The 54962-nt window shown below is 65.0% G+C and carries 58 protein-coding genes, 2 tRNA genes and 1 pseudogene (2 of these 61 cut by a window edge); 29 read left to right on the forward strand and 32 right to left on the reverse strand.

Going from position 1 to position 54962, the window contains the following annotated elements:
• The 4 genes from NTH_RS09340 to ppa all read left to right on the forward strand — a co-directional run.
• Window positions 1-390, forward strand: partial view of a YgcG family protein gene (locus tag NTH_RS09340; protein ID WP_338529763.1) — the end only. The gene continues 417 nt to the left of window position 1, outside the view; 390 of the gene's 807 nt are visible here — the last part of the coding sequence; its start codon lies beyond the left edge, outside the window; it ends in the stop codon at window positions 388-390.
• A 2-nt stretch (window positions 391-392) separates the two neighbouring features.
• Window positions 393-1025 carry a TPM domain-containing protein gene (locus tag NTH_RS09345; RefSeq protein WP_338529764.1) on the forward strand — a complete coding sequence of 211 codons (633 nt, stop codon included), beginning with the start codon at window positions 393-395 and terminating at the stop codon, window positions 1023-1025.
• Between the two features lie 221 nt (window positions 1026-1246).
• Window positions 1247-1753 carry a GNAT family N-acetyltransferase gene (locus NTH_RS09350; RefSeq protein WP_338529765.1) on the forward strand — a complete coding sequence of 169 codons (507 nt, stop codon included), beginning with the start codon at window positions 1247-1249 and terminating at the stop codon, window positions 1751-1753.
• Window positions 1754-1875: 122 nt separating this feature from the next.
• Window positions 1876-2415, forward strand: coding sequence for an inorganic diphosphatase (gene ppa / locus NTH_RS09355; RefSeq protein WP_338529766.1), 540 nt, complete (start codon window positions 1876-1878; stop codon window positions 2413-2415).
• Between the two features lie 52 nt (window positions 2416-2467).
• Here the strand turns inward: ppa and NTH_RS09360 are convergent, their stop codons facing one another.
• On the reverse strand, window positions 2468-3070 hold the full coding sequence (locus tag NTH_RS09360) for a hypothetical protein (RefSeq protein ID WP_338529767.1): 603 nt from the start codon (window positions 3068-3070) through the stop codon (window positions 2468-2470).
• A gap of 232 nt (window positions 3071-3302) precedes the next feature.
• Entirely contained in the window at window positions 3303-3593 is a 291-nt protein-coding gene (locus NTH_RS09365) for a YggT family protein (protein WP_338529768.1), read from the reverse strand.
• Between the two features lie 133 nt (window positions 3594-3726).
• Here NTH_RS09365 and NTH_RS09370 point away from each other — a divergent pair.
• Window positions 3727-3802: transfer RNA gene (locus NTH_RS09370), tRNA-Ala, on the forward strand.
• Window positions 3803-3833: 31 nt separating this feature from the next.
• Here NTH_RS09370 and NTH_RS09375 read toward each other — a convergent pair.
• Both NTH_RS09375 and NTH_RS09380 read right to left on the reverse strand, forming a co-directional pair.
• Window positions 3834-4097, reverse strand: coding sequence for a DUF2312 domain-containing protein (locus tag NTH_RS09375; protein ID WP_265517871.1), 264 nt, complete (start codon window positions 4095-4097; stop codon window positions 3834-3836).
• 191 nt (window positions 4098-4288) lie between these two features.
• Window positions 4289-4597, reverse strand: coding sequence for a DUF1244 domain-containing protein (locus NTH_RS09380; protein ID WP_338529769.1), 309 nt, complete (start codon window positions 4595-4597; stop codon window positions 4289-4291).
• 188 nt (window positions 4598-4785) lie between these two features.
• Between NTH_RS09380 and NTH_RS09385 the strand changes: the two genes are divergently transcribed.
• Window positions 4786-5283 carry a DUF1036 domain-containing protein gene (locus NTH_RS09385; protein ID WP_422392432.1) on the forward strand — a complete coding sequence of 166 codons (498 nt, stop codon included), beginning with the start codon at window positions 4786-4788 and terminating at the stop codon, window positions 5281-5283.
• Entirely contained in the window at window positions 5280-6716 is a 1437-nt protein-coding gene (gene pyk / locus NTH_RS09390; RefSeq protein WP_338529771.1) for a pyruvate kinase, read from the forward strand. Before NTH_RS09385 ends, pyk begins: the two co-directional genes overlap by 4 nt.
• Window positions 6717-6938: 222 nt before the next feature.
• On the opposite strand, the gene NTH_RS09395 is transcribed toward pyk, so the two are convergent.
• Window positions 6939-7946, reverse strand: coding sequence for an NAD(P)H-quinone oxidoreductase (locus tag NTH_RS09395; protein ID WP_422392370.1), 1008 nt, complete (start codon window positions 7944-7946; stop codon window positions 6939-6941).
• A 111-nt stretch (window positions 7947-8057) separates the two neighbouring features.
• Between NTH_RS09395 and NTH_RS09400 the strand changes: the two genes are divergently transcribed.
• Both NTH_RS09400 and NTH_RS09405 read left to right on the forward strand, forming a co-directional pair.
• Complete coding sequence (locus tag NTH_RS09400; RefSeq protein ID WP_338529772.1) at window positions 8058-8252, forward strand: DUF1192 domain-containing protein; 195 nt, start codon at window positions 8058-8060, stop codon at window positions 8250-8252.
• Between the two features lie 158 nt (window positions 8253-8410).
• Window positions 8411-9673, forward strand: a complete 1263-nt coding sequence (locus NTH_RS09405; protein ID WP_338529773.1) for an MFS transporter — start codon at window positions 8411-8413, stop codon at window positions 9671-9673.
• 221 nt (window positions 9674-9894) lie between these two features.
• Here NTH_RS09405 and NTH_RS09410 read toward each other — a convergent pair whose 3' ends face one another.
• Window positions 9895-10074: a YdcH family protein gene (locus NTH_RS09410; RefSeq protein WP_338529774.1), complete on the reverse strand. Its 180-nt coding sequence runs from the start codon at window positions 10072-10074 to the stop codon at window positions 9895-9897.
• Window positions 10075-10323: 249 nt separating this feature from the next.
• On the opposite strand from NTH_RS09410, the gene NTH_RS09415 reads away from it, so the two are divergent.
• The 5 genes from NTH_RS09415 to NTH_RS09435 all read left to right on the forward strand — a co-directional run bounded on the left by NTH_RS09415 (window position 10324) and on the right by NTH_RS09435 (window position 13203).
• Window positions 10324-10533: a YdcH family protein gene (locus tag NTH_RS09415; RefSeq protein WP_338529775.1), complete on the forward strand. Its 210-nt coding sequence runs from the start codon at window positions 10324-10326 to the stop codon at window positions 10531-10533.
• 78 nt (window positions 10534-10611) lie between these two features.
• On the forward strand, window positions 10612-11109 hold the full coding sequence (gene purE, locus NTH_RS09420) for a 5-(carboxyamino)imidazole ribonucleotide mutase (protein ID WP_338529776.1): 498 nt from the start codon (window positions 10612-10614) through the stop codon (window positions 11107-11109).
• Window positions 11106-12185, forward strand: coding sequence for a 5-(carboxyamino)imidazole ribonucleotide synthase (locus NTH_RS09425; protein WP_338529777.1), 1080 nt, complete (start codon window positions 11106-11108; stop codon window positions 12183-12185). Before purE ends, NTH_RS09425 begins: the two co-directional genes overlap by 4 nt.
• A 225-nt stretch (window positions 12186-12410) precedes the next feature.
• The gene (gene ykgO / locus NTH_RS09430; RefSeq protein ID WP_338529778.1) at window positions 12411-12536 is read left to right on the forward strand and encodes a type B 50S ribosomal protein L36; all 126 of its coding nucleotides are present in this window, start codon (window positions 12411-12413) and stop codon (window positions 12534-12536) included.
• An 82-nt stretch (window positions 12537-12618) separates the two neighbouring features.
• A complete protein-coding gene (locus NTH_RS09435; RefSeq protein ID WP_338529779.1) occupies window positions 12619-13203 on the forward strand; it encodes a tetratricopeptide repeat protein in 585 nt (194 codons plus the stop codon).
• A gap of 29 nt (window positions 13204-13232) precedes the next feature.
• Here the strand turns inward: NTH_RS09435 and NTH_RS09440 are convergent, their stop codons facing one another.
• The gene (locus NTH_RS09440) at window positions 13233-15434 is read right to left on the reverse strand and encodes an esterase-like activity of phytase family protein (RefSeq protein ID WP_338529780.1); all 2202 of its coding nucleotides are present in this window, start codon (window positions 15432-15434) and stop codon (window positions 13233-13235) included.
• 254 nt (window positions 15435-15688) lie between these two features.
• Between NTH_RS09440 and NTH_RS09445 the strand changes: the two genes are divergently transcribed.
• The gene (locus NTH_RS09445) at window positions 15689-16399 is read left to right on the forward strand and encodes a DUF1013 domain-containing protein (RefSeq protein ID WP_338529781.1); all 711 of its coding nucleotides are present in this window, start codon (window positions 15689-15691) and stop codon (window positions 16397-16399) included.
• Window positions 16400-16489: 90 nt separating this feature from the next.
• On the opposite strand, the gene purH is transcribed toward NTH_RS09445, so the two are convergent.
• The 4 genes from purH to htpX form a co-directional block, all read right to left on the reverse strand.
• Window positions 16490-18103, reverse strand: coding sequence for a bifunctional phosphoribosylaminoimidazolecarboxamide formyltransferase/IMP cyclohydrolase (gene purH / locus NTH_RS09450; protein ID WP_338529782.1), 1614 nt, complete (start codon window positions 18101-18103; stop codon window positions 16490-16492).
• A 199-nt stretch (window positions 18104-18302) separates the two neighbouring features.
• Window positions 18303-20006 carry a heparinase II/III family protein gene (locus NTH_RS09455; RefSeq protein ID WP_422392433.1) on the reverse strand — a complete coding sequence of 568 codons (1704 nt, stop codon included), beginning with the start codon at window positions 20004-20006 and terminating at the stop codon, window positions 18303-18305.
• A 96-nt stretch (window positions 20007-20102) separates the two neighbouring features.
• Window positions 20103-21470, reverse strand: coding sequence for an RsmB/NOP family class I SAM-dependent RNA methyltransferase (locus NTH_RS09460; protein WP_338529784.1), 1368 nt, complete (start codon window positions 21468-21470; stop codon window positions 20103-20105).
• Entirely contained in the window at window positions 21467-22441 is a 975-nt protein-coding gene (htpX, locus tag NTH_RS09465; RefSeq protein WP_338529785.1) for a zinc metalloprotease HtpX, read from the reverse strand. Before htpX ends, NTH_RS09460 begins: the two co-directional genes overlap by 4 nt.
• A 109-nt stretch (window positions 22442-22550) precedes the next feature.
• On the opposite strand from htpX, the gene NTH_RS09470 reads away from it, so the two are divergent.
• On the forward strand, window positions 22551-22763 hold the full coding sequence (locus tag NTH_RS09470) for a DUF1674 domain-containing protein (protein ID WP_338529786.1): 213 nt from the start codon (window positions 22551-22553) through the stop codon (window positions 22761-22763).
• Between the two features lie 102 nt (window positions 22764-22865).
• Complete coding sequence (locus tag NTH_RS09475) at window positions 22866-23336, forward strand: thermonuclease family protein (RefSeq protein ID WP_338529787.1); 471 nt, start codon at window positions 22866-22868, stop codon at window positions 23334-23336.
• Between the two features lie 98 nt (window positions 23337-23434).
• Here NTH_RS09475 and NTH_RS23120 read toward each other — a convergent pair whose 3' ends face one another.
• Window positions 23435-23893 carry a WYL domain-containing protein gene (locus NTH_RS23120; RefSeq protein WP_422392371.1) on the reverse strand — a complete coding sequence of 153 codons (459 nt, stop codon included), beginning with the start codon at window positions 23891-23893 and terminating at the stop codon, window positions 23435-23437.
• Here NTH_RS23120 and NTH_RS09480 point away from each other — a divergent pair.
• The gene (locus NTH_RS09480; protein WP_338529788.1) at window positions 23869-24315 is read left to right on the forward strand and encodes a hypothetical protein; all 447 of its coding nucleotides are present in this window, start codon (window positions 23869-23871) and stop codon (window positions 24313-24315) included. The genes NTH_RS23120 and NTH_RS09480 overlap by 25 nt on opposite strands.
• 194 nt (window positions 24316-24509) lie before the next feature.
• On the opposite strand, the gene NTH_RS09485 is transcribed toward NTH_RS09480, so the two are convergent.
• The 5 genes and pseudogenes from NTH_RS09485 to NTH_RS09505 all read right to left on the reverse strand — a co-directional run bounded on the left by NTH_RS09485 (window position 24510) and on the right by NTH_RS09505 (window position 32277).
• Window positions 24510-24586: transfer RNA gene (locus NTH_RS09485), tRNA-Ser, on the reverse strand.
• A 49-nt stretch (window positions 24587-24635) separates the two neighbouring features.
• The gene (locus tag NTH_RS09490) at window positions 24636-25031 is read right to left on the reverse strand and encodes a hypothetical protein (protein ID WP_338529789.1); all 396 of its coding nucleotides are present in this window, start codon (window positions 25029-25031) and stop codon (window positions 24636-24638) included.
• Between the two features lie 180 nt (window positions 25032-25211).
• Window positions 25212-25902: pseudogene (locus NTH_RS09495) on the reverse strand (IS1595 family transposase); the annotation flags it as partial.
• A gap of 138 nt (window positions 25903-26040) precedes the next feature.
• Window positions 26041-27432 (reverse strand): MFS transporter, encoded by a 1392-nt coding sequence (locus tag NTH_RS09500; RefSeq protein WP_338529790.1) that lies wholly within the window; start codon window positions 27430-27432, stop codon window positions 26041-26043.
• Window positions 27433-27492: 60 nt separating this feature from the next.
• The gene (locus tag NTH_RS09505) at window positions 27493-32277 is read right to left on the reverse strand and encodes an NAD-glutamate dehydrogenase (protein ID WP_338529791.1); all 4785 of its coding nucleotides are present in this window, start codon (window positions 32275-32277) and stop codon (window positions 27493-27495) included.
• 121 nt (window positions 32278-32398) lie between these two features.
• Here NTH_RS09505 and NTH_RS09510 point away from each other — a divergent pair, with 121 nt between their 5' ends.
• Window positions 32399-32962: a peroxidase-related enzyme gene (locus tag NTH_RS09510; protein ID WP_338529792.1), complete on the forward strand. Its 564-nt coding sequence runs from the start codon at window positions 32399-32401 to the stop codon at window positions 32960-32962.
• Between the two features lie 14 nt (window positions 32963-32976).
• Here the strand turns inward: NTH_RS09510 and NTH_RS09515 are convergent, their stop codons facing one another.
• Window positions 32977-33477, reverse strand: a complete 501-nt coding sequence (locus NTH_RS09515; protein WP_338529793.1) for a L,D-transpeptidase family protein — start codon at window positions 33475-33477, stop codon at window positions 32977-32979.
• Window positions 33478-33675: 198 nt separating this feature from the next.
• Between NTH_RS09515 and NTH_RS09520 the strand changes: the two genes are divergently transcribed.
• Window positions 33676-34359, forward strand: coding sequence for a response regulator transcription factor (locus NTH_RS09520; RefSeq protein WP_338529794.1), 684 nt, complete (start codon window positions 33676-33678; stop codon window positions 34357-34359).
• Between the two features lie 53 nt (window positions 34360-34412).
• Complete coding sequence (locus tag NTH_RS09525; RefSeq protein ID WP_338529795.1) at window positions 34413-34868, forward strand: Crp/Fnr family transcriptional regulator; 456 nt, start codon at window positions 34413-34415, stop codon at window positions 34866-34868.
• Between the two features lie 22 nt (window positions 34869-34890).
• Here NTH_RS09525 and NTH_RS09530 read toward each other — a convergent pair whose 3' ends face one another.
• From NTH_RS09530 to tesB, 6 genes are all read right to left on the reverse strand, one after another.
• Window positions 34891-35697, reverse strand: coding sequence for an exodeoxyribonuclease III (locus NTH_RS09530; protein ID WP_338529796.1), 807 nt, complete (start codon window positions 35695-35697; stop codon window positions 34891-34893).
• 117 nt (window positions 35698-35814) lie between these two features.
• Window positions 35815-36447, reverse strand: coding sequence for an outer membrane lipoprotein carrier protein LolA (locus tag NTH_RS09535; RefSeq protein ID WP_338529797.1), 633 nt, complete (start codon window positions 36445-36447; stop codon window positions 35815-35817).
• 100 nt (window positions 36448-36547) lie between these two features.
• The gene (locus NTH_RS09540) at window positions 36548-39076 is read right to left on the reverse strand and encodes a DNA translocase FtsK (protein ID WP_338529798.1); all 2529 of its coding nucleotides are present in this window, start codon (window positions 39074-39076) and stop codon (window positions 36548-36550) included.
• 243 nt (window positions 39077-39319) lie between these two features.
• Window positions 39320-40666: an ammonium transporter gene (gene amt, locus NTH_RS09545; RefSeq protein ID WP_338529799.1), complete on the reverse strand. Its 1347-nt coding sequence runs from the start codon at window positions 40664-40666 to the stop codon at window positions 39320-39322.
• A 29-nt stretch (window positions 40667-40695) separates the two neighbouring features.
• On the reverse strand, window positions 40696-41034 hold the full coding sequence (locus NTH_RS09550) for a P-II family nitrogen regulator (RefSeq protein ID WP_265516321.1): 339 nt from the start codon (window positions 41032-41034) through the stop codon (window positions 40696-40698).
• Between the two features lie 223 nt (window positions 41035-41257).
• Complete coding sequence (tesB, locus tag NTH_RS09555) at window positions 41258-42121, reverse strand: acyl-CoA thioesterase II (protein WP_338529800.1); 864 nt, start codon at window positions 42119-42121, stop codon at window positions 41258-41260.
• Window positions 42122-42221: 100 nt separating this feature from the next.
• Between tesB and NTH_RS09560 the strand changes: the two genes are divergently transcribed.
• The 3 genes from NTH_RS09560 (at window position 42222) to NTH_RS09570 (ending at window position 45359) form a co-directional block, all read left to right on the forward strand.
• The gene (locus NTH_RS09560; RefSeq protein WP_338529801.1) at window positions 42222-43505 is read left to right on the forward strand and encodes a ubiquinone biosynthesis hydroxylase; all 1284 of its coding nucleotides are present in this window, start codon (window positions 42222-42224) and stop codon (window positions 43503-43505) included.
• Window positions 43506-43619: 114 nt separating this feature from the next.
• Window positions 43620-44057: an OsmC family protein gene (locus NTH_RS09565; RefSeq protein WP_338529802.1), complete on the forward strand. Its 438-nt coding sequence runs from the start codon at window positions 43620-43622 to the stop codon at window positions 44055-44057.
• A 177-nt stretch (window positions 44058-44234) separates the two neighbouring features.
• Window positions 44235-45359, forward strand: a complete 1125-nt coding sequence (locus NTH_RS09570) for a Leu/Phe/Val dehydrogenase (RefSeq protein ID WP_338529803.1) — start codon at window positions 44235-44237, stop codon at window positions 45357-45359.
• 121 nt (window positions 45360-45480) lie between these two features.
• Here the strand turns inward: NTH_RS09570 and msrA are convergent, their stop codons facing one another.
• The 6 genes from msrA to NTH_RS09600 form a co-directional block, all read right to left on the reverse strand.
• Window positions 45481-46125: a peptide-methionine (S)-S-oxide reductase MsrA gene (gene msrA, locus NTH_RS09575; RefSeq protein ID WP_338529804.1), complete on the reverse strand. Its 645-nt coding sequence runs from the start codon at window positions 46123-46125 to the stop codon at window positions 45481-45483.
• Between the two features lie 117 nt (window positions 46126-46242).
• Complete coding sequence (locus NTH_RS09580; RefSeq protein WP_338529805.1) at window positions 46243-47022, reverse strand: succinate dehydrogenase iron-sulfur subunit; 780 nt, start codon at window positions 47020-47022, stop codon at window positions 46243-46245.
• Between the two features lie 12 nt (window positions 47023-47034).
• The gene (gene sdhA / locus NTH_RS09585) at window positions 47035-48867 is read right to left on the reverse strand and encodes a succinate dehydrogenase flavoprotein subunit (RefSeq protein WP_338529806.1); all 1833 of its coding nucleotides are present in this window, start codon (window positions 48865-48867) and stop codon (window positions 47035-47037) included.
• An 8-nt stretch (window positions 48868-48875) separates the two neighbouring features.
• On the reverse strand, window positions 48876-49259 hold the full coding sequence (gene sdhD / locus NTH_RS09590; RefSeq protein ID WP_338529807.1) for a succinate dehydrogenase, hydrophobic membrane anchor protein: 384 nt from the start codon (window positions 49257-49259) through the stop codon (window positions 48876-48878).
• A gap of 1 nt (window position 49260) precedes the next feature.
• Window positions 49261-49668 carry a succinate dehydrogenase, cytochrome b556 subunit gene (gene sdhC, locus NTH_RS09595; RefSeq protein ID WP_338529808.1) on the reverse strand — a complete coding sequence of 136 codons (408 nt, stop codon included), beginning with the start codon at window positions 49666-49668 and terminating at the stop codon, window positions 49261-49263.
• Between the two features lie 260 nt (window positions 49669-49928).
• Window positions 49929-50390 carry a GNAT family N-acetyltransferase gene (locus tag NTH_RS09600; RefSeq protein WP_338529809.1) on the reverse strand — a complete coding sequence of 154 codons (462 nt, stop codon included), beginning with the start codon at window positions 50388-50390 and terminating at the stop codon, window positions 49929-49931.
• A gap of 222 nt (window positions 50391-50612) precedes the next feature.
• Here NTH_RS09600 and NTH_RS09605 point away from each other — a divergent pair, with 222 nt between their 5' ends.
• The 4 genes from NTH_RS09605 to NTH_RS09620 all read left to right on the forward strand — a co-directional run bounded on the left by NTH_RS09605 (window position 50613) and on the right by NTH_RS09620 (window position 53544).
• Window positions 50613-51011: a hypothetical protein gene (locus NTH_RS09605; protein ID WP_338529810.1), complete on the forward strand. Its 399-nt coding sequence runs from the start codon at window positions 50613-50615 to the stop codon at window positions 51009-51011.
• A 61-nt stretch (window positions 51012-51072) separates the two neighbouring features.
• On the forward strand, window positions 51073-52368 hold the full coding sequence (locus NTH_RS09610; RefSeq protein WP_338529811.1) for a hypothetical protein: 1296 nt from the start codon (window positions 51073-51075) through the stop codon (window positions 52366-52368).
• Window positions 52365-53186 carry a hypothetical protein gene (locus tag NTH_RS09615; RefSeq protein ID WP_338529812.1) on the forward strand — a complete coding sequence of 274 codons (822 nt, stop codon included), beginning with the start codon at window positions 52365-52367 and terminating at the stop codon, window positions 53184-53186. The genes NTH_RS09610 and NTH_RS09615 overlap by 4 nt, the downstream gene beginning before the upstream one ends.
• Window positions 53187-53241: 55 nt before the next feature.
• Complete coding sequence (locus tag NTH_RS09620; protein WP_338529813.1) at window positions 53242-53544, forward strand: hypothetical protein; 303 nt, start codon at window positions 53242-53244, stop codon at window positions 53542-53544.
• Window positions 53545-53557: 13 nt separating this feature from the next.
• Here NTH_RS09620 and NTH_RS09625 read toward each other — a convergent pair whose 3' ends face one another.
• A complete protein-coding gene (locus tag NTH_RS09625; RefSeq protein WP_338529814.1) occupies window positions 53558-53764 on the reverse strand; it encodes a helix-turn-helix domain-containing protein in 207 nt (68 codons plus the stop codon).
• 3 nt (window positions 53765-53767) lie between these two features.
• Window positions 53768-54313 carry a DUF2975 domain-containing protein gene (locus NTH_RS09630; RefSeq protein ID WP_338529815.1) on the reverse strand — a complete coding sequence of 182 codons (546 nt, stop codon included), beginning with the start codon at window positions 54311-54313 and terminating at the stop codon, window positions 53768-53770.
• Window positions 54314-54395: 82 nt separating this feature from the next.
• Here NTH_RS09630 and NTH_RS09635 point away from each other — a divergent pair, with 82 nt between their 5' ends.
• On the forward strand, window positions 54396-54962 hold the 5' portion of the coding sequence (locus NTH_RS09635; RefSeq protein WP_338529816.1) for a hypothetical protein. 45 nt of this gene lie beyond the right edge of the window; the window shows 567 of its 612 coding nt (coding positions 1-567); it begins with the start codon at window positions 54396-54398; the stop codon falls past the right edge of the window.

The raw sequence follows: 54962 nt of genomic DNA on the forward strand, positions 1-54962 counted from the left end.
CCCGCCTTCCGCGCCGGAAATTTCTCCGGCGGCATCGAAGAGGCCGTCAACGACATCATCATGGTGCTCGAAGGCAACGCCGCCGAGTTGGAGGCGCGCGCGCGGCGCTTTGCCCAGGATAATGAGGAACCTGTATGGCCGATCGTGCTGTTTCTGGTGGTGTGGAGCGTGATCTTCTTTGGCGGTTTTGCGATGGCCCTCCTGCCCCCGTTTTTCGGCCGGAAGATCGGCCCCAACCGTTACAAGTGGCTGGGCATGGACTTCAGATACAGTTCGGGCGGGGGGTCGCGCAGCGGCTCGGGCGGCGGCTGGTCGAGCGGCAGTAGCAGCGGCGGCTTTTCCGGCGGCGGCGGTTCGTCCGGCGGCGGCGGCGCATCGGGGAGCTGGTGACGATGAACATATTGCCCGAAGCCGAACACGGCCGCATCGCGGCGGCGATCGCCGAGGCCGAGCGGCAAACCGCCGGCGAAATCTACTGCGTCCTGGCGCGGCGCAGCGACGACTATTTCTACCCTTCCGCCTTCTTCGTCGCCCTACCGATCCTGATCGTCAGCCTGCCATTGGCGCTTCTGGCCCACCACTGGTGGATCGATCTGCGGCCGGCGGTGCTGGTCGGCGGCCAGCTTGCCGCGCTCGCAAGCTCCCTTGCAATCCTGCTGGCGGCGCCCCGGCTGCGGCTCCTGCTCGTGCCGCCTCGTCTGCGATACCGGCGGGCCCACGAAAATGCCCTGCGGCAATTTCTGGCGCGCAACATCCACGCGACGCGGCAGCGCACCGGCGTGCTCATCTTCATATCCCTGGCCGAACACTACGCTGAAGTGGTGGCCGATGCGGGCATCGCCGCTCACGTCCCGCAGGAGCGGTGGAACGAAGCCGTGGACCGGCTGACCGAGGCGGCGCGAAACGGCCGTCTGCCGGACGGCATTATCGCCGCCATCGGGCTCGTCGGGGCGGAGCTTGCCACCCACTTCCCGCCCGGCGGGACAAAGCCCAACGAACTCGATGATCATGTAGTCGAGCTGTAGCGGCGACTTGCCGACGCCGCTGAGAAACTGCGTGAGCGGCGCTGTCGCCGGAGCGCGGGAACGCGATCCGCGGGGCGGCATCAGGCATTTCGAAGGGCTTGCGACCTGCATCGAGAATGCGCCTGAACGGGCACCGAGGAAAAACCGTCGCCCGAAAAATGACCCCGGCGGAACGCTTCTCCTTGCCTCCACCCCACCGGCGCCGCTATGGTTAACAAATCATGAAGACACTGGCGATCGACATAAGAAAAGCTGAGCCTCATGACGCCGACGCGATTGCATCGGTGCACGACCGGGCCTGGCGTGGCGCCTATGCCGGCATCATCCCCCACAAGGCGCTCAACAGGATGGTCGGCCGGCGCGGCACGAGCTGGTGGGCCGACGCCATCAAGCGCAAGGCGACGGTGCTTGTCGTGGAAATCGGCGGGGAAGTCGCCGGCTACGCGACTCTGGGCCGCAACAGGGCGCGCGAGCTCAAGCAGCAGGGCGAGATTTACGAGCTCTACCTCAGCCCCGAATATCAGGGCATCGGCCTCGGCACCCGGCTTTTCTCCGCCGCGCGCGAGATGCTCCGCAGCCACGGTTTCGACGGGCTGGTGGTCTGGGCGCTCGAGGAGAACGAGGGAGCGCTCGCCTTTTACGAAGGCGCCGGCGGCAGGGACGTTGCCGAAGGCGTGGAAGTCTTCGACAGCAAGGCCCTGCGCAAGATCGCCTTCGCCTGGGCCTGACGGCATCGGGTCTTCTGGCCGGTCTTCGGCCAAAAATGCACCCCTGCGCCAAACGCCGCATTGCCTGCGGGAGCGAGAGCGGGTAGTCACCCCCCAGCTTTCAACCATTCGCGGGAAGTTTCATGCGCATCGAAGCCATCTCCATTGGCGACAATCCCCCTGAAGACGTCAACGTCATCATCGAGGTCCCGGTCGGCGGCCAGCCGATCAAATACGAGATGGACAAGGAAGCCGGGACGCTGATCGTCGACCGCTTTCTTTACACACCGATGACCTATCCGGGCAATTACGGCTTCGTGCCGCACACCCTTTCCGACGACGGGGACCCGATCGATGTCCTGGTCTGCAACACCCGTCAGCTCATCCCCGGCTGCGTCATCAATGTGCGCCCGATCGGCGTGCTGGTCATGGAAGATAATTCCGGTCAGGACGAGAAGATCATCGCCGTACCCTCGCCGCACCTGACGCGCCGCTACGAGAAGGTCGAGAACTACACGGACCTGCCGGAGATCACGCTGCAGCAGATCCAGCACTTCTTCGAGCACTACAAGGATCTGGAGCCCGGCAAGTGGGTGAAGATCGGCGACTGGATGGGTGCCGCCGACGCCCGCCGCCTGATCACCGAGGCCATCGAGCGGGCCAAAAAACCGGGCGCCGCCTGACCTTCCGCTTTGAGGATGACGGCTCAATGAACCGTCATCCGGCGCACGGGCTCTATCCGTTATCGGCGCGCGTGAAATCGGGCACCGGCACATCGCCGGCGTCGATCACCGGCTGGTCGGCGCCGCAGGCGAAATCGCGTGCCTGATTGTCGGCGATGCGGCGCGCTTTCTCATTGGCGCCGGGATTGCCCGTCGCCACCACATAGCCGACGGCGCACCCCTCCCATTCGCCGATCTGCCCGACCCTCTCGACGACCAGCACCTCCGTCTCCTCGTCGACCGATTCGGGACCGGAGACGAACCAGCGGTGGATGGTGGCAAAGGGGACGGAACGGTCGCCGTCGCGCGAGATGCGCCATTCGACCTTCGGGCCTGCCTCGTTGAAAGAGCTGAAGGATTCCCAGGCAGGCGCCAGGTCGCCCTGCTGCGGAAAACCGTAGAACAGAGATTCGCGGGCATCGCTGTAATAGATGAAGACCGGATAGCCCTTGTATCCGGAGCAGACGAGATTGCTCCAGTCCTCCCCGTCCTGGCCCATGGCGAACACCGTGCAATCGTTTTCCGCATTGATGTCGGTATAGGCGCTTTCGATCTCCTCCGCGCCCGCCGCAAAAGCCATGCCTATTGTGACGACACCTGCCAGGAAAAGGCGCATTTCTTCCTCCGAGACGCTGTTGCGGTCTGCAGTTTGAAGCCGGTCGCGAAATGCGACACGGCTTCGGGAAGGGATCATGCGCCATCGGGCGGATAGTTCAAGACGACGACCCGCGAAAACCGGTCATCCTCTAGAGCATTTTGCAGTCAGGTGGAATCACCTGACGTCGCAAAAATGCGGCAAAAACAAGTAGATAGAGCAGATCAGCGTTTCAGTGAAACGATGATCTGCTCTAGAGAATGGCCGGCGCCACCGTGGTGATGATGAACTGCCGCACGAAGAAGAGCAGGAGAAGCAGGATGATCGGCGAGATGTCTATGCCGCCGAGATCGGGCATGACATTGCGGATCGGCCGCAGCGCAGGCTCGGTGACCTTGTACAGGAAATTGCCGATCGTGCCCACGAACTGGTTGTTCGGGTTGACCACATTGAAGGCGTAGAGCCATGAAAAGATTGCGGATCCGATGATCAGCCACCAGTAAATGTCGAGCGCCATGATGATGGTCTGGATGAGCGCGGTCATACGGTTCTCCGTGGCCGTCTGGAACGAAGGTTTCGCGACATGTAGCCACTGCCGCCCGCGACGGCAAGCCCGCAAACGCGACGCTTGACACCGATGGGCCCCTGGCAATAAATGCGCGGCATCCAGGCTGAACGGGGCTGTAGCTCAGATGGGAGAGCGCATCGTTCGCAATGATGAGGTCAGGGGTTCGATTCCCCTCAGCTCCACCAGCCGGACAATTCCACCTGGCCCCGTTTCCGCTCAGGCCATCCCCAGCGCGGCCTTGTAGAGGTCGATCATCGCCTCTTCTTCCTGTCGCTCCGCCTGATCCTTCTTGCGCAGGCGCACGATGGTGCGGACCGCTTTGGTATCGAAGCCGGTGCCCTTCATTTCGGCGTAGATTTCCTTGATATCCTCGGAAATCGTCTGCTTTTCCTCTTCCAATCGTTCGATGCGCTCGATGAACGACCGCAACTGTCCGGCGGCAACGGTTTGGGCGGTTTCATTGGTGATGTCATCGGCCATGGCGAACTCCGGAATCTGTGGGAAAAGCGCGACTCAGGGCGCGCGAAAGGACTGCGGTTCGATGCATCAGCCGCCCGCCCCGGTCAAGCCCGAATAAGCGATAGAAAAATGAGCTGAGACCGCCTTTTCCCGGCGAAAATGGCGTCAAAGCGGGCCGAAATGAGCTGAGATTCGGCCAAAACCAGCTCGTTTCAATGGTCTTTGGGGCGATTTTCCCGGAAGGCGTCGGCCTGTTCGGGAGTTGCCTCCCTCTGATATTTGTCCCGCCACTCATCATAGGGCATGCCGTAGACGATCTCGCGCGACTGCGCCTTGTCGAGGGCGATGCCGGCTTCCGCCGCCGCCTCGCGATACCAGTTGGACAGGCAGTTGCGGCAAAATCCCGCCAGATTCATCAGGTCGATATTCTGCACGTCCGTGCGCTCGCGCAGATGGGAGACCAACCGGCGAAAGGCGGCCGCCTCAAGATCGCGCTTTTGTTCCTCGCTCAATGGGGTCATCGATCCTCGCCTCCAACAAGACAGTGTCCATCCGATCATATCGGCGCATGGCGGCGAAGGGTCAATGGCTGCATGGCACTCCATGGAGCTTCCGGCGCGCTAAACGGTTCAGCGCAGCGGCGCGTTGACACGGGCACGCACATTGCCGAAAAGGATGGCATGCTGAAATGTCGAAGCAGTACCTGAAAATGCGGTTTGGGAGCTTGAACATAAGCTGGCGCAAGGCCGTCATCGCGGCCGCCGCCGCGTCGGGGTTTTATGCGGCGGGCTCGACGCCCGCCCTGGCCGATTTCCGCGTATGCAATGCTACGCAGAATCTTGTCGGCGTCGCCATCGGCTACCGCGCCCGCGCCGGCTGGATCAGCGAAGGCTGGTGGCACATCGACGCTTCGAGCTGCAAGACGCTCATCGAGGGCCCGCTTGAATCGCGCTACTACTACCTGTACGCCGAGGATGCCGCGCGCGGCGGCCGCTGGGAAGGCGACATCGACATGTGCGTGGCCGACAAGGAATTCAAGATTGCCGGCGTGACCGACTGCTTTGCGCGCGGCTTTCAGCGCGCGGGCTTCCAAGAATATGACACAGGCGAACAGGAGAACTGGATGGTGCAGCTGACCGACGGTCCGACGCCGGACCCCACTGCCGGCGATGGTCCGGCCACCGTCACGGGAACACCCGATCCATGAAGCGTAGCAGAAAAGTCAAGATTCTCGCCACGCTCGGCCCGGCTTCGTCGAGCCCGGAGATGATCGCCAAGCTGCACAAGGCCGGCGCGGACGTCTTCCGCATCAATATGAGCCATGCCGATCACGGTCTGATGCGCACCCTCGTCGACCGCATCAGGACCGTCGAGAAGGAAGCGGGCAGGCCGATAGGCATTCTCGCCGACCTGCAGGGGCCGAAACTGCGCGTGGGCGCATTCGCCGAAAAGCAGGTTGCGCTGAAAGTCGGCCAGGAATTCACCTTCGACGACAATCCCGAACCGGGCAATGCCACCCGCGTGCACCTGCCGCACCCCGAGATTCTCAAATCCGTGGAGCCGGGGCACCGCCTGCTCATCGACGACGGGCGCCTGCAGCTTGAAGCATTGAGCAGCGACGGCCGGGCGATCCGCTGCAAGGTGGTGGCCGGCAACAAGATTTCCGACCGCAAGGGCGTCAGCCTGCCCGACACGGACCTGCCGCTGGGCGCCCTCACGGAAAAGGACCGCAAGGACCTCGACGCCGTGCTGGCGACGGGAGTCGACTGGATCGGCCTGTCCTTCATCCAGCGGCCGCAGGATCTGGCCGACGTGCGCAAGGTGGCCCGGGGCCGCGCCGCGCTGATGGCCAAGATCGAAAAGCCGCAGGCCGTGAAGCGCCTGCCGGAGATCCTGGAGCTTTCCGACGCCCTGATGGTTGCCCGCGGCGATCTCGGCGTCGAAATGCCGCTGGAGGCCGTCCCAGGCATCCAGAAGCAGATCATCCGGGCCTGCCGCCGCGCCGGCAAGCCGGTTGTCGTGGCCACGCAGATGCTGGAATCGATGATCGCGGCTCCGGTGCCCACGCGGGCCGAGGTGTCGGACGTGGCGACGGCCGTCTTCGAAGGCGCCGACGCCGTCATGCTGTCGGCCGAATCGGCCGCCGGGGACTATCCGGTCGAGGCCGTCGCGACGATGGATTCCATCGCCGTCCAGGTGGAGCGCGATCCCACCTATCCGGGCATCATCTATGCCCAGCGCAGCGACCCGCAGCCGACCGGCGCCGACGCCATTTCGCTGGCCTCGCGGCAGATCGCCGAAACGCTCAAGCTCTCGGCCATCATCACCTACACCTCGTCCGGCACGACCGGGCTGCGCGCGGCGCGCGAGCGGCCGATGGTGCCCATCATCGCGCTGTCGCCCGTGGTGGAGACGGCGCGCCGTCTCAGCCTCGTGTGGGGAACCCATTGCGTGGTCTCGCCCGATGCCAGCGACCTCGACGACATGGTGGATCGGGCCTGCCGCATTGCCTATGAGGAACAATTCGTGAAGGCGGGCGACCGGGTCATCATCACGGCAGGGGTGCCGCTGCGCACGCCCGGCGCGACCAACATGCTGCGCATCGCCTATATCGATTCGGACGGGCTGGGCGGGCTCTAGGTCCTGACCCTGGATCAGTTCACCGTTTCACAGAAACGCCGGACTGACCTAACTATTTGAACATACGCAATTCCGGACGGAAAGCCGGCTTCCACTTTTCCTGGGCTCTAGGCCCTGCGGAAGCCGGTCCCCAGCCGGCAGCGGCGTGAAATCAGACAGGCGGGCCACTCCAGCCCCGTGCCTCCCGTCGGACGCACGGGGGCCTGGCTGACGGCGGAGCGCCTACGCCACGTCCAGCACGATCTTGCCTATGTGCTCGCCTTCCTCCATGCGCTCATGGGCCCGCCAGGCCTCACTGAGCGGGAAGATCATATCCATGACGGGAGCGACCTTGCGGGCGGCCAGAAGCGGCCAGACATGGGCCTCGAGCTCCGTGGCGATCTGCCCCTTGAAGGCGGTCGAGCGCGGGCGGAGCGTCGAGCCGGTGTGGGTGAGGCGCTTCCTCATCAGCTTCGAGAAATTGGCCGTCGCCTTGACACCGGCCAGGAAGGCGATCTGGACGATGCGACCGTCCATCGCCGCCGCCTCATAGTTGCGGTCGATATAATCACCGCCGACCATGTCGAGAATGACGTCCGCCCCGCGGCCATCGGTCATCTCCTTCACGATCTCCACGAAATCCTCGTCGCGGTAGTTGATGGCCCGCGCCGCGCCCAGATCCGTGCAGGCCGCGCATTTGGCCTCCGTGCCGGCGGTCGCCAGCACGGTCGATCCGAAGGCCACGCCGAGCTGGATCGCGGCGGTGCCGATGCCGGAGGAACCGCCATGGACCAGCAGCGTCTCGCCCGGCTTCAGGGCGCCCCGCTGGAACACGTTGTGCCATACGGTGAAGAAGGTTTCGGGCAGGGCTGCCGCCTCGGTGAAGGTGAAGCCATGCGGAACGGGCAGCGCGTTGGTTTCGTGCACGGCGCAGTATTCGGCATAGCCGCCGCCCTGCGTGAGCGCCGTCACATGGTCGCCCCTGTGCCAGCGCCTTACGCCGTCGCCCGTGGCCACGACTTCGCCGGCCACTTCCAGTCCGGGCAGATCGGACGCGCCCGGCGGCGGCGGATACGTTCCCATGCGCTGGGCCACGTCCGGCCTGTTGACGCCGGCAGCGCGCACACCGATAAGGATTTCGCCTTCCTTCGGCTTGGGCAACGGGCGCATCTGCGGCTTCAGAACCATCGGCCCGCCATGCTCGGTGATGGCAATCGCCGTCATCATTCCTGGGAGACCGAGTGGCGCCATGATCACGAACCTTTCATACTGCGGAAGGAAACTTCACAGGCGGGCATTGAACTGCCCGCCGCACACTGTCTTATGTATTCTGCGAATCGCATGTGGCAACGGATATCGGCTATGGGCATTGAAGACGAAGACGCGGTGAAGGGAAATCCCCAGTTCACGCTCGGTCAGGATTTGTCGACGCTGTCGGTCGAGGAACTGAGGCGGAGCATCGATCTGCTGCAAAAGGAGATTGCGCGAATCGAGCAGGAGATCGCCGCCAAGGATTCGACCAAGGCCACCGCGGAGGCAGTGTTCAAGGGCGGCTGACAGGACCAGGACCGCCAAGGGAACCAACGTGCTCCAGCAATCAAATTGGAGCATGATCCCGGGAAGCCGGTTCGGCTTGCCGCAAATCATGCCAACAAGGCGACAGATCGGGATGACGTCCGGCGGAAGGCCATCCCGATCTTAAAGAAGGGGCATCCATGCTTTCATCCTTCGGCTCCATCATTGCCCTGTTGCTGGGGACTGCCTTTCTGCTGGCGGGTTCGGGGCTGCATGCTCTGCTGCTGCCGCTGCGGGGCCAGTTCGAAGGGTTCTCGACCGCCTCTCTCGGCCTCCTGGGCACCGCCTGGGCCGTCGGGTTCATCGGCGGCTGCTTCCTCGCGCCGCGCCTGGTGCGCCGGGTCGGCCACGTGCGCGCCTTCAGCGCTTTTGCCGCGACTGCGGCGATCGTCGCGCTGTTGTCCGGGATCTGGGTGGATGCGGTCGGCTGGATCATACTGCGCATCTTCACGGGCTTCGCCATGGCCGGGGCATTCATGGTCATCGAGAGCTGGCTGAACGAGCGCTCGACCAATGAATCGCGGGGCACGGTCTTCGGCTTCTACATGATGGTCACGCACGCGTCCCTGATGGCCGGGCAACTGGTCGTCACCACCGCCGATGTCTCGACGGCGGTCCTGTTCATGCTTACGGGCATCCTGTTCTGCCTGGCTCTCATCCCCACGGCCATCTCGTCCGCGGTAACCCCGGCGCCGCTCGCCGAGGTGTCCCTCGACGTCAAGGGGCTGTACCAGAACTCGCCGGTGGCGGCGATCGCCTGTTTGCTGGTCGGCGTGGCCAATGGAGCATGGGGGACGCTGGGAGCCGTCTACGGTGCGGAGATCGGCATCACCACGCTGCAGATCGCCGTGATGATGAGCATCGCCGTCCTGGCCGGCGCGGCAGGCCAGATGCCGGTGGGGCGGCTCTCCGACCGGACCGACAGGCGTTATGTGATGGCGGGGGCGGCGTTCGGCTCGGCGCTGGTGGCGATCGCCATCTTCCTGATGGCGCCGCGCTCGGGCGCCGTCATCATCATCATGACAGCGATCTACGGTCTGATGGCCTACACCCTCTACTCGCTGGCCGTCGCCCATGCCAACGACCACGCGGCGCCCACCGACTTCGTGAAGGTGTCGAGCGGCCTTCTCCTGCTCTACGGGTTCGGCACCATGGCCGGGCCGGTTCTGGCGGGCGTCCTCATGCAGGGGCTGCGGCCGGAAAGCCTTTTCCTGGTCACCGCAGCCGCACATCTGGGCGTGGCCGGCTATGCCATGCTGCGCGTTTCCCGCCGTCCTCCGGTTCCGCCCGAGGAGAAAGAGGCCTTCAACGTGCTGCCTGCCGAGCGGGCGGCAACGCCGCAGGCCCTCATGCTCGATCCGCGCGCCGATTCGGAAGAGGAGCCGGGAACCGCTTCTTCCTGATCGTCGAAGCGGCCAGCCGCCTCCCGAAGACCGAGGCTCACCTTCGCGAAGGCAAATGCCATGGCCTTGGCCGTCCCGGCCGGCCGCTGGCGGCCGGGATCGATCGAGGCGCGGCGCTCCACAGCATCGGCCCGAAAACCGGAATCGATTTTCGGAAAGCACGATGCGTAGATTCAAACTGTTAGAGCGTCCTTTGTGCGACCGAAAGGACGCACGGCGCTCTAATGCCGCGTTTCGGCGAGCCTTATCTTTTGGATTTCATCCTTGATCGCCAGCTTGCGTCTTTTCAGCCGGGCAATGTCCAGGGCATCGGTAGAGGGATGCAACAATGCATCGTTGATTTCGCGTTCGAGATCGCCATGTTTGCGCTGCAATTCGGCAAGATGGGATTCAAGCGACATGGTAGGCTCCCTTCGGTTCCTCGTGATCCGTGTGAAACGCCACCCGCCCCTATTCGTGACGGTACGATGACAGTGTGCCATCCTTGTGGCAGCTTGTCGAATGGCTCGTGGTAGCATTTCGCCAAGGGCTGAAATATGATAGTAGGCGGCACCGTTTGAGAGGATGCGGCCACTCGGCTGCGCCGGCTTTCGGCCACGGGCCGAAGCAACCGCGGAGATGGTGCATATGCGGCGGAGTGACATCGGATCGTGAATGGATCGGACCAGGAAAAGGCGGATGTTCGCCTTGAGTTCGCCCGCCTGAAACAGGACCATGCCGACTTCGACGCGGCCATAGACGCTATGATCGCGACCGGCTGCGACCCGCTGCGGATCCAGCGGATGAAAAAGAAGAAGCTCGCGCTGAAAGACCGTTTGCAAGAGCTGGAAGACCGGATCATTCCGGACATTATAGCCTGAGCCCGCCTTGCGGCTCCTGCCGGCTTGGAATAGAGCACCTCATTCCATCTCGAATCGGGCTGAATGGCAGGACATGACATGGACAGGAAACGGGCCGACGTCGCCATCATAATGGGCAGCCAGTCCGACTGGGCGACCATGCGCCATGCCGCCGAGACGCTGGAGGCGCTGGACATCGGTCACGAATCGCTGATCGTTTCCGCCCACCGCACCCCCGACAGGCTTTACGCCTTCGCCAAGGGCGCAAAGGATGCCGGATTCCGCGTCGTCATAGCCGGCGCCGGCGGGGCGGCCCATCTGCCGGGCATGACCGCGGCTTTGACCCCGCTGCCGGTATTCGGCGTCCCGGTCGAATCGCGGGCGCTTTCAGGGCAGGATTCGCTTCTTTCCATCGTGCAGATGCCCGCCGGCATTCCGGTCGGCACACTGGCGATCGGCCGGGCCGGCGCGGTCAATGCGGCGCTGCTGGCGGCGGCCGTTCTGGCGCTGCACGACGAGGCCCTTGCCGGGCGGCTGGACGCCTGGCGGGCCGAGCAGACCGCAAAGGTGGCGCACAAGCCGGCGGAGGAAGCATGAAGCGGCCGCTTTCGCCGGGAAAGACCGTCGGCATCATCGGCGGCGGCCAGCTCGGGCGGATGCTGGCCATGGCTGCTGCCCGGCTCGGGTTCCGCACCATCGTGCTGGAGCCGGACGCGGAGTGCCCGGCAGCGCAGGTGACGAACAGCCAGATCGTCGCGCCATACAACGACGCCGAGGCGCTGGAGCAGCTCACGGCGGCAAGCGACGTGGTCACCTACGAGTTCGAGAACATACCGATCCAGGCCGCCCGGGCGGTGGCCGGCCGCGTTGCGCTTTTCCCGCCGACCGAAGCGCTGGAAGCGGCCCAGGACAGGCTGACCGAAAAGATATTCCTGAATTCCACAGGGATATCCACAGCCCGGTTCGTTTCTGTGGATAGCGACGAGGCTCTGGCGCTTGCGCTCAAGGATTTCGGCAGCAGCGGCGTGCTCAAGACCAGACGCATGGGCTATGACGGGAAGGGCCAGCGCGTTTTCCGCAACGCCACCTCGCGCGAGACGGCGGGCGCTCACGCGGAACTGGGCGGGGTGCCGCTCCTTCTCGAGAGCCTGATGCCGTTCGAGCGGGAGATATCCGTCATCGCCGCGCGCGGGGCCGACGGCTCCATGGTCGCCTACGACCCGGCCGAGAACGAACATCGCGGCGGCATATTGCGGCGCACGCTGGTGCCGGCGCGCATCTCGGCCAGGACCGCCCGCGACGCGCAGGACGCCGCCTTCCAGATTCTGCGAACGCTCGACTATGTCGGCGTGATCGGCGTCGAGTTCTTCGTGCTCGAGGACGGCGCCATCGTCGCCAACGAGCTGGCGCCGCGCGTCCACAATTCGGGCCATTGGACCGAGGCCGCATGCGCCTGCTCGCAATTCGAGCAGCATATCCGCGCCATCGCCGGCCTGCCGCTCGGCGACACCACGCGCCTGGCGGACTGCGAAATGCACAATCTGCTGGGCGACGAGCAGGACAAGGCTGCGCAGCTTCTGGCCGAAAAGGACGTGGTCGTGCACCTTTACGGCAAGGCGGAAAGCCGGCCCGACCGCAAGATGGGCCACTTCACGCGGCTGATCCGCGGCTGAGGGCCGCGCCGCATTCTCCCTGATGCGAAATGCCGCCGCTCTTGAAAAGCCCGGCCGAATGTGACCGGCGGTGGCGTGCCAATGTGCCTGCAAACCTTGACATGCCGGCGTCACCTCGTCTATGTGCCCACTCGAATTGCGGCGCGCCCGATTGGCGCGCCTTTCCATTGGGGGCCGAGGCTCCTGAACCATTGTGGCCGAACGGCCGATTGACGGGCAAGAACAATGAAGATCAAGAACTCGCTCAAAGCGCTCAAGACCCGCCACCGGGAGAACCGCCTGGTTCGCCGCAAGGGCCGTGTCTACATCATCAACAAGTCCAATCCGCGCTTCAAGGCCCGCCAGGGCTGAGGCTTTGCCGCCGGCCGCCCGGCCGGCAGCGATCACGCGGTTTTCACTTTTATCCGAGCGCTGGTGCGGGTATCCTCGTGCCATGCGCCGTTTTGCTTGCTCCATGCTCCTTCTGCCGGCCCTGATATGGGCCCCGGCCGCGTCTTCCCAGGAAGCGGCGGTCAACGCCGCCACCGGAGCCCCCGCGACCGGGGCGGTCGACCAGCTGTTCGACGAGTTGAAGCGCGAGACCAACGAGGTGGCGGCGCGGCGCATCGCCCGGCGCATCGAGCGTGAATGGATGGAGGCGGGCGGCGATACCGCCGAACTGCTCCTGCAGTGGGCTCAAAAGGCCGCCGGCGAAGAAAAATACCACGTCGCGCTCGATCTCCTCGACCAGGCCGTGGTGCTTTATCCCGACTATGTCGAAGGCTGGAACAGCCGGGCCCTGGTCCATCTGATGATGGGCGACTACGACCGCGCGATGTCGGACCTGTCGCGGGCGCTTTCGGTGGAACCGCGCCATTTCGGCGCGATGAGCGGGCTGGCCGGCATTCTGCGGCACACCGGCCATGAGGACGAAGCGCTCGAGGTCTATCGCCGCATGCTCGACGTCTATCCGATGAGGAGGAGCGCGCAGCGCGCGCTCCTCAATATCGTCGATCAGCGGACGGGCGACCGGTTGTAGCGCGCCCTTCGCCGGCGGACGGCGTAACGTCAATTCATCGCCTTCAGCTGCCCCAGATTGACGAAGATCGTCTCGCCAGAGGAATCGTCGGTGCCGTCATTGTCGGTGACGAAGAAGGCGTTGCCCGCCGCGTCGATGGCGAAGCCCTCGATCTTGTCGACCACGAAGCCGTTGGTGGCCTGGCGCATATCCTCGATGAGGTCGCGCTCCAGCGTCTTTTCCACCAAGGGCAGCTCGCCGCCCAGCGCCGCCGGTGCGAACCCGTCCAGCGCGACGCTGTAGAGCCTCTTGATCCTGGCGGCGGCGCCGATCTGGTTGTCGCGCTCCACGATATGGAGCTTGCCGTCATGGGCGGTGATCTCCGACAGGCCCACCCAGCCGGCCTCGCCCTTGTCGAGCGGATAACGCACGGCGGACCATTCGCCGCTCACCGGCTTGTAGGCCACGAGCTTCACCTGGCCGGCCGGATCGTCCTTCCATTCGCGCTGCATCGCCACGACCAGCATCTGATCGTCGCCCTCGCCGACCAGCGTGACGCCTTCCATGCCGAAGCGGATCTCCTGCGCCAGGAGTTCTGCGGGAAGGGCGACTTCCTGCCGGATCTCGCCCTTGCCGTCGACGCGATAGAGCGCGTGCGGCGTGAGCCGGTCGCTGCGGCCTTCGGACGCCAGCCAGAACCCGCCTTCACCGTCGCTCACGATGCCTTCGAGATCGAGCTTCTGCGCCGGCGCGCCGTCCCGCGTAACGACGATGCGGTCGGTGATCTCGGCCGGTTCGCTGGTCGCATCGATGACGAAAATCGCCGGGTGCGAACGGTAGAAGGAATCCGAAACGGCGTAGAGTTTGCCGGCCTGCGAAGGATCGGCGGCAAGGCCCGAAAGCGCACCCCAGCCGATCGGCGCTCCGTCCTTCATGACCGAGCGGATCGTCGGATAGGCGGCACGGCCCTCGCCGAGCGCGTAGACCATCACATGCGACCGCGCGCCGCCGTCTTCGACCAGATCCGCCTCATTGGCCGTCACCAGCAGATTGCGGCCGGGGATGGCAACCAGCCCTTCCGGACCGATGCCCGAGGGCAGAACCTGCACGAATTCCGGCGCATCGCCGGTATCGCGGTAGACAGCGATCAGCGAGGCGCGCTCCAGCGCCACGAAGATATATTGCGTGTCGCCGAAGCGCTTGACCTCAAGCCCTTCCGGTTCCGCGCCCTTGGCGTCGGAGCGCTTGTCGGGATAGTGGCCGGCCGTCGCCGCCCGGTGCTCAAGCTCCGCGCCCGAATCGAACAGCACCTCGCCCTGTTTCGAGAAAATCGTGAAGCCGCGCGAGCCGCCTTCGTAGTCGCCCTCATTGGCGGTCACGAGGCGGCCGTCATCGAGCCACTTCACCGCGTCGGGCTCGCGCCGCAGGCCGCCTGCCTGCTCAGTGAAGTCGAGCGCGCCGTCGTCGGACAGGTCGATGCCGGCAATGTCTGCCGAGCCCGCGGAGAAGTGGCTGACGATCTTGCCGCTTTCGGCCGAGACAATGGCGATATGGTTGTTTTCCTGCAGCGTGACGGCGATCTCGCCGGCCTCGTTGAAGTCGACGAATTCGGGTTCGGGATCCTCGCCGGCGATCTCTGCGATCCCGGTCAGATCGACCGTCTTGACCGTATCGCAAACGGGCTCGCCATTATCCAACGCGAAGATCTGCAGGTTTCCCGCCGGCATCTGCGGAATGACGCCGTCGTTGAAATCCTCGTCGCGCTCGTTCTCGATGGCGACGGCCAGATATTTCCCGTCCCTGCCGACGGCCACGGAATCGGGCTGTCCGGCAAGCGCGCAGGAGGCTGCCGCCGTCCTGGTTTCCAGGTCGATGACCATGAGATTGCCCGAAGGCTCGGTGAATCTCGCCGATGTGTTGACCCCGGCAATGGCCTTGCCACCCGAAATCACCACGGAAGTGGGTTCGCCGTCGATCTTGAGGATGCCGCCGGCCTTCGGAGAGCGTGCATCGGAAATATCCACGAACCCGACCGCGCCCAGCGGGCTGTCGGAGTAGATCAGCAGCTTTCCATCCTCGCTGGCCGCGACGATCTCCGACGAGGTCTCGGTGGCGGCGTCGCTGCCGGCCGGCAGGTTCGCGGCCACCGGAAATGTCGCGATGCGGTTGAAAGCCATGTCGGCCGATGCCGGCATGGCCGTTGTAGCGGAAAGCGCCGCGGCAAGCGCGCCCGGAACCAGATACTTTCTCATCGTCGTCTCCCTCGCCTGAATGGAATGAGGCTTCTTGAAAGATCAGCATTTCAGGCGCGTGACGGATGCGTGACGCTTCGGTGACGGGGCTGTGGACGGCGGCCGGCCGGCCTCCCGCCGCCGATGAAAGACAGTGTTCCGGGTGCATTGCGATCGCGGGAAAATGTCGCTATATGTGCCCGTGATTTCCCCAAATTGGTGGCTTTGACCACCGCCCGCCCCTGGGAGGCGGGCGAAGAAGAGGATTCTATGCCATGGCCAACGCACTACTCATGCCCAAGGCAACCGCCGTCTGGCTGGTCGACAACACCGCCCTGTCCTTCGAGCAGATCGCCGACTTCTGCCGGCTGCACCCGCTCGAAGTGGGGGCCATCGCCGATGGCGACGCGGCGCAGGGCATCAAGGGAATGGACCCGGTGATGACCGGCCAGCTCACCCGCGACGAAATCGCCAAGGGCGAGGCCGATCCCAACTACCGCCTGAAGCTTTCCGAGCCCAAGGTGCGCGTTCCCGAAACCAAGCGCAAGGGCCCGCGCTATACGCCACTTTCCAAGCGCCAGGACCGACCCAACGCCATTCTCTGGCTGGTGCGCAACCATCCTGAGCTGAAGGACGCGCAGATCTCGCGCCTCGTCGGCACGACCAAGTCGACCATCGAGCAGATCCGCAACCGCACGCACTGGAACTCGGCCAACCTCGTGCCGATGGACCCGGTGACGCTCGGCCTGTGCTCGCAGATCGACCTCGACATGGAGGTCCACCGCGCCGCCCGTTACGCCCCCCCGGCGGAAGCTGCCGGCGACACGCTGCTCCCTGCGTCCGAGACGGAAGGCCTGGATGTCGGCGACAACGCCGCCGAACAAGCGCCCGAGGACAAGGAACTGGACGCCGACGCCGTGTTCGCCAAGCTGTCCTCCCTGAAGCGCGGCGACGAAGAAGAAGACGAAGGCAGCGACAAGGAATAGGCTGCGCCGGGGCAAGCTGCACGGTCGTCATCCCGGAAGCCCGGAGCGCTATCCGGGACGACTTTGCAGCGCGTCGTGGAGAACGGCCGATCAGTGCCGGAAATGGCGCATTCCCGTCACCACCATGGCGATGTCGTTCTCGTCGGCGGCGGCGATCACCTCGTCGTCGCGCATCGAGCCGCCGGGCTGGATGACCGCCGTCGCGCCGGCCTCGACCGCCGAAAGCAGGCCGTCGGCGAAGGGGAAGAAGGCATCGGAGGCGACGACGGAGCCCTTGGTCAGCGGCTCGCCGCCGGCCTGGGCGGCGGCGTCCTCCGCCTTGCGGGCGGCGATGCGGGCCGAATCGACCCGGCTCATCTGTCCGGCGCCGATGCCGACCGTCGCCAGGTCGCGCGCATAGACGATGGCGTTGGACTTGACATGCTTGGCCACGCGGAAGGCAAAGCGCAGATCGGCCATTTCGCGGTCGGAAGGCGCCCGTTGCGTCACCACCTTCAGATCGAGATCGTCCACCACGCCGCTGTCGCGGGACTGGACGAGCAGGCCGCCGGCAACGGTCTTGGCGGTCAGGCCGGGCGCGCGGGGGTCGGCAACGCCGCCGGTCAGGAGCAGGCGCAGGTTCTTCTTGGCGGCGATCAGCGCCAGCGCTTCCTCGCTGGCGTCCGGCGCGATGATGACCTCGGTGAATATCTTGACCATTTCCGCCGCCGCGTCCGCGTCCAGCGTCCGGTTCAGCGCTATGATGCCGCCGAAGGCCGAAACGGGGTCGCAGGCAAGCGCCCGGCGATAGGCATCGGCCAGATCGGCGCTTGTCGCCACGCCGCATGGGTTGGCATGCTTGATGATGGCGACGGCGGCGCTTTTCGCCGGATCGAACTCGCTGACGAGCTCGAAGGCGGCATCGGTGTCGTTGATGTTGTTGTAGGAAAGCTGCTTGCCCTGGACCTGCCGGGCATTGGCCACGCCCGGCCGCTTGTCGCCCGTGACGTAGAAGCCGGCCGTCTGGTGCGGATTCTCCCCATAGCGCATCACCTCCTTGAGCCTGCCGCCGAAACCGCGCCATTCCGGCTGGGCGAGATCGAGGCTCTCGGCAAACCATTGCGAGATCGCCGCATCATAGGCGGATGTGCGGGCATAGGCCTTGGCCGCCAGCTCCTGGCGCAGGCGGTAGGTCAGGCTGCCGTCGTTCTCGTTCAGCGCGGCCAGCACCCTGGCATAGTCCCCGGGGTCGGTGACGACGGCCACATAGGCATGGTTCTTGGCCGCCGCCCGCAGCATGGCCGGCCCGCCGATGTCGATATTCTCCACGGTCGAGGGATAATCGCCGCCGCCGAAACGGACCTCCTCGAACGGATAGAGATTGATGACGACGAGGTCGATCGGCCTGATGTCGTGCGCTTCCATCGCCGCCCGATGCTCTTCGTCGTCACGTATCGCCAGGAGACCGCCATGCACGGAGGGGTGCAGGGTCTTGACCCGGCCGTCCATGATCTCGGGAAAGCCCGTCAGGTCGGAGACGTCGCGGACGGCAAGCCCCGCGCCGGCGATCGCCGCGGAAGTGCCGCCGGTGGAGACGAGCTCGACGCCTTTGGCGGACAACGCCCGTGCGAAATCGACGATGCCCGCCTTGTCGGAAACCGACAGCAGCGCGCGGCGCACCGGCACGCGATCGGGGGCGGGAACTTTCTTCGACGAGACGGTCATGAAAAGGGCTACTCCGTGGCTGGCGGCGACATGCGGGCAGTCTTTACGGTGCTTTTCGTCCGCGCTCAACCGCGCAAGGCGCGCGGGCGCCTGCTATTCGGGAAAAGCGGTCTACGGCATCGGCCCGAAAATCGGAATCGAACTTCGGAAAGCCCGATGTGGAGCGTGCAGCGTCCAAATGGACGCACGGCGCTCTCGTTCAGGCGGTGCCGGCAATCGCGTTGGTGCGCAGGAAGTGCCAGCGGATCTCCGGCGTCTCGGCCGGCTGGATGTGCAGGACGATCTGCCGGCTGCGGCACGGACCCGCTATGGCCGCGAAGAAGATCGATTCCTCGACCACCGCCATGCAGCCCTCGCACGAAAAGAGCCAGGTATCGGTGTTGTCGCCGGTGAGGATGAGCCGGTCTTCATCGTCCCGGTAGAGTTCTATGTCGGGATGGATGTGAAAGCGCAGGGCGGCGGTGTGTCCGGGGGCGGGGACCGACCCGTTCGGGCGGTGAAAGCGGTCGGCTCCTTGCAGCAGGTTGCCGCCCTGCAGCAGCGCCAGCTCCCTTTCGTGAATGATGCCGAACCGGCTGGCATAGCCGTCATGGCTGGCGACGAATGCATGTACGCCCTCGGCGTCGCTGCGGCGGCACTGCACGTCGCGCGGGCCGGCGATCAGCGGCGTCCCCACCCAGTCGTCCCAGCCGGGCGGCAGCGCAAACCGCGCTTGCGAGGTATCGTCCACCGTCGCCGTCGAGTGTGCGGCCGTGGCGCGGGCGAGCGGCCGGAACGCCTCGGCGCCGAAACTGTCGACCCCGCAATTGACGATGAACTGGTGCCGCCCCGACGACATCTCGAAGGACAGGCAGCCGGCATGGGCCATATAGGACAGTTCGGGCACGGGAGGTGCCGCCGTGTCGGCCAGCACCGTCGTATCGCCGAGCGCGAGGCGGTCATAGCCCGAGTGCGGCGCATGCAGAAGGGCCGCCCCGCCGGTATCGTCGTGGCGCAGGATGGCGGCGACGCGGTCGTGGATGGTGACGCCCATGCCGTTGAAGCGCGCCAGGCTGCCATCCCGATGACGGAAGAAGCGCAAGGCCGGCAGCATGCGCTCGACGGCGCCGACGAGCTGATCGGGCGGCGGCTCCGCCTGGTTGGCGTAGGTCTGGCGCAGCGGCAGAAGGTCGGCAAGAAGCTCCATCACGGCGCGCGGGTTGCGCGAGATGTGGCCGCCGTCAGGCAGGATCTGGCGTTCCAGCTCGGCGCTCAGATGCCGGGTGGCGGCGCGCAGGGCGGAAACCGAGGTGGGCAGGGAGAGCGCGGCAAAGGCGAGCGCCACGCGGGCGCGCAGCTTTTCCTCGCCGTCCGGCATTTCCGCCGCTACCGAGCGCAGATAGCGCACCTGGATCGCGAGCATCTTGAGATACTGCCGATAGAAGGCAAGGTCCGCCCCCTGGAGCACCACGGCCGAATGCTGCAGCCAGGCGATGATCCGGCGCGCCGTGACGCCGGGCGTCCAGGCATAGCCCGAGATGCGCTTGCCGTGGGCGGCGATCCAGTCGGCCACGAGGGCCCGGGCATTGGCCGAAGCCAGCTCCGAATGGGCGGCGTTGAGATGGCGCAGCCAGCGAAAGCCGTGCAGACCCTCGAGCCAGCCCTGGTGGCGTATCTGCAGGTTGAACGGCGACTGCCCGCCCGTTTCCACCAGATGGCCCGAAAGCAGGAACCTGCCGTGATAGATCTCGCGGGCGATCTCGGGATCGGCCAGGCGCAGGTCCGGCGGGGCGATCAAAAGGCGCTCGGGCGTGCGGCCGGAATAGCGCCAGCGATAGGCGGGGCCCGCGCGCAGACGCCGGCGCAAGCGCCGCCACGCCTGGCGTGCCGCAAGGCCCCAAAGCTGAGGAGCTTGGCTCCCGATACCGTCCACTTATCGCACCTGTTGTTTCGATTTGCCCCGCACCCCGACAAAGACTCTAAATGATTCAAGCATTTGTGCGAAGGACAAATCTATGGGTCAGAGGCGCTTGAGGCGGGCCGCGAAGAAGCCGTCCACATCGTGAAGCGACATGGCGTCCTCGCCGCCGGTTTCCGGCGTGGTGCGCAGATGGCCTTCGGCGGTGACGAACCGCTCCGCTCCCGGGATCTCCTCCGGCGCGATCGGCGACAGGACGAGGTCCTGCCGCGCCGCGAGCAGGGCGGCGACGAGTTGTTCGCCCTCGGCGGGGTCGAGCGAACAGTTGGAAAAGACAAGGGTGCCGCCAGGCTTCACCCATCCGGCCGCCTGCTCGGCAAGGCGCCGCTGGAGTTCGGCGAGCCGGGCGATGTCTTCCGGCGTCTTGGTCCAGGGAACGTCGGGATGGCGCCGCACCGTGCCGGTGGAAGAGCAGGGGGCATCGAGCAGGATCGCGTCGAAAAGGCGCGGCGGCTGCCACTGCATAAGATCGGCCTGCACGATCTCCGCCGTCAGGCCGAGGCGTTCGAGATTGCCGGCCAGCCGCTTGAGGCGGTTCGCCGACTGATCGACGGCGGTGACCCTGGCGCCGGCCTGGGCAAGCTGCGCCGTCTTGCCGCCGGGCGCCGCGCACAGATCGGCCACATCGAGGTTCTCGATATTGCCCAACAGGCGGGCGGGCAGGGCCGCGGCGGCATCCTGCACCCACCATGCGCCCTCCTCAAAGCCGGGCAGCGCCGTCACCGCGTCCGGCAGCCTGTCGAGACGCACGGAGCCGCCGGGCAGCACGCGGCCGCCCAGCAGTCCGGCCCATTTTCCGGCATCGGATTTGACGGTGAAATCGACCGGCGCTTCCAGCCGGTGCGCAGCCAGAATGGCCCCGGCGCGCTCGGTTCCGTAGGCGGCTTGCAGCCGCGCGTCAAACCATTTCGGCGCATCGCGCGTTGCGGCAAGCGCAGCCGGCAGCGACCTTTCCTTGCGGCGGGCAAGATTGCGCAGCACGCCGTTCACCAGCGCGGAAAACCGGCGGGTGCGCGGGTCGTCCTTGGCCTGGGCGACGGCAAGGTCGACGGCGGCGCTGTCGGGCACGTCGAGGAACAGGATCTGCGCCGCGCCGACATGCAGGACATGCGACAGCGCGTGGGCATTGGCCGGCAGCGGCCGCTCCAGCCGGCTTTCGATAAGGCTTGCAATCGTGTTGCGGTGGCGCAGGGCGCTTACCAGGATGGCCCGCACGAGGGCCCGGTCCCGCGGCTCCAGCGCCAGATATTGCGGATGGCCGTGCTCGTTGTCGGTCAGCGCGTCGAGCGAGGTGCGGGTGTCGATCACCGCCGACAGAAGCCGGGCCGCCGTCTTGCGGGCGGCCAGGCCTGGCTTGTCGTCATCCGCCGCCGGTCTTCTGTGCGGTTTGGATCCCGTCCTGGCCCTCACGACCAGGGGCCTTTGCGGCCGCGATCCGCGCCGGCGCGGCCCCACGGGGCCGGCGCCTGCTGCCTCGGGCGGCCGGCCCGGGTGCCCCACGGCCCTTGGCCGCCCGGCGGCTGGGCCGCCGGAGAAGCGCCCGCGGCGGCCATTGCCTGCAGGGCGGCGATACGGTTGTCCGTATCAGGATGCGTGGAGAAGAGGCTGTCCATCCTCTGCCCCGACAGCGGGTTGATGATGAACATATGCGCCGTCGCCGGGTTGCGCTCCGCATCCGGGTTGACCACCTGCTTGGCGCTCCGGGCGATCTTGTTCAGCGCGGAGGCCAGCCAGAGCGGATTGCCGCAGATCTCGGCGCCGCGCTTGTCGGCCGAATACTCGCGGGTGCGGCTGATGGCCATCTGCACCAGCATGGCGGCGAAGGGCGCGACGATCATGGCGACGAGGATGCCGATAAAGCCGAAGGGATTGTTGTTGCTGCGCCCGCCGCCGAAGAACAGCGCGAAATTGCCGAGCATGGAGATCGCGCCGGCCAGCGTGGCGGTGATGGTCATCGTCAGCGTGTCGCGGTTCTGCACATGGGCCAGTTCGTGCGCCATCACGCCGGCAACCTCTTCAGGCGAAAGCCGCTCCAAAAGCCCGGTCGTCGCCGCGACCGCCGCGTTCTGCGGGTTGCGCCCGGTGGCAAAGGCGTTCGGCTGGGGGTTCTGGATGAGATAGACACGCGGCATGGGCAGCCCGGCCTTGGCAGCCAGACTGCGCACGATGCCGTAATATTCGGGCGCGCTGCGCTCGTCCACCTCCACGGCGTGGTGCATGCGCAGCACCATCTTGTCGGCGTTCCAATAGCTGAAAAGGTTCATCCCGGCAGCGATGACAAAGGCGATCATCATGCCGCCTGCGCCGCCCAGCATGTAGCCCACGCCCATGAAGAGCGCGGTCATCAAGGCCAAAAGCATGGCCGTGCGGATCATGTTCATCTTCGTCTTTCCCTGTCAGGCCGGTCGCGGACCGGGCTTTACTGGGCTATATGATGGGAAGGCGGAATTGCATATTCAATAATGGCCCCATCGGCCCCGGAGTGGCAAATTGAGCACGAGATCCACGTCGAACGATCAGGAAAAGCCGGCGCATGGCCGGAGCGATCTTCCCGCAGCCGCGCGCCGGGCGCTGGCCGAGGCGGAAGCCCGCCGGCAGGCGGCGAAAGCCGCCGAGCCGCCGCGCGAGATCGGCGGACGCAAGGGCCCAGACCCGGCCCGCTATGGCGATTGGGAAGTAAAGGGCATCGCGACGGATTTCTGACGCTGCGCCGCATTTTGCGGGCGAGAACCGGCTTCCACCTTTCCTGGACCTGCTCGAACAGACCAGGTTGCGGAAAATGCGGGATAGGAATATGTTCCTGAAATGTTCCGATTCCGCACCTTCGTCCTGCCGATCCTTGCCGCCGCCTTCTCCGGCGGCCTCGCGCATGCGGACGATGCGGTGGTCGGCGGGCCGGTGGCGGCGCAGGTCCTGCGCGTCATCGACGGCGACACCTTCGTCGCCGAAGCCCTGATCTGGCCGAGGCAGAAGATAACGGTCAATGTGCGCCTGCGCGGCATCGACGCGCCCGAGATCAGGAGCCGATGCCCGGCGGAGAAGACGGCAGGGCTCGAGGCAAGGGAGGCGCTGGCGGCACTGGTCCGCCCGCAAGGCATCACGATCAGCAATATCGGCGGCGGCAAATATTACGGCCGCGTGATGGCCGACGCCCACACGGCCGAAGGCCTCGACATCGCCGAGACTCTGCTACGGCAGCGGCTGGTGCGTGCCTATGACGGCGGCAGGCGCGAACGCGATTGCGATGCGCTCGCGCTGAACGAGAATGGCGGGTAGATCAGAAGGAGTCCTGCCCGGCTCTGCACCCTCGCGCCGTCAACTCTGAGCGAGGTGGTTCGTCCTTATGTAGCAAAAGCACCAACTCAGCGCACGCGCTAAATCGCTGATTCCACTACAATCCAACCCGCAAGAGGTGTCATCATGCCCGTGGACATTGGTCTGACTGTGCGCTTAACAATCTCCCTGCCCGCTGGCCGGGACCGTATGACTGCGGCAAGGCTAAAGCTGACATACAATCCGCAAAGCGTCTTGTCGTCTCGGCTATATCCTAGGCGCGGTCCTGCGAAGCTGGCTCCAGTTGCAGCAAGCCCGAATAGCTTATCTACATGAAAATCTCGGAAGTCCTGGCCACTACCGCCAGACAGTTGCCAAGCGCATAGGGTTAGATCGCCGTCGCCGTCATAGCCGAGAGCATGAGGCTCAACGGTTCTGACGCGGCCCTTATACGTGAATGTCAGCACATGACGGTTGCTTATCGCGTCACATATCAGGTTTTGCATGGTCGCCTCCCAAACATCGGGAGTAAAGCATGAGGCCGGCAAGAACGGAAACATTCGACCATACCATCACCGGCCTGCTTGCCAAGTGTGCCGAGTTGTTCGGGGAAGCCGAGCGTATCAGGGACCGCCTGGCCGAGATAAAGAACGACATAGGCGCGATAGACCGGACCTTAAACGTACTTGGATATGACGGCGATCTGGACGCAGCCATGCCGCGCCAGAAGCGCGAAGTCATCTTTGGCCGGGGCGAACTGTCAAAAGCGATCTACAGGGAGCTACGCCACGCGGAAGGGCCGCTATCCAGCCGGGACATCGCCCGCGAGATCGTCGCCATGCGCGGCGAAGATGCGCGTGGTAGAAAGTACCTATCGGACCTGACAAAGCGCGTCAGCAAGGCGTTGCGCGGCATGCGCGAGGAAGGGCATGTGCGCAGCGTGGAGGATGTGAAGGGGAATTTGGTGTGGGAGCGGCGTTAATTACGAGGCTAATTACGAGGCTAATTACGACGCTAATTACGACGTTGTATTTGATAGAGAACTTGTTGCGACTTTCGCAACACGTTCAATTGCCCGAATCAACAAGATTGACGTGCAATTTAGGTGCCGATGGATCATATTTCAGATGGAAGCGATGGAAACGCCCCGGAGAGGCTTCATCATTTCCAAGAAGGTGGCGCCCTCGGCGGGACTCGAACCCGCAACACGGAACTTAGTAGGGACCTGCTCTATCCATTGAGCTACGAGGGGCTACCTTTTGAGAAAGCCGGGAAGTTGCCGCTTCCCGGCTTTCTGATTCTTCAATTTACAGCGCGCAATGGGCTGCGGTCAAAAGGGTTTTCGTCCTTTGGAGCGAACTGCTTCTCGTAATAGCGCTCACCCCAATACACCAGAACGCCGTCGCTTTTGAGGCGTGACAGGATTGATCCTACTGTATCCTTGGCTACGGACGGAACCTTTTGACGAACAAGCGAATCAACCTCAGCGGTTGTCGCCCCTTCATGTCCTGCTTGGTGCATGATATCCAAAACAACAGGCTTGATGCTCGGTGAACGGGTTCGACGCGCAGGCTTGTCAGCCTGTTTTGGTGCATCCCCGTTCATTTGCCCCAACAGCCTAATCAGCAACTCCTCCTCTACACGCAGCTTTTCGATGTCGCTACGAACGCGTTGCAGCTCGGCCTCTATCGTTTTCATTTGTTCTCTCGCGCTAGCCATTCTGCTTTCCTTCTTTGGTAGCGATGGTGGTGCCCGCAGCCGGATTCGAACCGGCACGCCCCGGAGAGGACTTCGGTTTTAAAGACCGCTGCGTCTACCAATTCCGCCATGCGGGCATGGTTGATTGATTACATTATCAAGGCGGTTTTGTCAATAGCGTCAACTAGCATTCCGCTGCCAATACCCCGCCCAAACACCGTTGACAGCATGATTGAGCGCACCGCCTAGCAGAGCGAAGGCATTCCCACCGTTCGACCGGCGGCGGTGATCCTCCAGCCACGCGGCATGGTTTGCGTATTGATACAGGTACTTGTGCGAGACGTGGTGATCCTGCCCACCGACCATACGGCGCAGGTGAGAGAAGTAGCTTTCGACCCAATTCGTATGCTTGCCGTTGAAGTCGCTATAGGCTTCGCTGTGATTGATGCGGCCCGTCCCGAACTGCATTTCCAGCACGTCCCAATGGCTCGCCTCATCAGCAAACAGCTTGGCATTGGCAACCATGCGGGCGCGGGCGACCTCGACGCCATCGGCTTCGCGGTGACGGACGAATGACAGGGTGCGGCCCTTTCGCTCGCGAAGGGCGATAACGACGCGGCGGCGGTCGGAACGGTTCTCTGTGCGGCGACGGTCGCGGCGATCTTCCTCGCGGTTCTCTTGGCGGACATGACTGCCGAAGTATGCGCCGTCGATCTCGACTTCGCCGTCGAGGATTTGCTCGGCGGTTCTCGGCAGCAAGCGCCTCACGCAGCTTGTGCGCCAGGACAAAGGCGGTCTTGTACTGCACGTTGAGATCGCGGGAGAACTGGACCGCCGACATTCCCTTGGAGCCGTTCACAAACAGGCAAATCCCCACATCGTCATCCTCAGCGCAAGAATCAGGGGCGCGCTCGCAGAACGGAGTTGGTGGCGAAGGTCGGGGCGGCCTCCATCGACGCTGGCTGAGAGAAGTCATGAATCCTCGTAGTTGATGACGACAGCGGGTGCCTCAGCCCGGCGCCACCTGGTATTGGCGGCTGCTGACGAAGGGCAGGAGCGCCAGGCCGACGGCGAAGAGCACGAGGATCGGCGTCACGCCCAGGCGCTGCGCGTCTTCCGGAGCGAGGGAAAAGGCCGCGGACGAGAAATAGGCCGTGGCGGCCGCCACCGCGAACGGGCCGATGAAGGTCGTTGCCTTGCCCGACAGGGCATAGAGCCCGAAGGCTTCGGTCACCCGCTCGCGCGCCACCTGGTCGACCAGCAAGGTGCGCGAGGCGGCCTGGATCGCCCCGCCGGCGGCGCCGATGAACCCGCCTGCCACGAAGAAGGCGATGTCGGGCACGGAGGAGCCGGCCCCGCCCAGCGGAATGAAGAACACCTCCGTGCGGGTGGTCGAGATCACCAGCAGGCAGCACGCCGACAGGATGAGGATCGCCAGCGTCACAACGGCCTTCGGTCCGAAGGCCTGGTCCATGCGCCCGCCCGCCCATGCGCCCAGCGCGCCGGTGACATTGGCCAATATGCCGAACAGGCCGATCAGCGTGATCGACCAGCCGAGCACGCCGGCCGCATAGATGCCGCCGAAGGCATAGAGCGCGTTGAGCGCGTCGCGATAGAACATCGAGGAAAGCAGGAAGCTGAAATAGCTGCGCTCGGTGGGAAGCCGCCGAATGGTCTGTGCCAGCCGGCCCAGCCCCTCGCGCACGGCCCCCGCCACCGCCTTGCGGCGCGGCTGGTCGGGCGTGAAGAACAGCATCGGCAGGACGAAGACGGCGTACCACAGGGCGGTCAGCGGCCCGGCGGCGCGGTCGCCCTCGCGCGCGGCGGCGTCGAGCCCGAAGATCGGCTCCAGGCCGAGCAATGTGCGTCCGGTCTCCGGTGACGCCGACATGAAGCCCAGCACCAGAACGAGCGATACCAGCCCGCCGAGATAGCCCAGGCCCCAGGCCGAGCCGGACAGCCGCCCGAGCTCGGCGCGCGGCACCAGATTGGGCATCATCGCATTGTTGAAGACGGCGGCATATTCCATGCCGAACACGGCGAGCGCGATGAGGATGAGCACAGGCCCCAGCGTCGCCATTCCCGGCGCCGCGAACCACAGGCCGGCGCAGGCCAGCACCCCGATGAGCGAGAAAGCCAGGATCCATGGCTTGCGCGGCCCCGTCGCATCCGCGATGGCGCCCAGCACAGGCGAGGAGAGCGCGATGGCCAGGCCGCCGGCGCCGGTGGCCAGACCCCACAATTCCTGCCCCCGCGCCGCATCCGGCGCGACGGAGGCGGCGAAATAGGGTGCGAAGACGAAGGTGATGATGAGCGTGTGGAAGGGCTGCTGCGCCCAATCGAAAAGCATCCAGCCCCAGATACCGCGGCGCGGAACCGCCACGCGCTCGACCATTGCCATTGCTCGCTTGCCCTTAGTTTCTTGCCGGAAGCCGGTGTCCGTTTCGTCCGATCATGCGCGTCAGCCGGCCAGGTCGGCCATGAGGCCCGATGCCACCGTAAGCCGCGATATGGTGATGTCGCTGCCCTCGGTCAGCGTGTGCAGCCGCTCGCGCACCCGCACGACGCGTTCGCCGCCGGCCTCGACCCAAAGCTCGGCCGGATCGTCGGCATCCCGGTAGGCGGTCATCGCCGAGACCGCCATCGAGCGGCGCGCCGTATCGATCATGTCGAGTGCGCGCTGCAGCGCCAGCCCGTCATAATAGTCGGAAGGCGTGATCGCCTGGGCCGCGTCCTCGATGCGGCTGATGCGGAAGGCCTCGCTGACGCCGAAGAACGCCCTGGCGGCCTTCGGCAATTGTGCCTCCGCAAGGCCGGCCGCCGCCACGATGTCCGGCACCAGCTCGGAGACGCCGAGGAAGGAAAGCCGGCGGGCGAGATCCTCCGGCGCGCCGTCATTGACGAACCGCGTGGTGCGCTCGGCGATGCGCGTGCTGAGAAAGGCCGGCAGAATGGCCCCCAGCTCCGGCTCCAAAGTGGCGCGCGCCTGCGAGAGCTGTTCGATGCGCTCGCCGACCTCGACCGTGGCGTCGCCGTTCTTGAGCTGCCAGGCGGTGGCCGAGTGGATGAGACGCCAGACCTCCAGATAAAGGCGAAGCTGCACCTGCCCGTCGATCCTGTTGTCCAGCGCGTCGATGGCGGCGAACAGCGACCGGAGGTCGAAGCCGTCGCGCACCACCGCATAGGCGGCCACGATCTCGTGGGCCGGCCGGCCGGTCATATCCTGCAGGCGCGTGACGAAGGTGGGCCCGCCGCGGTCGATGACGTCATTGGCCAGCTCGGTGGCGATGATCTCCCTGCGCAGGCGGTGCCCGCGGATCTCGGCGGCATATTTCCCGCGCATGCGCTGCGGGAAATAGGCGAAAAGGTCCTCCTCGAAATGCGGCTCGTCGGGCAGGCGGCTTGCCACCAGCTCGTCGAAAAGCACGATCTTGGCATAGGCGAGCAGCACGCCGATCTCGGCCCGGGTCAGCGCCTCGCCGCGCGCCTCGCGGTCGGAAAGGGCCTGGGGGCCGGGCAGATATTCCACCGCGCGGTCGAGTAGGCCGGCGCTTTCGAACACGGTCATCATGCGCGCCTGGTGGGGCAGGTCGGAAAGGCCCCGCTGCTCCACCAGGGAGATCGCCAGCGTCTGCCGGTAGTTGTTCTCCAGAACCAGGCCTGCGACCTCCTCGGTCATCTCGGCCAGCAGCTTGTTGCGGGCCTTGCGGGTGAGCGCCCCGCTGCGCATGGCGGCGGCAAGCGCGATCTTGATGTTGACCTCGAGATCGGACGAGTTGACGCCGCCCGAATTGTCGATGGCGTCCGAGTTGGAGCGGCCGCCATGCATATTGTATTCGATGCGGCCCTTCTGGGTGACGCCGAGATTGGCGCCCTCGCCGATGACCTTGGCGCCCACTTCCGGCGCGGTGACGCGGATCGCGTCATTGGCGCGGTCGCCCACATCCTGGTTCGATTCGGTGGTGGCCCGCACATAGGTGCCGATGCCGCCGAACCAGAGGAGGTCGACCTCGGCCTTGAGGATGGCCTGCATGATCTCGGCCGGCGAGCCGGTCGTCTTGTCCATGCCGATCGCGTCGGCCGCTTCCCTGCTCAGGCTGATCTGCTTTTGCGAGCGTGAAACGACGATGCCGCCCTTCGACAGCTTCGACTTGTCGTAATCCTGCCAGGAGGATCGGCCCATGTCGAAAAGCCGCTTGCGCTCGGCAAAGCTGGCGGCCGTATCAGGGTCGGGATCGATGAAGATGTCGCGATGGTCGAAGGCGGCGATCAGCCTCGTGCAGGGCGACAGCAGCATGCCGTTGCCGAACACGTCGCCCGACATGTCGCCCACGCCGACGACGGTGAAGGGCTCGTTCTGAATGTCGCGGTTCATCTCGCGGAAGTGCCGCTTGACGGCTTCCCAGGCGCCGCGCGCGGTGATGCCCATCTGCTTGTGGTCGTAGCCCGCCGAACCGCCCGAAGCGAAGGCGTCGTCCAGCCAGAATCCGTGCTTCTGGCTTATCTCGTTGGCCGTGTCGGAAAAGGTCGCGGTGCCCTTGTCGGCCGCGACCACGAAATAGGGATCGTTGACGTCGTGGCGCACCACGTTTTCGGGCGGCACGACCTCGTCGCCGTCCAGATTGTCGGTGATGGAAAGCAGGCTCGAGATGAAGTTTATATAGGCCGCGCGCCCGGCCTCGAACACCTCCTGGCGGCTGCCGCCATTCGGCAGGCGGCGCGGATAGAAGCCGCCCTTGGCGCCCACCGGCACGATGACGCCGTTCTTGACCTGCTGGGCCTTCACGAGACCGAGCACCTCGGTGCGGTAGTCCTGCGCCCGGTCCGACCAGCGCAGGCCGCCGCGCGCCACCGGGCCGAAACGCAGATGCACGCCTTCGACTTCCGGACCGTAGACGAATATCTCGCGCCAGGGCCGCGGCTGCGGCAGTCCTTCAACGGCGCGGGAATCGAACTTCAGCGCCAGCGAATAGTTGCCCGTCAGGCGGTCGCGCGCGAACCAGTTGGTCCTCAGCGTCGACTTGATCAGGTTCAGCATGCGGCGGATGATGGTGTCGTCGTCGAGGCTGGGCACATCGTCGAGGGCCGCCTCTATGTCGCCTTCGACCTTGGCCGACCGTTCCCGGGACACGCCTTCCTCCGCCGCCGCCGGCGAAAAGCGCGCGGTGAACAGGTGGAAGAGGCCGGCCGCGATATGCGGATAGCGGTTGAGCGTCGCAGCGATGAAATCCTGGCTCTGCGGGATGCTGGCCTGGTGCAGGAAACGGCTATAGGCGCGCAGCACCGCGATCTCCGAAACGCGCAGCCGCGCCGTCTGGGCCAGCGCATTGAAGCCGTCATTGTCGTATTCCCGCCGCCATACGGACAGGAACACCTCCTCGAAGAGAGCGCCATTGTCGGAAAGATCGATGGCGCCGGGATAGGCGTTCTCCAGCTCCATGTCGTGGAGGAATATCTGCTCTTCGTCAGGCTTGCCTATCTCGAACGTGCGCTCGCTTATGACGCGGAAGCCCATATTCTCCAGGAGCGGAACGCGCTGGCTGAGCGCCACCGGCTCGCCATGGTGATAGATCTTCAGCGCCGCCTGGTTTTCCGCTTGATCCTCATGCCGGTGAAAATCGATGGCGATCGGGTTCTCCGCCGAAAGGCCGGCGATGCAGCGGGCATCGGCGATCGCCGTGCGCGCCTCGAAACTGTTGCGGTAGCTGTCGGGAAAGCGCGCCGCCAGCTGCGCGATGGCGTCGTCGGTCTGGGTGTCCTCCACGGCCTCGGCCAGGGCGTCGTCCCATGTCCGGACGATCTCGCGGATGCCGGCCTCGAGCTGATTGGAATCCACCCGCGGCGTCTTGCCGCCCGACCGCCCGATGATGAAGTGCACCCGCGCCAGCGTGCCCTCCGGAAAGGCTGGATAATAGGCCGACACCCGGCCCTCGAACACGGTTTTCAGATAATCGCCGATCTCGGCCCGCACGCGCGAATCATAGCGGTCGCGCGGCACGAACACGATGACGGAAACGAAGCGATCGAACTGGTCGATGCGGTAGAGCGCACGCACGCGCGGCCGCTCGCCCAGCGCCAGGATGGCTTCGGCATGCTTGCGCAGCGTCGGCACCGATATCTGGAAAAGCTCGTCGCGCGGATAGGATTCCAGGACGTTGATCAGCGCCTTGCCCGAATGGTCGGTCGGCGCGAAGCCCGTCTTGGCGATCACCGCTTCCGCCTTCGAGCGCAGATAGGGGATTTTCATCACCGAGCGCGTATAGGCCGTCGAGGTGAACAGGCCGACGATACGCAGTTCACCGGTCAGCCTGCCGTTCTCGTCGAACGTCTTGACCCCGATATAGTCGAGATAGGCGCGCCGGTGCACGACCGACCTGGCATTGGCCTTGGTCACGATCATCGGCTCCGGCCCATGCAGGAACGCCCGGATTTCCGGCGTCGTGGACACGGCTTCCGAGCCGCGTCTGAGGACCAGCACGTTGGGGTCCGAGAGGATGCCGAGACCGCGTTTTGCGGCGCGTTCCAGGGTCCCGCTTTTCTCGCCGCCCGTATAGAGGAACTCGCGCATGCCCAGGAAGGTGAAATTGTCGTCGCGCAGCCATTCGAGAAAGGCGATCGCCTCGTCCACGGCACTGCGGTCGAGGGGGATGGGCGCATAGCGCAGCTGGGTCAATTCCTGGTCGAGCCTGGCAAGCATCGGCTTCCAGTCGTGAACGGCGGCCCGCACCTGCGCAAGAATGTTCTCCAGCGCGGCCCGCAGCGCCTCGCAGCGCTCCGGCGAAAGGCGCGGCAGATGCACGTGGATCAGGCTGACCTGCTCGGCATCGCGCACCGATTTGGACGCCGCGTCGCCGAGGATCTCGGCCACGCCCTTGTCGCCGTGACGCACCAGGAGAACCGGATGGAGGACGAGCGTGGGTTCGGCCGAAAGATCGGCCAGCTCGCCCAGCACGGAATCGAACAGGAACGGCATGTTGTCGTTGACCACCGTCACCGTAGTTATCGATCGTCCGCCAAGCTGGATGCCGGAAGCGCATTCGATCTGCACGACGCTCTGGCCGGCCTTCTGCGTGCTGAGGGCCTGCATGGCGATCTCGACGGATCGGTCGATGTCGGCTCTGTCGTAGCGTTCGAGATCCTCCGCCGGGGCCCGCGAAACCATGATCTCGCGCAAGCGCTCGGCGCCCCCTCCCTCGCCCGCCTTTTGCTGCGTGAGCTTGCGAGCGGACTTGGATCTGGCGGTCATTCGGGATTCCCCCTCCCTGGCGCAATTGACTATATCGTATTCATAAGTGCCCCGTTTGACGACCCCGTGTCGCCTTCGAGGCTGCAATGGACCCCTAATCGGCGCAAAAGGTGTAATAATCATGACGAGCGTTGTCACGGCATTGAACATTCCCGCTTCCGAGCTTTCGGGCGAAACCCGTGCCTATTTCGACAAATGCCGGGAAAAGCTGGGCCTTGTCCCCAACGTTCTGACGGCCTACGCGTTCGACGAGAAGAAGCTGCGCGCCTTCACCGACATGTACAACGACCTGATGCTGGGCGATTCGGCGCTTACCAAGCTGGAGCGCGAGATGATCGCGGTGGCCGTCTCCAGCGTGAACCATTGCTACTACTGCCTCGCCGCGCATGGTGCCGCCGTGCGGCAATTGTCCGGCGATCCGAAGCTGGGCGAAATGATCGCCATGAACTATCGCGCCGCGGGCCTGGAACCGCGCCGCAAGGCCATGCTCGATTTCGCGGTCAAGCTGACCGAGCATCCCGACAAGGTGGAGGAAGCGGATCGACAGGCCCTGCGCGATGTCGGGTTCAGCGACCGCGACATCTGGGACATCGCCTCGGTAACCGGCTTCTTCAACATGTCCAACCGCGTCGCGGCCGCCGTCGACATGCGGCCGAACGACGAGTACCACGCCATGGCGCGCTGAAACCGGCTGTAGCGTTAACGCAACACGCGAATGCGGGCATCGCGCGAAAGCAGCGGCAGGAGCCGCGCCATCACACGCGGGGTCACCGCTATGCAGCCTTCGGTCGGCTGGAATCCCGGCCGGGCGATATGCAGGAAGATGGCGCTGCCGGCGCCGCGTCTTCGCGGGCGGATGTTCCAGTCCAGCACGACGACCGCGTCATAGAGACGGTCCTCCCGCAGCATCCTTTCGTGGCTGGCCCCGAAGGGCAGCCGCACCGGCCTGTTGTAGTTGGCGTTCGCGCCGGCATCGCACCAGCCCATATCGCTCCGAATGGAGATGGCGGGCAATCGCGCCCGCGCCAGGCCCCGGTTGCGGCGATCGCGGCGGTAGTAGATTTCCAGCGGGCGCATCGACGCGAGCGGCGTGGCGCCGTCGCCCTCGCGCTTGAAGGCGCTGATGCCGCCGCGGCCGAGAGCGCAGGGAAAGGCAAGGCCACCCACCTGGAGCAGCCCCCTGCTCGGGTTTCCGGGCATCGGGCGGACGACCAGCGAAAGGACTTTGCGCCGTTGTCGGTTGCCTGTACTGTGCTGTTTTCGTTCCTGGTTTATAAGCGCACCGTCGAATAAATATTTGTTATTGCCTTTCAAGCCGGCAAAAGTCCGCCTAAAGGGGAGCTTATGCAGCTTGGGGCCTGGTCGACCATATCACATTGTGGATTAACGGATTGAGACATGACGCCACGCACCATCCTTATCGTCGATGACGACGAAGACCTGCGGACGACGCTTGTCGAGCAACTGGCGCTCTACGAGGAGTTCGACATTCTCCAGGAGCCCACGGCGACCAAGGGCATTCACACCGCGCGCAATGCGATGGTCGACCTCACCATCATGGATGTCGGCCTGCCGGACATGGACGGCCGCGAGGCGGTAAAGCTTCTGCGCAAGGGCGGCTATCGCGCGCCCATCATCATGCTGACGGCGCAGGATACCGATTCCGACACCATCCTGGGGCTGGAGGCCGGCGCCAACGACTATGTGACCAAGCCGTTCCGCTTCGCCGTGCTGTTGGCCCGCATCCGGGCGCAGCTTCGCCAGCACGAGCAGAGCGAGGACGCCAAGTTCACCGTCGGCCCCTACACCTTCAAGCCTAGCCAGAAACTCCTGATCGACGAGCGCGGCGGAAAAATCCGGCTGACGGAAAAGGAAGCCGCCATCATCAAATATCTCTATCGCGCCGAACAGAAGGTCGTGACCCGCGACATATTGCTCGAGGAAGTCTGGGGCTACAATTCGGGCGTAACGACCCATACGCTGGAAACGCATGTTTACCGGCTAAGGCAAAAGATCGAGCGCGATCCTTCCAAAGCTGAAATTCTTGTGACAGAAAGCGGCGGATACAAGCTCGTGCCCTGATCCTGTAGGTTCGGGGAGGCCGGTGATTCGGGCATCGAGCCGGGGACGACTGCATGGCGCTGGACGATGACATCCGCGTGCTGTCCGGCGTGGCTCTCTTTTCAGGGTTCACGCGCGAGCAGCTACGCCTTATGGCCTTCGGCGCCGAGACCATCGCTCTGGCGGCCGGGCGCAAGCTCTATTCGGAAGGCACGCCCGCCGACAGCGCATTCGTCATCGTCTCGGGCACGGTGGCGCTTTACCGCGAATATGAAGGCAGGAACCACGTATTCTCGCTGGAAGGGCCTGGCGCCATTCTCGGCGAACTGGCCCTGATCGCCGATACCGAGCGCATGACCAGCGCCTTTGCCGAAACCGATCTCAAGCTCATCCGCCTCAGCCGCTCGATGTTCCGGCGCATCCTGGAAGAATTTCCCGAAACCGCCGAAGCCCTGCATGAGCGCATTTCGGCGCGATTGCAGGACATGATCAAGCGCATGGAAGCCGTGGCCTCGCGGCTCGCGCGATAAGGGCGAATCCCGCCGCTGCAGGTCAACCGAAGGCAAATTCCGCGATCACCGGGACGTGGTCGGAGGGGCGTTCCCAGCCGCGCGCCGCGCGCAGCACCTCGATCCTGCCGAGCGCCGGGGCAAGGTCGCCGGACGACCAGACATGGTCGAGCCTGCGGCCCCGGTCGGAAATGTCCCACTCCTTTGCGCGGTAGCTCCACCAGGTGAACAGCTTTTCTTCCGGCGGGACATGCTGGCGCATCAGATCCACCCAGGCCCCGCGCCTGAGAAGCTGCGTGAGCCCCTCCGTTTCCACCGGCGTATGGCTGACCACCTTGAGAAGCTGCTTGTGGGACCAGACGTCTGTTTCCAACGGCGCGATATTGAGGTCGCCCACCAGTATGGTTCCCGTGCCGGCTTCGAGCGAAGGGCGCACATCGTGCATCTCCTCGATGAAGTCGAGCTTGTGGCGGAATTTCGGATTGATGGCGGGATCGGGCTCGTCCCCGCCCGCCGGCACGTAGAAATTGTGCAAAAGGATGCGCCGGCTGCCGAGGTCGAGCGAGGTTGCGATGTGCCGGCAGTCGGCTATGCCGCAGAAGGTGCGGGTCTCGACCGTGCGCATCGGACGCCGCGAGATGGTCGCCACGCCGTGATAGCCCTTCTGCCCGTGGATCGACACATATTCATAGCCGAGCTTCCGGAAAGCGGCGGTCGGGAACTGGTCGTTGGGGCACTTGGTTTCCTGCAGGCACAGGACATCCGGACTGTGGGTTTCAAGGAACTGCTGCACGAGCGGCAACCGCAGGCGCACGGAATTGATGTTCCAGGTAGCAATCTTAAGCGACATGACGGCCCCGCCCTTGTGATCGGGCAAAATTGCCCGCACACGGCCCCGAACACAAGCGAACGGCGCCCTGCCAGAGCACGGCGCCGTCTTGTCCACAAGTCTTGTGAGGGGGCTGCCTCAGTTCCGGTTGAGCTGGTTCACCCGGCGGTAATCGATGGCGAAGACGCTGGGATCGAAAGTCACGCCCTGCCGGACATTGAAGATCATGACCGTCGTGTCCTTGCCCTGCGCATCGGTGATCGTCCACTGACGCAAGTCATAGGACTGGCTGTCGAACATCATGGTGATCGTGGAATCGCCGAACACCGACTTGTCCTCCAGCTTGATCGTCGTGAGGTCCGGCTCTTCGGTCACGCCCACCACCTTGTTGCCCGAAAGGTCAATGCGCTCGCCGAGCAGCAGGCTCAGCGGCGTCTTGGACAGCGGGTACACATCGGCGGTGTTGAGCTTCTTGTTCTCGACCACGACCGACGTGCCGTCGGACGTGACCTTGAAGCCCGACTTCGTGTCGTAATCGAAGCGGATCTTGCCCGGCCGCTCGATATAGAACTTGCCGCCGGTCTGCTCGCCGCGCGGCCCGAACTGGACGAACTCGCCCGTCATCGTGCGCACGCTGGAGAAATGCTGGGCAATCTGTTGCGCAGCGGCGGATGCGGCGCTGGCGCCGGGCGCGGCAAGGGCACAGACGCCGGCAAAGGCGATGGCCACAGCGAGGCGCCGCAATGGGTGAGTCTTGAAGATCGGCGTCATATCAATCCTGACTGTACAAAACGGTTCGTTGGATCCTGACTAAATCCTCAACAGGGCCGAAATTTGACCCGCACGCGGAATGCCTCGCTTGATCTGCCTACTACATATCGTCCTGTTCGGTCGGAACAAGTATCTCGCGCTTGCCGGCATGATTGGCCGGCCCGACAACGCCCTCCTGCTCCATCCGCTCGATGATCGAGGCGGCGCGGTTGTAGCCGATGCCGAGCCGGCGCTGAATGTAGCTGGTGGAAGCCTTGCCGTCGCGCAGGACCACGGCCACGGCCTGATCGTAGGGGTCTTCCGAATCGCCCCAGTTTCCACCGGCGCCGCCCGAGCCCGAACCGCCGCCATCGTCATCGCTGCCGTCGTCCTCGGTGACCGCGTCGAGATAGTCCGGCGCGCCTTGCATCTTCAGATGCGCGACCACCTCCTCGACCTCGCCGTCGGAGACGAACGGCCCGTGCACGCGCTGGATGCGCCCGCCGCCGGCCATGTAGAGCATGTCGCCCATGCCGAGGAGCTGTTCGGCTCCCTGCTCGCCCAGAATGGTGCGGCTGTCGATCTTCGACGTGACCTGGAAGGAGATGCGCGTCGGGAAATTGGCCTTGATCGTGCCGGTGATGACGTCGACGGAGGGACGCTGCGTGGCCATGATGACGTGGATGCCGGCCGCGCGCGCCATCTGCGCCAGGCGCTGCACCGCGCCTTCGATGTCCTTGCCCGCCACCATCATCAGGTCGGCCATCTCGTCGATGATGACGACGATGAAGGGCATCGGATCGAGATCGAGCTCCTCGGTCTCGTAAATCGCCTCGCCGGTCTCCCGGTCGAACCCGGTCTGCACCGTGCGGTTGATCGTCTCGCCCTTCTTCTTCGCCTGGGCGACGCGCTGGTTGAAGCCCTCGATGTTGCGCACGCCGACCTTGGACATCTTGCGGTAGCGGTCTTCCATCTCCCGCACGGTCCATTTCAGCGCCACCACGGCCTTCTTGGGGTCGGTGACGACCGGGGTAAGCAGATGCGGGATTCCGTCATAGACGGAGAGCTCCAGCATCTTGGGATCGATCATGATCAGGCGGCACTGGTCCGGCGTCATGCGGTAGAGCAGCGACAGGATCATGGTATTGATCGCCACCGACTTGCCCGAGCCGGTGGTGCCGGCGACCAGCAGATGCGGCATCTTGGCGATGTCGGCGATCACCGCCTCGCCGTTGATGGTCTTGCCCAGCGCCAGGGCCAGCCGGGTCTTGGTGGTCTCGAACTCGCGGCTGGCCAGGAGCTCGCGCAGATAGACCGTCTCGCGGCTGGAATTGGGCAGCTCGATGCCGATCGCGTTGCGTCCCGGAACGACGGCGACGCGGGCGGCGATCGCGCTCATGGAGCGGGCGATGTCGTCGGCAAGGCCGATGACGCGCGACGACTTGATGCCGGGCGCCGGCTCCAGCTCGTAAAGCGTGACGACCGGACCGGGCCGCACATGAATAATCTCGCCCTTGACCCCGAAATCCTCCAGAACGCCTTCGAGCAGGCGCGCATTCTGCTCCAGCGCGTCCCTGGAAAGGCTTGGATCCTTGGTCGAGGCCTTAGGCTCGGCGAGCATGTGAAGCTGAGGCAGCTCGAAGCTGTCAGAGCCGAGCAGGGAAGGCTGGGCCTCGCGGCGTATGCGGGCGCCCGGCGCCGGACGAGGTACCGGCTTCTCGACACGGGCCGGGCCGGGCCGGGCCGGCGCGGCGTTGTCTGCCCATGGCGCCCGATCGTCGTCCTCGAAATCGTCGAAATCGTCCAGCGAAGGCTCCATGCCCCCGTTGAAGCCGCCGTCGAAACCGGGCTCGATGCGCCCCGTCCCACGCGCCTGGGGCGCCGGCTGCACCGGGATGTCGTATTCTTCCGGCAATTCGGAGCCGCGCACGGAAAAGCGGCGGCGGATGAGGGCACGCAGGCTCAGCCACCAATGGGCGAGCCAGCCGAGCGCGACGAAGGCATCGCTGTCGTCGTCGCCGTCATAGTCTTCGAAAGGTCCGGCGTCCTCGGGAAGGAACTCCTCCTGCCGGGCAGGGCGGCCCAGCACCGACGAGGCAAACAGCGTCAGCCAGATGGCCGGGCCGATGAGCAGCCCGCCGACGACGAAACCCATCAGGCCGCTCGGATAGCTGCCCGTCACGATCTTCGGCGCGGCCAGCACCATGTCGCCGAACACGCCGCCGAGCCCGGTGGGCAGAGGCCAGGTCTGCGGCGGTGCGATGCACCCGGCCACGCCGGCCGACAGCAGCGCGCCGCCGACCCATGCCGCGACGCGCCGCCCCGGACGATCGACGCCCTGGGCGCTGGCCAGCATCGCGCCCCAGAACACCGCCGGCACCAGCCCGGCGACCGACGCCAGCCCGAAAAACTGCATGGCGATGTCGGCGAATACCGCGCCCGGATAGCCCATCGCGTTGGTTACCGCGTTGTCGGTGGCGTGGCTGAAACTTGGGTCCGCGACATTCCAGGTTGCGAGGCTGGCAAGGTAGAAGGCCACGAAGGCGAGCAGCGCCAGGCCCAGGACGCGCGCCGCCTGACGGCGCAAGAAGGCCTGAAAGCCGAACCCGCCCTCATCCATCGCAAATGTCGCGGAAGAACCGGAACTCATACGCATTTTCCCGTCCGTGCGTCATTGACAGCACCCCGGCTCTCCCGGCGCGCTTACCTGTCCGCACCCTAGGCAGCGAAGGTTAAGGCCGCATTAACCATGCATGGGAAGTCGGCGGGAACGACCGCGGCGGCAAAAAAGAGGCCCGGATCGCTCCGGGCCTGAGTTTACAGCGGTCAAAGTTGCTGCGACGGGATTTCCAGGGCGGGGTCTTGTGGCCCCGCGCTCGTTCTTGAACCGCGCCTAGCGCACGCGCGAGGCGATGAACTCCGGATAGGCTTCGACACCGACTTCTCCGACATCGAGGCCGGTCAGTTCCTCCTCCGGGCTGACCCGCAGGCCGATCACCGCCTTGATGATCATCCACACGACCAGCGAGACGACGAAGGTGAACACGCCATAGGCCACGATGCCGACGAACTGGACGCCGAAGCTGGTGTCCGGATTGGTCAGCGGCACCGCGATCGTGCCCCAGATGCCGGCGATCAGGTGGACCGGGATGGCGCCGACGACATCGTCGATCTTGAACTTGTCGAGAAGCGGAACGGTGAACACCACGATGACGCCGCCGATGGCGCCGATGATGATGGCCATGAACGGGCTCGGCATCAGCGGCTCGGCCGTGATCGAGACGAGACCGGCCAGCGCGCCGTTGAGCACGAAGGTGATGTCGACCTTCTTGTAGACGATCTGCGTGAGGACCAGCGCCGCGATCACGCCGCCGGCAGCGGCCAGATTGGTGTTGGCGAAGATGCGGCTCACATCGGACACGTCCGAATTGGTGCCCATGGCGAGCTGCGAGGCGCCGTTGAAGCCGAACCAGCCGAGCCACAGGATGAAGGTGCCGAGCGTGGCGAGCGCCATGTTGGAGCCGGGAATCGGCTGCACCTGGCCCTGCGGCCCGTATTTATCGGAACGGGCGCCGAGCAGGAGCGCGCCGGCAAGCGCCGCCCAGCCGCCGACCGAGTGAACCAGCGTCGAGCCGGCGAAATCGGAAAAGCCCATCTCCGACAGCCAGCCGCCGCCCCACTGCCAGGAACCGGCAATCGGGTAAATGAAGCCGGTGAGCACGACGACGAAGGCGAGGAAAGGCCACAGCTTGATGCGCTCGGCCAGCGTTCCCGAGACGATCGAGGCGGCGGTCGCCACGAACACCATCTGGAAGAACCAGTCGGAGGCGACGGCATAGTCGCCCTCGTTGGCCGTGCCGGCATCCGGCCAGCTATAGGGCCAGACCGTGCCGAAATAGCCGTTCACGTCGACATACATCAGCGAGTAGCCGACGGCCCAGTACATGAGGCCGGCGATGGAATAGAGCGCGATGTTCTTCAACAGCTGCATGGAAACGTTCTTGGAACGCACCATGCCGGCTTCCAGCATGGCAAAGCCTGCGGCCATCCACATGACCAGGAAGCCGCCCATGAGGAACAGCAGCGTGTTGAAGATGAAGGCGGGGTCGCCGGCGGCAGCGGCGGCCTCGGCCGCAGGCTCCGCCGCATCCTGGGCATGGGCCGGCAGGGCGGCGAAACCTGCGAGCGCGAGCGCGCCAAGCAACGCCCGGCCCGCAATCGAAAGACTAGGAAATTTCATATTACTCTCCCTGAAAAACCGGATGCCCATCAAAGCGCGTCGGTGTCGGTCTCGCCGGTGCGGATGCGCACGGCCTTGTCGATGCTGTGGACGAAGATCTTGCCGTCGCCGATCTGACCGGTCTTGGCCGCGGTCGCGATCGCTTCGACGACCTTGTCGGCCATGTCCGAATCGACGGCGACCTCGACCTTGACCTTGGGCAGAAAGCTCACGGCATATTCGGCGCCGCGATAGATTTCCGTGTGCCCCTTCTGCCGGCCGAAGCCCTTGACCTCGGTGACGGTCAGGCCCTGAATGCCGAGCTCGGTCAGCGCTTCGCGCACCGCCTCCAGCTTGAACGGCTTTATGATTGCCATCACGAATTTCATCAGGTTCACCCTTACTGTTGCGGGCAGGTCCCGCGTTGCAGTGCCGCCGGCGCCCCCCCGGGGTAGCCAGCAATGCCAAAGGTGATTCAAGACCCGTGCCAACTGCACGAGATGCAAGGTAGGAAGTTGAATTTTCTAGGGAATCTTCGACCCGCCGGCCGGGATCACAATGATTTTCATTCCGTTAATGAACAATAATTATGCACAATTTAAAACTTGCACATTATTTGCGCAGCCGTACGAGCCCTTCCTGTGCGACGGAAGCGACGAGCGTGCCGGCGCGCGAATAGATGCAGCCGCGCGACAATCCGCGCGCGCCCTGGGCCGAAGGGCTGTCCTGGGTGTAGAGCAGCCAGTCGTCGAGCGGGTCGGGCCGGTGGAACCACATTGCGTGGTCGAGGCTCGCCATCTGCAACTGCGGATCGAACACCGAGCGCCCATGGGCGAATGTGGATGTGTCGAGCAGCGTCATATCCGACAGATAGGCCAGCACGGCCGCCTGCAGGGCCCGGTCCCGCGGCACCGGGCCGGTGGTGCGCAGCCAGACGTTCTGGAAGGGCGGCAGCTTGTTGCGGGTCGTGTAGTGCTCGACATTGACCGGACGGATTTCCAGCGGCCTTTCGCGCTCCCAGTAGCGGCGGATGTTCTCCGGCACGCTATCGCCATAGGCCGCCAGGAATTCGCGCTGCGAGCGCAGCTCCTCGGGCGGCGGAACATCCGTCGGCATCGGCAGTTGATGCTCCAGCCCTTCCTCGTCGATCTGGAAGGACGCCGAAAGGGAGAAGATGGCATGGCCGTGCTGGATCGCCACCACCCTGCGTGTCGTGAAGCTGCCGCCGTCGCGAATCCGGTCCACATCGTAGACGATGGGCACCTGCGGGTCGCCGGGGCGCATGAAATAGCAGTGCAGCGAATGCACATGGCGATCGGCGTCGACGGTGCGCTGGGCGGCAACCAGCGCCTGACCGATCACCTGCCCGCCGAAAACGCGCTGCCAGCCCACCTGCGGGCTGCGACCGCGAAACAGGTTGTGTTCCAGCGGCTCGAGATTAAGTATGTCGAGTAGCTCCTGCATGGCTGTCGACATAGATCGTCCCCTTTGGCAGCGTGAATGACATGCAGTGTGAAATCGAAGCCCGGCCCCGAAGTCAAGGCGGCTTGGCATCAATGCGCGGAAAGGCGAACCCATGAGCAGAACCACGCCGAACGCCAGTGCAAGCAAGGAACCCGGCAGCGCCGCGCAAGCGCATTCAGCCGACCGGTTCGACGTCCTGATAGCGGGCGCCGGCTATGTCGGCCTGGCGCTGGCGGTCTCCATCGCCGATGCCCGGCCGGGCATGCGCGTGATGATCGTCGATGCGGCGCCGGAAGACGCATGGCAAAGGGACGGCCGCGCCTCGGCGATCGCGGCGGCCGCCTCGCGCATGCTTACCCGGCTCGGCTGCTGGGAGGAGATCGCCGGACGAGCACAGCCGATCGTCGACATGGTCATCACCGATTCGCGCACTTCCGATCCCGTGCGGCCCGTCTTCCTGACCTTCGGCGGCGAGGCCGCGCCCGGCGAGCCCTTCGCCCATATGGTGATGAACCGCGACCTCAACGCCGCCCTGCGCCGCCGTGCCGGGGAACTGGGCGTCGACATCGTCCAGGGCGTGGCCGTGGACGGCTTCGAAGTGGAGGGCGCCACCGTTTCGGTGAGCCTGAGCGACGGCATGCAGGCGCGCACGCGCCTTCTCGTCGCCGCCGACGGCGTGCGCTCCCGGCTGCGCGACATGGCCGGCATCAAGACGCTGCATTGGGATTACGGCCAGTCCGGCATCGTGTGCACCGTGGCCCATGAGCGCCCCCATAACGGACGCGCGGAGGAGCATTTCCTGCCCGCCGGCCCCTTCGCCACGCTGCCCCTGATGGGCAACCGCTCGTCGATCGTGTGGACGGAGCGCACGGAGGATGCCGAAAGGCTGGTGAACGAGGACGATTTCATCTTCGAACAGGAGCTGGAGCTGCGGTTCGGCCTGAAGCTGGGGGAAATCCACGTCGACGGACCGCGCCGCGCCTGGCCGCTCGGCCTCACGCTGGCGCGCGACTTCGTCAAGCCGCGATTCGCGCTCGCCGGCGACGCCGCCCACGGCATCCACCCCATTGCCGGCCAGGGCCTCAATCTCGGCTTCAAGGACGCGGCCGCGCTGGCCGAGGTGGTGGTCGAGGCCGATCGTCTGGGCGAGGATATCGGCGCAATCGACGTTCTCCAGCGCTACGAGCGCTGGCGCCGCTTCGACACGGTGCAGATGGGCGTGACCACCGATCTGCTGAACCGCCTTTTCTCCAACGATTTCGGCCCGCTGCGCGCCATGCGCGACATCGGGCTGGGGCTGGTCGACCGCATGCCGGGCATGAAGAGCTTCTTCGTGCGCCAGGCGGCCGGCATGGACCGTTCCGCCCCGCGCCTCCTGCAGGGCGAAACGATCTGAACTGAGCAATTCAGGAGATGTGGAGCCGATTTCCCATCCGGAATTGTGCAATGAGAATGGCTGCAGCCGTCACTGCGGCTCGGCCAAGGACGTCACCACAACCAGGAGCACGAAATGAAGCGCCACGCGAACGCCATCTGGAAAGGTTCCCTCACGAAAGGGTCCGGCCGGCTCGACACCCAGAGCCAGGCCATCGGCGACCTGCCCTTGACCTTCAAGGCCCGTTTCGAAGACGAGACCGGGAAGGCCGGCACCAACCCGGAAGAGCTGATCGCCGCCGCTCATGCCAGCTGCATCGCAATGCAGTTGGCCCACATGCTGGCGGAAAGCGGCACGCCCGCCGAAACGCTCTATTCCAAGGCCGAGATCGATCTTCAGCCGGCCGAAGGCGGCGGCTTCGAAATCCGCTCCAGCACCCTCACGATGGTCGGCAAGGTGCCCGGCCTTGAGGAGGAAGAGTTCAAGAAGATCGCCGCCAAGGCCAAGGAGACATGCCCGGTCTCCAAGGCGCTCGCCGCCATCGACATCAAACTCGACGCCCGCTACGGCTGAATTTTCGGGTCCAGCCCGTTTATGACGTTTTTTGCCCCGCGAAAGTAACGGAAAGTCGCGGGGCAAGCCCACTTCGCAACCAAAAATCCGTGCCGCGCCCTAGACTCATATGCAGACGGGAGGATCTGGAAGGGAGCAAGTCCCCGCCAGGTCGCAAGAAATTCCGGGAGGAATGCCATGCTGCATGTGCGAGAACCAAGAACGCTGAAGAAGCAGAACGCCGAATCGACGCTGGAGATAAGCGATATAACGCCGGAGGCCGCCCGGCTGGAGGCCTATGACGACCACGAGCGGGTGTGGTTCGGCCGCGACGATGAACGCGGCCTGAAGGCCATCGTCTCCATTCACAACACGGTGCTGGGGCCGGCGCTCGGCGGCACCCGCGTCTGGCCTCACGAGACGTTCGAGGCCGCGCTCATCGACGCGCTGCGCCTGTCGCGCGGCATGACTTATAAATCAGCTATCGCCCACATGCCGTTCGGCGGCGGCAAGGCCGTCATCATCGCCGATTCGAAAACACAGAAGACCCCCGCCCTGCTGGAAGCCTATGCCGAAATGCTGGCCGCGCTCGACGGCCAGTACTACACCGGCGAGGATGTCGGGCTGACCCTCGCCGACGCCGACTTCCTGCGCGAGCGCACGCCCAACGTCACCGGGACCACCAAGGGCGGCAGCGGCAATCCTTCGCCGGTCACCGCCCATGGCTGCTTTCTGGGCCTCAAGGCAGCACTGGCCTACCGCCGGGGTACGGATACGCTCACCGGCGTGCGTGTCGCCGTGCAGGGCCTGGGCTCGGTCGGCTGGGCGCTGTGCGAGGAGCTCCACCGCGAGGGTGCTCAGCTCATCGTCACCGACATCGATGCTGCGGCAGCCGAGAAGGCCAAGGCGGCGTTCGGCGCCACCGCAGTCGGCCCCGACGAGATCCTCTCGGCCAAGGCGGACATATTCGCGCCCTGCGCGCTGGGCGGCGTCGTCTCGCGGGAAACGATCCCCGCGCTCAATGTCGAGATCGTCGCGGGCTCTGCCAACAACCAGCTGGCCCGTCACGAGGACGCCCGGCTGCTCATGGAGCGCGGCATCCTTTATGCGCCGGACTACGTGATCAATGCCGGCGGCCTGATCAATGTCGGCAGCGAACTGGCGCCCGGCGGCTACGACCGCGCCGCCGCGATGAGGAAGGTGGAGAAAATCCCCGCCACGCTGACCGACATCTTTCAGCGCGCGGAGGCGCGGAACCGGCCGACCAACGACGTGGCGGCGGAGATCGCCCACGAGCGCATCGAGGCGGCGCGGGCGGGCTGACGCCTCGAATTTGTTCGACGCCGAGGGATCGCGATATCTCTGCCTGCGTCGGTGGTGGGAGGAACCCAACTCCGTGATCTCGCCGACCGCGCCGCGGCCCAGTGGCAGTGGCGGTCGCTCTCTACTTCCTTATGCCCGTGTAGGCGGCCTCGCCCCACAACTGCCTGACCCGCGCATCGCGGCCGCAGCCTTCGCGGTAGCCTTCGTAGGCCTTGGCCTTGGTGATATAGCCGAAGCGGGTCAGGATGCGATCGTTGCTGCGGTAGTAGTTCTGGTGGTAGTCCTCGGCGGCCCAGAACTTGGCCGCGGGCAGGATGGGCGTGACGACAGGCTGTCCGAGCTCATTGGCCGCTTCCTGTTTTGCCTTCTCCGCCGCCTTTTTCTGCGCGGCGTCCAACGCATAGACAGCGGTCGAATAGCTTTTGCCCCGGTCGCAGAATTGCCCGCCGGGATCGGTGGGATCGACCGACCGGAAGAATATCTCCAGGAGCCGCTCATAGCTCACGCGGCTGTCGTCATACTCGATTTTCACCACCTCGCGATGCCCGCCGGAGGCGTAGTTGCGATAGGTGGGATTGGCCGTGCGCCCGCCCGCATAGCCCGAAACGGTGGACACCACGCCGGGCACCTTGTCGAAATCGGCTTCCACGCACCAGAAGCAGCCGCCGGCGAAGAGGGCGGTCCGGGTCGCGGCCGCCGCCCCCGTCATGCCCGCTCCGAGTGCCGTGACGGCAAGTGCCAGCGCTGCGATGATAAGACGCTTCATGGGTCGCTCCTGTTTTCCAGGAAAGACCTATCGCACCCGCCAGCCGGATCAAATCAATCCGCTACACGCTTGCGTGAGCGGCTCGGGCGTCAGCAGGTTGGGCGTGAGCGGATCGGCTCACACCCGCCGCTCCACCATCATGCGTTTGATGTTGGCGATCGCCTTGGCCGGGTTCAGGCCCTTGGGACAGGCCTGGGTGCAGTTCATGATCGTGTGGCAGCGATAGAGCCGGAACGGGTCTTCCAGATTGTCGAGCCTTTCGCCGGTCTTCTCGTCGCGGCTGTCGATCAGCCAGCGATAGGCCTGAAGCAGCACCGCCGGCCCCAGATAGCGCTCGCCGTTCCACCAATAGCTGGGGCACGAGGTCTGGCAGCAGAAGCACAGGATGCATTCGTAAAGGCCGTCGAGCTTGGCCCGGTCCTCGTGGCTTTGCTGCCACTCCTTGGCCGGCTCCGGCGTCACCGTCTGCAGCCACGGCTCGATGGAGGAAAGCTGCGCATAGGGAACGGAAAGGTCGGGCACCAGATCCTTGACCACCGGCATATGCGGCAGCGGGTAAATCTTCACCGCCGCGCTGATCTCGTCCGCGCCCTTGGTGCAGGCCAGCGTGTTGGTGCCGTCGATATTCATCGCGCACGACCCGCAAATGCCCTCGCGGCAGGAGCGGCGGAAGGTCAGCGTCGGGTCGATCTTGTTCTTGATCCAGATGAGCCCGTCGAGCACCATCGGCCCGCAATCGTCCATGTCGACATAATAGGTGTCGAGGCGCGGGTTTTCGCCATCGTCGGGCGACCAGCGGTAGATCTTGTACTCGCGAAGATTGGTCGCGCCCTCGGGCTTCGGCCAGACCTTGCCCCGATGGACCTTCGAGTTCTTGGGAAGGGTGATTTCAACCATGATGTCCTCGCCTCAATAGACCCGCGCCTTGGGCGCGATCTTGGCCAGTTCTATGCCGCCATTCTCTTCCTTGAGCAGGGGCTCCGTGTGCACCGGCCGGTAGTCCAGCGTGACCTTGCCCGCCTCATTCACCCAGGACAGCGTGTGATGGCGCCAGTTCTTGTCGTCGCGCTCGGAGAAATCCTCGCGCGCATGCGCGCCGCGGCTCTCCTTGCGCGCCTCGGCGGCGTAGACCGTGGTGATGGCGTTGGCCATCAGGTTCTCCAGCTCCAGCGTTTCCATCAGGTCGGAGTTCCAAATCATCGAACGGTCGGAGACCTTGACGTCCGGCAGCTCGTCCCAGACCGCCGAAATGCGCCTGCAGCCCTGCTCCAGGGTTTCCTGCGTGCGGAAAACGGCGGCATCTTCCTGCATGGCGCGCTGCATCGTCTCGCGGATGGCCGCAGTGGGCTTGGAGCCGTTGGCGTGGCGCAGCCGGTCGAAGCGGTCCATGATCTTGTCGCAGGCCGCCTCGTTGATGGCCGGGATGGAGGCCTCGCGGTCGACCGTCTGCCCGGCGCGGATGGCGGCGGCGCGGCCGAACACCACGAGGTCGATCAGCGAGTTCGAGCCGAGGCGGTTGGCCCCGTGCACGGAGGCGCAGGCCGCCTCCCCCACCGCCATCAGGCCGGGCGCCACGGCGTCCGGATTATCCCTGGTCGGGTTCAGCACCTCGCCCCAGTAATTGGTGGGAATGCCGCCCATATTGTAGTGCACCGTCGGCAGCACCGGGATCGGCTCGCGCGTCACGTCGACGCCGGCGAAGATGCGCGCCGATTCGGCGATGCCCGGCAGCCGCTCGTGGATCACGGCGGGGTCGAGATGGTCGAGATGCAGGTAGATATGATCCTTGTTCTTGCCGACGCCGCGCCCCTCGCGGATTTCGACGGTCATGCAGCGCGAGACCACGTCGCGCGAGGCAAGATCCTTGGCCGAGGGCGCATAACGCTCCATGAAGCGCTCGCCTTCCGAGTTGACCAGATAGCCGCCCTCGCCGCGCACGCCCTCGGTGATGAGGCAGCCGGCGCCGTAGATGCCGGTCGGATGGAACTGCACGAACTCCATGTCCTGAAGCGGCAGGCCGGCCCGCGCGATCATGCCGTTGCCGTCGCCCGTGCAGGTGTGGGCGGAGGTGCAGGAGAAATAGGCCCGGCCGTAGCCGCCGGTGGCCAGCACCACCATCTTCGCAGCGAAACGGTGGATCGTGCCGTCCTCAAGGTTCCAGGCGACCACGCCGGTGCACACCCCGTCGGTCATGATCAGGTCGAGGGCGAAATACTCGACGAAGAACTGGGCGTGATGCTTCACCGACTGGCCGTAAAGCGTGTGCAGGATGGCATGGCCGGTGCGGTCTGCGGCCGCGCAGGTGCGCTGCACGGGCGGGCCGTCGCCGAAATTCTGCATATGGCCGCCGAAGGGGCGCTGGTAGATCTTGCCTTCCTCGGTGCGCGAGAAAGGCACGCCGTAGTGCTCGAGCTCATAGACGGCGGCCGGCGCCTCGCGCGCCAGATATTCCATGGCATCGACGTCGCCCAGCCAGTCGGACCCCTTCACCGTGTCGTAAAGGTGCCACTGCCAATGGTCGGGGCCCATGTTCTGCAGCGAGGCGGCGATGCCGCCCTGGGCCGCCACCGTGTGCGAGCGCGTCGGGAAAACCTTGGTGATGCAGGCAGTCTTCAGCCCCTGCTCGGCCATGCCCAGCGTGGCGCGCAGCCCGGCGCCGCCCGCGCCGACAACCACGACATCGAATTTATGATCGACATAGGTATAGGCGCTGGCCGCCTTCTTCTGTGTTGCCTGTGCCATTTCCGCGGTCAGCCTCCAAGCGCGATCTTGATGAGGGCGTAGAGCGCGCTCACGCCGAGAATGATCGGAAAGAACGTATTGAGGACCAGAAGCGCGATCTTCGCGCCCTCCCCATGAACATAGTCCTCGATGATGACCTGCATGCCGATCCGCATGTGGTAGAGGATGGAAAGCAATGTGAAGGCGATGACCAGCGCCACGAACGGATTGGCCAGCGCGCCGCGGACCTCCTCGTAGGAGGCGCCGTTATAGAGCACCACGAAACCGACGAAGAAGATCACCAGCGGCAGGTTGGAGATCGCCGTCAGGCGCTGGCGCCAGAAATGCTCCGTTCCCTCCCTGGCCGATCCGAGCCCGCGAACGCGGTTCAAGGGTGTGCGCATGTCGCTCATGTCAGGCTCCTCCGCCGAATGCATAGCCGGCGATCCAGACCAGGAGCGTCAGGCTTGTCGAGCCGGCGAGCGTTGCCCACGCCATCCTCGTCGCGGTTTCCTTGCCGAGCCCGTGGCCTGTGTCCCAGATGAGATGCCTTATGCCGCCGAGCATGTGATGCAGCAGCGCCCAGGTGTAGCCGAACAGGACAAGCCGGCCGAGCAAGGAGCCGAACAGCCCGTTCACCGTGTCGAACGCTTCCGGGCCGGCCGCCACAGCACCTATCCACACCACCAGCAGCACAGTGCCGAAATAGAGCGCCGCGCCCGTGATCCGGTGCAGGATGGACATCAGCATGGTCGGGATAAGGCGATAGATTTGCAGGTGGGGCGAGATCGGCCTCGCATGGGTGGCTGGTGACTTGCTCATGGCTTCCCCGTTTCATCGCCGGCAGACGGAATGGCGGCCGCTTGCAGCGAGCCTGCCGCCAGTGTCCGGCAGTGGCGTTCTAATTCCCTTTTTGCAGTGCGTCAAAGCCGCATGGGCGTCGTTTTCGGCCTGAACCGATTGAACGGCATCGATCACCGCTTGCAGGCGATGGGCGAGTTGCCGCCGACCATACACAGGGCCTGCGCATTCTTCGCGACCAGCAAAAAAGACGGCTCGTGGAGCCGGTTCTGCCGGCAATGTCAGCCTGCATCAAAGCGAATCACATGGGAGAACCAGTCGGCGGGGACCGCGATCTGCTCATAAAGGCGCCGGCCCTCGGGCGGCTGGCGCGGGGCGTTGAGCGTCAGCCGGGACCAGCCGCGCTCCTCCGCCTGATCGGCCATGAGATCGACGAGCGCCTTGGCGATGCCCTTGCCGCGGTGAAGATGGTGCACGTAAAGATGCTCGGCCAGCCCATAGCGGAGGCCGGTAAGAGGGTCCGGCAGGTCGTAGAAGATGGCAAAGCCCAGCAGCGTTCCATCGACCCGCGCTCCCAGGACTTCGGCCACCCGGTCCTGCAGCAGGGTTTCGGCGTAGAATTCGTCGGGCCTGCGCGGCGCGCCACGCTTGAGCGATTGCGTGTAGGCCGCCAGGAGCGGCGCCAGCTCATGGGCGTCCTTCAGCCGCAGCAAGGCTATGTCGATATTGTGGTTTTCGCTCATTCCCGCGATCCCGGCCGCTGTTCCTTCATCAGACGGACATCAATCGGCGAAATTAACCACGCCTGTCAATTGCCCCGCCTTACTTCCGTCAAGCGGATGACAAAGGTTAAGAAAGCGTTAAATTCGGGCTACGGAGGCCGCGGCACGGCAGCATTTTGCAGTCAGGTGGAATCACCTGGCATCCGCACAAATGCGGAAGAGGCAATGAAGGAGCCAGGGCACATGTTTTCACGTCACCCGTTTCACATGGCATGCGCACTCGCCGCAATGGCATTGGCGATCGTGGTCGCAGCCCCCGCATTCGCGGGCAATACGGCCGGCGAGCACGTCTATGAGGACGAATACGGCAATCTCGTCATCCACCACCGGGCCGGCTTCAAGAGCATCGTGGTCGGCAAGGGTTACCTGGCGGAGGAAATCGCACCCGATGCCCCCGGCAAGCCCAGGATCGTCTACGGCGTGCCGCGCGAGACAAAGGTCGTGCATCTGGAGGACAAAGGCACCCTCTATCTCCGCCCGAAGCGGTCCGACTGCCGCTACGGCGCGCTGCTGCACGGCCGCAGCTACATGTACGGGTTGCCGGCCAATGTCGTGCCGGTGCCCGTGGTGACATGCCGCTGATACCGAGGATCATGGGCCAGGCGAAGACGCCGCCGGGCGAAACCGGAACGAGGTGCCCCGAATGAGCCATGCCCGCGCCGCGCGCCAGCTGCGCTCTCACATAGACAGCCTGCAGACCATGACCCGCTTCGTGCTGGCGACGCTGGCGCTGGCCAGCGGCGTCTACACATATCTGGGCGTGCGCAGCCTGCTCGACGGCACGGCGACGCTCGTCTTCCTCGCGGCGGTGATCTATTCCGCCGCCGTTTCGGTGGGCATCTACGGCTTCTGGACCTATCTGATCCGTTTCCTGCCCGAAATGCGCGACGGCGCGTCACGCATTGCGCTGTTCGCGGTCATGGCCGTTGGCTCGCTGATGATCGTCGCCATGTCATCATGGCTGAATGCGGCCGCCCTTGCAGGGTCCGCCGCCGTCGAGCAGCATCTGGCCGAGACGCTGGAGGACTACACCGCCGACCTCGACCAGGCCCATTCCAATGCGCTGGGGGCGCTGTCCCTCCTGCCCGACATCCAGCGCGCCTCCGTGCGCTTTTCGCGGCTCGCCGAGAACGAACGCAGTTCCGGCGCGCTGACCGGCACCTCCGGCTCGGGCAGCGTGGTGCAGCTCCTCACCCAGATGTCGGCGCAGATGAATGAGCTGGAAGGCACGATCCAGCGCTCGCGCGAAACCGTCGCCAACCTCTTCAGCCAGGGTCAGGAACGGCTGGCCGCCATGCGCGCGCTGGTTTCCGGCGCGGGCTCCGTCGAGCCGCGCTCCGACCGGTTTGCCGAAGAGGCCGTCTCGCTTGCCGGCGTGATCGCCGCGCTGGAGCAGACTTCCATCGCGCCCTCCGTGGCGCGCGCGGCGGCCGACCTTTCCGCTGGCTTCATCGCCCCGGTGGCCGATGGCGGCAACGCCGATCTGGCCGGGCGGCAGGATGCCGTGATGGCCACCGTGCGCGAGTCCGTCGCCGCGCAATCGGCCGCGCTGAGCGAGGCCGCCGAGGAGATCATGGCGCAGCCGAAGGTGGCCGAGCGACGCTATGTGCCGCTTTCTTCCGCCGAGGCGGTTCTGCTCTATGCCGGCAGCTTCCTGCCGAGCTGGGCCGGGGCGATCTCCATCGATCTCCTGCCGGGGGTTCTTGTCGCCATGCTCGCGGTGGTCTTCGCGGCCATCCGCCGCGGCGAGGAAGACATGAGCGAAGCCGAACGCATGTCCGCCGCGGACATGATGCGCGCGCTCGAAATGCGCCAGGCCATGATGGCGCGCGAGAGCGGCGAGCCCCCGGAAGCGCCCGCCGACGCTGAATCGGCGCAATCGCGCCCCGAAAACGTCACCGCCCTTTCCCTCACCGAACGCAAGCGGCAAGAGCCATGACCCACAGCACCTTCGATACCCGCCCCCGCAGGAGCGCCCTCATGCGCTATCTCGAACGCTTCGACGACGGCACGCTGGTACGCTGGGCCTTTGTCGGCGTGTTGATCGGCTCGGCAACCGTGCTCGGCATGGACCTGCGCGAGCTGGTCGACCGCAATGGCGGGCTGTGGCCCGAGCAATCCCCCCTGCAGCGCACGGTGACCGTGTTGCCGCCTGTTGTCGAAACCGGCGACGAGGGCAACGGGCGAACCGATCCCCGCAGGAACATCACCACGGAAGAGGAATTGCTGCGCCAGCCGCTTGCCTTCTCGCTGCAGCCGGGCGGCGTGCTGCAGGTGACGGGCAGCATCGAGCCGGGCGCGGCGCGGCGGCTGGGCGAAGAACTTGAAGCGCGCGGCGAATATGTGGCAACCGTCAGCCTGAACTCGCCCGGCGGCTCGCTCGACGATGCCATCGCCATGGCCCGCACGATACGCGAGCGCGAGCTGTCGACCCGCGTGGACGACGGCGCCGTCTGCGCCTCGTCCTGCCCGCTCATGCTGGCCGGCGGCGTGACGCGCCACATCGGCGAGGAAGCCGCCATCGGCGTGCACCAGTTCTATGCCGCCGCCGGCACCCGGCTGGAGCCCGAACAGGCGATGGCCGACGCGCAGACCACCACGGCCCGCATCTCCCGCCATCTGGACGAGATGGGCGTCGATCCGGCCCTTTGGCTGCATGCCCTCGTCACGCCCCCGCGCGCGCTCTACTATCTCAGCCGCGAGGAGATGCTGGCCTACGGCCTTGCCACCGAGCCGCAAAAGCTCGCGCTGAACTGATCGGAACCAGCACCGAGGCCGCAACGTTGGGTTCGGCAACCGATGGAGCTGCCCGATGGCCGATACGAAAACACTGACCGACCACGACGATATCCGCAACTGGGCGGCAGCCCGCGCCGGCAAGCCCGCCCTCGCCGACCCGGCGCCAGGCATGCCCGGCGAAGAGCCGGTGCTTCTCATCGCATTCGGCCAGCAGGCCTACATGGATACCGACGAGGGCGCCGATCCGATCGGCGGGCTGCAGCTTGTCGAGTGGGACGAGTGGTTCCGCCTTTTCGACGAGCGGGAACTGGCCCTGGTCGTCAGCGAAGACGTGCCCGGCCAGCGCGACGAGTTCCACGAGATCGTCCGGCGCTGAGAGCTTCTACCGGCTACTCATCTCTGTACTCCAGGATATCTCCGGGCTGACATTCAAGGGCGCGGCAGATTTTCTCAAGCGTTTCAAACCGCACGCCGCGCACCTTTCCCGATTTCAGGAGCGACACATTCTGCTCGGTGATGCCGACCTGCTCGGCGAGATCCTTCGAACGCATCTTGCGCCGCGCCAGCATGACGTCGAGATTGACGACGATCGGCATCGCCTACACGAAGTCCCGCTGTTCGGCCCGAACCTCGGCAGCCACAGCCAGAACCCGGCCGGTCATGTACATGATGGCGGCGATCAGTAGAGCCATGCCCTGGGAGCTGCCGAAGCTGACGGAAAGAGCCTTCTGCCCGGCCGGATTGCCCAGCGTCAGTGCGAGCACGATCATGACCTGCAGGACGATGCTTCCCGCCACCGTCAGAACGAAAGCGATGCTGGCACGATGCATCCAGGTGGCCGCTTCTACGGACAGCGGCTCCTCTCCACCGAACGCGCCGAACATTTGCCAGACGCAGTAGAGCGCCAGGAAGACGAGGCCGAACTGCAGGGAGACGAGCACGGCCGTCACGGCTACCGCCGGCGGGGTGAACGCCAATGGCCCCTGCAGGGAATACGCCTGACGGATGGCCGTCTCGAACTCCCTCGCATCGCCGATCCAGCTCGTCAGGAACCACAGAGCTCCGAAGCCGATGAAGCAGGCGAAGGCAAGCACGGCAAACTGCATCATACGGCTGAGACGCCGCAAGCGCACCGATTCAGACAATGGATCATCCTCCGTATTGAATAATTACTGTATCACGATAACTTATTATCGTTTCTGATACATTCATGCAAGAGGTTTCGCCATGTTTCACCCGTATTCCGCCCGCCGAGCCGCCTGCGCAGTTCTTATCCTGGCACTGAGCCTGCCGGCAGGCGCCTGCATGGCGCCCGGTCCCCAAAGCCCGCTCGAACTGAGCCGGTTCGATCCATTTGCTGCCGATCCGGCAGCGGTATCGGCGGCCATCGTCCTGGATCGGGCGCTCCATCTGCGGCGTGGCGACATCGTCATGCGCGTTTCACTGGATTCGCGCGAGCCCGGATTGTCCTTCGACGAGACCTTTGTCCTGGCTCTCAACGGTCATTCTGCCGGGCAATTGCCGGGCCTCGCGGTGGCCCCGAACCAGCATGTGCAGATCGCCGCGATCGCCAAGGAGGATCACGCTCGTTTTCAACGGGTGCAGCAGAAGGCGCGCCTTGCGCAAGAGCAAAGAGTATCGGCGGGGGAAGGATCCCTGAGCATCACCATCTCCGGCGCCTGCCGCACGGGACCGATCGGGCATGCGGCGACAGCGCGCGCCTATCTGCGCACTGCAGCCACAAGCCGTTACGTGCCGCTCACCGACCAGATCGAGCTGGGCCGGGTGCTGGAT

The sequence above is a fragment of the Nitratireductor thuwali genome, from assembly GCF_036621415.1.
Lineage (GTDB): Bacteria > Pseudomonadota > Alphaproteobacteria > Rhizobiales > Rhizobiaceae > Chelativorans > Chelativorans thuwali.

Bases quoted from the DNA above. Each gene is read 5' to 3' on its own strand.
- NTH_RS09345 (WP_338529764.1), top strand. From the start codon at position 393: ATGAACATATTGCCCGAAGCCGAACACGGCCGCATCGCGGCGGCGATC.
- NTH_RS09350 (WP_338529765.1), top strand. From the start codon at position 1,247: ATGAAGACACTGGCGATCGACATAAGAAAAGCTGAGCCTCATGACGCC.
- ppa (WP_338529766.1), top strand. From the start codon at position 1,876: ATGCGCATCGAAGCCATCTCCATTGGCGACAATCCCCCTGAAGACGTC.
- NTH_RS09360 (WP_338529767.1), bottom strand. From the start codon at position 3,070: ATGCGCCTTTTCCTGGCAGGTGTCGTCACAATAGGCATGGCTTTTGCG.
- NTH_RS09365 (WP_338529768.1), bottom strand. From the start codon at position 3,593: ATGACCGCGCTCATCCAGACCATCATCATGGCGCTCGACATTTACTGG.
- NTH_RS09375 (WP_265517871.1), bottom strand. From the start codon at position 4,097: ATGGCCGATGACATCACCAATGAAACCGCCCAAACCGTTGCCGCCGGA.
- NTH_RS09380 (WP_338529769.1), bottom strand. From the start codon at position 4,597: ATGACCCCATTGAGCGAGGAACAAAAGCGCGATCTTGAGGCGGCCGCC.
- NTH_RS09385 (WP_422392432.1), top strand. From the start codon at position 4,786: ATGCGGTTTGGGAGCTTGAACATAAGCTGGCGCAAGGCCGTCATCGCG.
- pyk (WP_338529771.1), top strand. From the start codon at position 5,280: ATGAAGCGTAGCAGAAAAGTCAAGATTCTCGCCACGCTCGGCCCGGCT.
- NTH_RS09395 (WP_422392370.1), bottom strand. From the start codon at position 7,946: ATGGCGCCACTCGGTCTCCCAGGAATGATGACGGCGATTGCCATCACC.
- NTH_RS09400 (WP_338529772.1), top strand. From the start codon at position 8,058: ATGGGCATTGAAGACGAAGACGCGGTGAAGGGAAATCCCCAGTTCACG.
- NTH_RS09405 (WP_338529773.1), top strand. From the start codon at position 8,411: ATGCTTTCATCCTTCGGCTCCATCATTGCCCTGTTGCTGGGGACTGCC.
- NTH_RS09410 (WP_338529774.1), bottom strand. From the start codon at position 10,074: ATGTCGCTTGAATCCCATCTTGCCGAATTGCAGCGCAAACATGGCGAT.
- purE (WP_338529776.1), top strand. From the start codon at position 10,612: ATGGACAGGAAACGGGCCGACGTCGCCATCATAATGGGCAGCCAGTCC.
- NTH_RS09425 (WP_338529777.1), top strand. From the start codon at position 11,106: ATGAAGCGGCCGCTTTCGCCGGGAAAGACCGTCGGCATCATCGGCGGC.
- ykgO (WP_338529778.1), top strand. From the start codon at position 12,411: ATGAAGATCAAGAACTCGCTCAAAGCGCTCAAGACCCGCCACCGGGAG.
- NTH_RS09435 (WP_338529779.1), top strand. From the start codon at position 12,619: ATGCGCCGTTTTGCTTGCTCCATGCTCCTTCTGCCGGCCCTGATATGG.
- NTH_RS09440 (WP_338529780.1), bottom strand. From the start codon at position 15,434: ATGAGAAAGTATCTGGTTCCGGGCGCGCTTGCCGCGGCGCTTTCCGCT.
- NTH_RS09445 (WP_338529781.1), top strand. From the start codon at position 15,689: ATGGCCAACGCACTACTCATGCCCAAGGCAACCGCCGTCTGGCTGGTC.
- purH (WP_338529782.1), bottom strand. From the start codon at position 18,103: ATGACCGTCTCGTCGAAGAAAGTTCCCGCCCCCGATCGCGTGCCGGTG.
- htpX (WP_338529785.1), bottom strand. From the start codon at position 22,441: ATGAACATGATCCGCACGGCCATGCTTTTGGCCTTGATGACCGCGCTC.
- NTH_RS09475 (WP_338529787.1), top strand. From the start codon at position 22,866: ATGTTCCGATTCCGCACCTTCGTCCTGCCGATCCTTGCCGCCGCCTTC.
- NTH_RS09480 (WP_338529788.1), top strand. From the start codon at position 23,869: ATGAGGCCGGCAAGAACGGAAACATTCGACCATACCATCACCGGCCTG.
- NTH_RS23120 (WP_422392371.1), bottom strand. From the start codon at position 23,893: ATGTTTCCGTTCTTGCCGGCCTCATGCTTTACTCCCGATGTTTGGGAG.
- NTH_RS09490 (WP_338529789.1), bottom strand. From the start codon at position 25,031: ATGAAAACGATAGAGGCCGAGCTGCAACGCGTTCGTAGCGACATCGAA.
- NTH_RS09500 (WP_338529790.1), bottom strand. From the start codon at position 27,432: ATGGCAATGGTCGAGCGCGTGGCGGTTCCGCGCCGCGGTATCTGGGGC.
- NTH_RS09505 (WP_338529791.1), bottom strand. From the start codon at position 32,277: ATGACCGCCAGATCCAAGTCCGCTCGCAAGCTCACGCAGCAAAAGGCG.
- NTH_RS09510 (WP_338529792.1), top strand. From the start codon at position 32,399: ATGACGAGCGTTGTCACGGCATTGAACATTCCCGCTTCCGAGCTTTCG.
- NTH_RS09515 (WP_338529793.1), bottom strand. From the start codon at position 33,477: ATGCCCGGAAACCCGAGCAGGGGGCTGCTCCAGGTGGGTGGCCTTGCC.
- NTH_RS09520 (WP_338529794.1), top strand. From the start codon at position 33,676: ATGACGCCACGCACCATCCTTATCGTCGATGACGACGAAGACCTGCGG.
- NTH_RS09525 (WP_338529795.1), top strand. From the start codon at position 34,413: ATGGCGCTGGACGATGACATCCGCGTGCTGTCCGGCGTGGCTCTCTTT.
- NTH_RS09530 (WP_338529796.1), bottom strand. From the start codon at position 35,697: ATGTCGCTTAAGATTGCTACCTGGAACATCAATTCCGTGCGCCTGCGG.
- NTH_RS09535 (WP_338529797.1), bottom strand. From the start codon at position 36,447: ATGACGCCGATCTTCAAGACTCACCCATTGCGGCGCCTCGCTGTGGCC.
- NTH_RS09540 (WP_338529798.1), bottom strand. From the start codon at position 39,076: ATGAGTTCCGGTTCTTCCGCGACATTTGCGATGGATGAGGGCGGGTTC.
- amt (WP_338529799.1), bottom strand. From the start codon at position 40,666: ATGAAATTTCCTAGTCTTTCGATTGCGGGCCGGGCGTTGCTTGGCGCG.
- NTH_RS09550 (WP_265516321.1), bottom strand. From the start codon at position 41,034: ATGAAATTCGTGATGGCAATCATAAAGCCGTTCAAGCTGGAGGCGGTG.
- tesB (WP_338529800.1), bottom strand. From the start codon at position 42,121: ATGTCGACAGCCATGCAGGAGCTACTCGACATACTTAATCTCGAGCCG.
- NTH_RS09560 (WP_338529801.1), top strand. From the start codon at position 42,222: ATGAGCAGAACCACGCCGAACGCCAGTGCAAGCAAGGAACCCGGCAGC.
- NTH_RS09565 (WP_338529802.1), top strand. From the start codon at position 43,620: ATGAAGCGCCACGCGAACGCCATCTGGAAAGGTTCCCTCACGAAAGGG.
- NTH_RS09570 (WP_338529803.1), top strand. From the start codon at position 44,235: ATGCTGCATGTGCGAGAACCAAGAACGCTGAAGAAGCAGAACGCCGAA.
- msrA (WP_338529804.1), bottom strand. From the start codon at position 46,125: ATGAAGCGTCTTATCATCGCAGCGCTGGCACTTGCCGTCACGGCACTC.
- NTH_RS09580 (WP_338529805.1), bottom strand. From the start codon at position 47,022: ATGGTTGAAATCACCCTTCCCAAGAACTCGAAGGTCCATCGGGGCAAG.
- sdhA (WP_338529806.1), bottom strand. From the start codon at position 48,867: ATGGCACAGGCAACACAGAAGAAGGCGGCCAGCGCCTATACCTATGTC.
- sdhD (WP_338529807.1), bottom strand. From the start codon at position 49,259: ATGAGCGACATGCGCACACCCTTGAACCGCGTTCGCGGGCTCGGATCG.
- sdhC (WP_338529808.1), bottom strand. From the start codon at position 49,668: ATGAGCAAGTCACCAGCCACCCATGCGAGGCCGATCTCGCCCCACCTG.
- NTH_RS09600 (WP_338529809.1), bottom strand. From the start codon at position 50,390: ATGAGCGAAAACCACAATATCGACATAGCCTTGCTGCGGCTGAAGGAC.
- NTH_RS09605 (WP_338529810.1), top strand. From the start codon at position 50,613: ATGTTTTCACGTCACCCGTTTCACATGGCATGCGCACTCGCCGCAATG.
- NTH_RS09610 (WP_338529811.1), top strand. From the start codon at position 51,073: ATGAGCCATGCCCGCGCCGCGCGCCAGCTGCGCTCTCACATAGACAGC.
- NTH_RS09615 (WP_338529812.1), top strand. From the start codon at position 52,365: ATGACCCACAGCACCTTCGATACCCGCCCCCGCAGGAGCGCCCTCATG.
- NTH_RS09620 (WP_338529813.1), top strand. From the start codon at position 53,242: ATGGCCGATACGAAAACACTGACCGACCACGACGATATCCGCAACTGG.
- NTH_RS09625 (WP_338529814.1), bottom strand. From the start codon at position 53,764: ATGCCGATCGTCGTCAATCTCGACGTCATGCTGGCGCGGCGCAAGATG.